The organism is Xanthobacter autotrophicus, from assembly GCF_005871085.1.
In the GTDB taxonomy this organism is placed as follows: Bacteria; Pseudomonadota; Alphaproteobacteria; order Rhizobiales; family Xanthobacteraceae; genus Xanthobacter; species Xanthobacter autotrophicus.
Genome location: NZ_VAUP01000038.1, coordinates 1 through 57,370 on the forward strand (window position 1 = coordinate 1; position 57,370 = coordinate 57,370).

At 69.1% G+C, this 57,370-nt stretch carries 45 protein-coding genes (1 of these 45 cut by a window edge); 20 read left to right on the forward strand and 25 right to left on the reverse strand.

Annotated features, from left to right (window positions below):
- Positions 1-1,136, forward strand: a 1,136-nt coding sequence (locus FBQ73_RS19280) for an electron transfer flavoprotein-ubiquinone oxidoreductase (RefSeq protein WP_138401122.1), incomplete at its 5' end; no start/stop codon positions are given.
- A gap of 230 nt (positions 1,137-1,366) precedes the next feature.
- Here FBQ73_RS19280 and cysG read toward each other — a convergent pair.
- The 3 genes from cysG to polA all read right to left on the reverse strand — a co-directional run bounded on the left by cysG (position 1,367) and on the right by polA (position 6,728).
- Positions 1,367-2,875 carry a siroheme synthase CysG gene (gene cysG / locus FBQ73_RS19285; protein ID WP_138401123.1) on the reverse strand — a complete coding sequence of 503 codons (1,509 nt, stop codon included), beginning with the start codon at positions 2,873-2,875 and terminating at the stop codon, positions 1,367-1,369.
- Positions 2,876-2,997: 122 nt separating this feature from the next.
- Complete coding sequence (locus tag FBQ73_RS19290) at positions 2,998-3,342, reverse strand: RidA family protein (RefSeq protein WP_138401124.1); 345 nt, start codon at positions 3,340-3,342, stop codon at positions 2,998-3,000.
- 389 nt (positions 3,343-3,731) lie between these two features.
- Positions 3,732-6,728 (reverse strand): DNA polymerase I, encoded by a 2,997-nt coding sequence (gene polA / locus FBQ73_RS19295; RefSeq protein ID WP_138401125.1) that lies wholly within the window; start codon positions 6,726-6,728, stop codon positions 3,732-3,734.
- Positions 6,729-6,978: 250 nt separating this feature from the next.
- Between polA and FBQ73_RS19300 the strand changes: the two genes are divergently transcribed.
- The 4 genes from FBQ73_RS19300 to FBQ73_RS19315 all read left to right on the forward strand — a co-directional run bounded on the left by FBQ73_RS19300 (position 6,979) and on the right by FBQ73_RS19315 (position 9,115).
- Positions 6,979-7,197 carry a hypothetical protein gene (locus FBQ73_RS19300; protein ID WP_138401126.1) on the forward strand — a complete coding sequence of 73 codons (219 nt, stop codon included), beginning with the start codon at positions 6,979-6,981 and terminating at the stop codon, positions 7,195-7,197.
- A gap of 82 nt (positions 7,198-7,279) precedes the next feature.
- On the forward strand, positions 7,280-7,894 hold the full coding sequence (locus FBQ73_RS19305) for an SCO family protein (RefSeq protein WP_138401127.1): 615 nt from the start codon (positions 7,280-7,282) through the stop codon (positions 7,892-7,894).
- A gap of 92 nt (positions 7,895-7,986) precedes the next feature.
- Positions 7,987-8,688 carry a helix-turn-helix transcriptional regulator gene (locus FBQ73_RS19310; protein ID WP_138401128.1) on the forward strand — a complete coding sequence of 234 codons (702 nt, stop codon included), beginning with the start codon at positions 7,987-7,989 and terminating at the stop codon, positions 8,686-8,688.
- A gap of 52 nt (positions 8,689-8,740) precedes the next feature.
- The gene (locus FBQ73_RS19315) at positions 8,741-9,115 is read left to right on the forward strand and encodes a VOC family protein (RefSeq protein WP_138401129.1); all 375 of its coding nucleotides are present in this window, start codon (positions 8,741-8,743) and stop codon (positions 9,113-9,115) included.
- Here FBQ73_RS19315 and FBQ73_RS19320 read toward each other — a convergent pair.
- Entirely contained in the window at positions 9,091-11,124 is a 2,034-nt protein-coding gene (locus FBQ73_RS19320) for a glycosyltransferase (RefSeq protein WP_138401130.1), read from the reverse strand. The genes FBQ73_RS19315 and FBQ73_RS19320 overlap by 25 nt on opposite strands.
- Before the next feature lie 42 nt (positions 11,125-11,166).
- Here FBQ73_RS19320 and FBQ73_RS19325 point away from each other — a divergent pair, with 42 nt between their 5' ends.
- Positions 11,167-12,135 carry a transporter substrate-binding domain-containing protein gene (locus FBQ73_RS19325; protein WP_210236836.1) on the forward strand — a complete coding sequence of 323 codons (969 nt, stop codon included), beginning with the start codon at positions 11,167-11,169 and terminating at the stop codon, positions 12,133-12,135.
- A 97-nt stretch (positions 12,136-12,232) separates the two neighbouring features.
- Positions 12,233-13,930 (forward strand): lysine--tRNA ligase, encoded by a 1,698-nt coding sequence (locus FBQ73_RS19330; protein WP_138401131.1) that lies wholly within the window; start codon positions 12,233-12,235, stop codon positions 13,928-13,930.
- A gap of 60 nt (positions 13,931-13,990) precedes the next feature.
- On the opposite strand, the gene FBQ73_RS19335 is transcribed toward FBQ73_RS19330, so the two are convergent.
- From FBQ73_RS19335 to FBQ73_RS19360, 6 genes are all read right to left on the reverse strand, one after another.
- Complete coding sequence (locus FBQ73_RS19335; RefSeq protein WP_138401132.1) at positions 13,991-14,737, reverse strand: SDR family NAD(P)-dependent oxidoreductase; 747 nt, start codon at positions 14,735-14,737, stop codon at positions 13,991-13,993.
- 74 nt (positions 14,738-14,811) lie between these two features.
- Positions 14,812-16,356: an amidophosphoribosyltransferase gene (gene purF / locus FBQ73_RS19340; RefSeq protein WP_138401133.1), complete on the reverse strand. Its 1,545-nt coding sequence runs from the start codon at positions 16,354-16,356 to the stop codon at positions 14,812-14,814.
- A gap of 46 nt (positions 16,357-16,402) precedes the next feature.
- Positions 16,403-17,107, reverse strand: coding sequence for a CvpA family protein (locus FBQ73_RS19345; protein ID WP_138401134.1), 705 nt, complete (start codon positions 17,105-17,107; stop codon positions 16,403-16,405).
- Between the two features lie 142 nt (positions 17,108-17,249).
- Positions 17,250-18,719: a DNA repair protein RadA gene (gene radA, locus FBQ73_RS19350; protein WP_138401135.1), complete on the reverse strand. Its 1,470-nt coding sequence runs from the start codon at positions 18,717-18,719 to the stop codon at positions 17,250-17,252.
- 101 nt (positions 18,720-18,820) lie between these two features.
- Positions 18,821-19,894 (reverse strand): alanine racemase, encoded by a 1,074-nt coding sequence (alr, locus tag FBQ73_RS19355; RefSeq protein ID WP_246089786.1) that lies wholly within the window; start codon positions 19,892-19,894, stop codon positions 18,821-18,823.
- 89 nt (positions 19,895-19,983) lie between these two features.
- A complete protein-coding gene (locus tag FBQ73_RS19360) occupies positions 19,984-21,465 on the reverse strand; it encodes a replicative DNA helicase (protein WP_138401136.1) in 1,482 nt (493 codons plus the stop codon).
- A gap of 273 nt (positions 21,466-21,738) precedes the next feature.
- On the opposite strand from FBQ73_RS19360, the gene FBQ73_RS19365 reads away from it, so the two are divergent.
- Positions 21,739-22,161: a hypothetical protein gene (locus FBQ73_RS19365; RefSeq protein ID WP_138401137.1), complete on the forward strand. Its 423-nt coding sequence runs from the start codon at positions 21,739-21,741 to the stop codon at positions 22,159-22,161.
- Positions 22,162-22,179: 18 nt separating this feature from the next.
- Here the strand turns inward: FBQ73_RS19365 and FBQ73_RS19370 are convergent, their stop codons facing one another.
- A complete protein-coding gene (locus FBQ73_RS19370; RefSeq protein ID WP_246089787.1) occupies positions 22,180-23,094 on the reverse strand; it encodes a diacylglycerol/lipid kinase family protein in 915 nt (304 codons plus the stop codon).
- Positions 23,095-23,205: 111 nt separating this feature from the next.
- On the opposite strand from FBQ73_RS19370, the gene FBQ73_RS19375 reads away from it, so the two are divergent.
- From FBQ73_RS19375 to FBQ73_RS19395, 5 genes are all read left to right on the forward strand, one after another.
- Positions 23,206-23,643 (forward strand): hypothetical protein, encoded by a 438-nt coding sequence (locus tag FBQ73_RS19375; RefSeq protein WP_246089788.1) that lies wholly within the window; start codon positions 23,206-23,208, stop codon positions 23,641-23,643.
- 179 nt (positions 23,644-23,822) lie between these two features.
- Positions 23,823-25,067 (forward strand): GGDEF domain-containing protein, encoded by a 1,245-nt coding sequence (locus FBQ73_RS19380; RefSeq protein WP_138401139.1) that lies wholly within the window; start codon positions 23,823-23,825, stop codon positions 25,065-25,067.
- Positions 25,068-25,398: 331 nt separating this feature from the next.
- Positions 25,399-25,899 carry a hypothetical protein gene (locus tag FBQ73_RS19385; RefSeq protein WP_138401140.1) on the forward strand — a complete coding sequence of 167 codons (501 nt, stop codon included), beginning with the start codon at positions 25,399-25,401 and terminating at the stop codon, positions 25,897-25,899.
- Positions 25,884-26,216: a hypothetical protein gene (locus FBQ73_RS19390; RefSeq protein ID WP_138401141.1), complete on the forward strand. Its 333-nt coding sequence runs from the start codon at positions 25,884-25,886 to the stop codon at positions 26,214-26,216. Before FBQ73_RS19385 ends, FBQ73_RS19390 begins: the two co-directional genes overlap by 16 nt.
- A 36-nt stretch (positions 26,217-26,252) precedes the next feature.
- Positions 26,253-26,858: a YcgN family cysteine cluster protein gene (locus FBQ73_RS19395; RefSeq protein WP_138401142.1), complete on the forward strand. Its 606-nt coding sequence runs from the start codon at positions 26,253-26,255 to the stop codon at positions 26,856-26,858.
- Positions 26,859-27,174: 316 nt separating this feature from the next.
- Here FBQ73_RS19395 and FBQ73_RS19400 read toward each other — a convergent pair whose 3' ends face one another.
- A complete protein-coding gene (locus tag FBQ73_RS19400) occupies positions 27,175-30,015 on the reverse strand; it encodes an EAL domain-containing protein (protein WP_246089800.1) in 2,841 nt (946 codons plus the stop codon).
- Positions 30,016-30,395: 380 nt separating this feature from the next.
- Positions 30,396-30,971, reverse strand: coding sequence for a hypothetical protein (locus FBQ73_RS19405; RefSeq protein ID WP_138401144.1), 576 nt, complete (start codon positions 30,969-30,971; stop codon positions 30,396-30,398).
- Between the two features lie 285 nt (positions 30,972-31,256).
- Between FBQ73_RS19405 and FBQ73_RS19410 the strand changes: the two genes are divergently transcribed.
- The 4 genes from FBQ73_RS19410 (at position 31,257) to FBQ73_RS19425 (ending at position 35,869) form a co-directional block, all read left to right on the forward strand.
- Positions 31,257-32,552: an NAD(P)/FAD-dependent oxidoreductase gene (locus FBQ73_RS19410; RefSeq protein ID WP_138401145.1), complete on the forward strand. Its 1,296-nt coding sequence runs from the start codon at positions 31,257-31,259 to the stop codon at positions 32,550-32,552.
- A 223-nt stretch (positions 32,553-32,775) separates the two neighbouring features.
- Positions 32,776-33,825, forward strand: coding sequence for a substrate-binding domain-containing protein (locus tag FBQ73_RS19415; RefSeq protein WP_170218988.1), 1,050 nt, complete (start codon positions 32,776-32,778; stop codon positions 33,823-33,825).
- Between the two features lie 158 nt (positions 33,826-33,983).
- The gene (locus FBQ73_RS19420; RefSeq protein WP_138401147.1) at positions 33,984-35,066 is read left to right on the forward strand and encodes an ABC transporter permease; all 1,083 of its coding nucleotides are present in this window, start codon (positions 33,984-33,986) and stop codon (positions 35,064-35,066) included.
- The gene (locus FBQ73_RS19425) at positions 35,063-35,869 is read left to right on the forward strand and encodes an ATP-binding cassette domain-containing protein (protein WP_138401148.1); all 807 of its coding nucleotides are present in this window, start codon (positions 35,063-35,065) and stop codon (positions 35,867-35,869) included. The genes FBQ73_RS19420 and FBQ73_RS19425 overlap by 4 nt, the downstream gene beginning before the upstream one ends.
- Positions 35,870-36,103: 234 nt before the next feature.
- Here FBQ73_RS19425 and FBQ73_RS19430 read toward each other — a convergent pair whose 3' ends face one another.
- The 8 genes from FBQ73_RS19430 to FBQ73_RS19465 all read right to left on the reverse strand — a co-directional run bounded on the left by FBQ73_RS19430 (position 36,104) and on the right by FBQ73_RS19465 (position 44,999).
- Entirely contained in the window at positions 36,104-37,063 is a 960-nt protein-coding gene (locus FBQ73_RS19430) for a carbohydrate kinase family protein (RefSeq protein WP_138401149.1), read from the reverse strand.
- Positions 37,060-37,503 (reverse strand): RbsD/FucU family protein, encoded by a 444-nt coding sequence (locus FBQ73_RS19435; protein WP_138401150.1) that lies wholly within the window; start codon positions 37,501-37,503, stop codon positions 37,060-37,062. The genes FBQ73_RS19430 and FBQ73_RS19435 overlap by 4 nt, the downstream gene beginning before the upstream one ends.
- A gap of 2 nt (positions 37,504-37,505) precedes the next feature.
- A complete protein-coding gene (locus tag FBQ73_RS19440) occupies positions 37,506-38,738 on the reverse strand; it encodes an ROK family transcriptional regulator (RefSeq protein WP_138401151.1) in 1,233 nt (410 codons plus the stop codon).
- A 193-nt stretch (positions 38,739-38,931) separates the two neighbouring features.
- A complete protein-coding gene (locus FBQ73_RS19445) occupies positions 38,932-39,858 on the reverse strand; it encodes a hypothetical protein (RefSeq protein WP_246089790.1) in 927 nt (308 codons plus the stop codon).
- A gap of 109 nt (positions 39,859-39,967) precedes the next feature.
- The gene (locus FBQ73_RS19450) at positions 39,968-40,741 is read right to left on the reverse strand and encodes a hypothetical protein (RefSeq protein ID WP_392567244.1); all 774 of its coding nucleotides are present in this window, start codon (positions 40,739-40,741) and stop codon (positions 39,968-39,970) included.
- Between the two features lie 247 nt (positions 40,742-40,988).
- On the reverse strand, positions 40,989-43,646 hold the full coding sequence (locus FBQ73_RS19455; RefSeq protein WP_138401152.1) for an arylsulfatase: 2,658 nt from the start codon (positions 43,644-43,646) through the stop codon (positions 40,989-40,991).
- Positions 43,647-43,971: 325 nt separating this feature from the next.
- Entirely contained in the window at positions 43,972-44,445 is a 474-nt protein-coding gene (gene ybaK / locus FBQ73_RS19460; protein ID WP_138401153.1) for a Cys-tRNA(Pro) deacylase, read from the reverse strand.
- A 311-nt stretch (positions 44,446-44,756) separates the two neighbouring features.
- Positions 44,757-44,999: a hypothetical protein gene (locus FBQ73_RS19465; protein WP_138401154.1), complete on the reverse strand. Its 243-nt coding sequence runs from the start codon at positions 44,997-44,999 to the stop codon at positions 44,757-44,759.
- A 383-nt stretch (positions 45,000-45,382) separates the two neighbouring features.
- Between FBQ73_RS19465 and FBQ73_RS19470 the strand changes: the two genes are divergently transcribed.
- The 3 genes from FBQ73_RS19470 (at position 45,383) to FBQ73_RS19480 (ending at position 49,433) form a co-directional block, all read left to right on the forward strand.
- Positions 45,383-46,105: a response regulator gene (locus FBQ73_RS19470; RefSeq protein ID WP_138401155.1), complete on the forward strand. Its 723-nt coding sequence runs from the start codon at positions 45,383-45,385 to the stop codon at positions 46,103-46,105.
- Entirely contained in the window at positions 46,102-47,580 is a 1,479-nt protein-coding gene (locus tag FBQ73_RS19475; RefSeq protein ID WP_138401156.1) for an ATP-binding protein, read from the forward strand. Before FBQ73_RS19470 ends, FBQ73_RS19475 begins: the two co-directional genes overlap by 4 nt.
- Before the next feature lie 230 nt (positions 47,581-47,810).
- The gene (locus FBQ73_RS19480; protein WP_138401157.1) at positions 47,811-49,433 is read left to right on the forward strand and encodes an ABC-F family ATP-binding cassette domain-containing protein; all 1,623 of its coding nucleotides are present in this window, start codon (positions 47,811-47,813) and stop codon (positions 49,431-49,433) included.
- 84 nt (positions 49,434-49,517) lie between these two features.
- On the opposite strand, the gene FBQ73_RS19485 is transcribed toward FBQ73_RS19480, so the two are convergent.
- From FBQ73_RS19485 to FBQ73_RS19500, 4 genes are all read right to left on the reverse strand, one after another.
- Positions 49,518-52,676: an autotransporter outer membrane beta-barrel domain-containing protein gene (locus FBQ73_RS19485; RefSeq protein ID WP_246089791.1), complete on the reverse strand. Its 3,159-nt coding sequence runs from the start codon at positions 52,674-52,676 to the stop codon at positions 49,518-49,520.
- A gap of 441 nt (positions 52,677-53,117) precedes the next feature.
- Positions 53,118-55,277: an exonuclease domain-containing protein gene (locus FBQ73_RS19490; RefSeq protein WP_138401159.1), complete on the reverse strand. Its 2,160-nt coding sequence runs from the start codon at positions 55,275-55,277 to the stop codon at positions 53,118-53,120.
- Complete coding sequence (locus FBQ73_RS19495; RefSeq protein WP_138401160.1) at positions 55,274-55,741, reverse strand: response regulator transcription factor; 468 nt, start codon at positions 55,739-55,741, stop codon at positions 55,274-55,276. Before FBQ73_RS19495 ends, FBQ73_RS19490 begins: the two co-directional genes overlap by 4 nt.
- Positions 55,738-57,370: the 3' portion of an ATP-binding protein gene (locus tag FBQ73_RS19500; protein WP_138401161.1), read on the reverse strand. Its footprint extends 1,268 nt past the window's final position; the window shows 1,633 of its 2,901 coding nt (coding positions 1,269-2,901); its start codon lies beyond the right edge, outside the window — the gene reads right to left on this strand; it ends in the stop codon at positions 55,738-55,740. Before FBQ73_RS19500 ends, FBQ73_RS19495 begins: the two co-directional genes overlap by 4 nt.

The window sequence follows — 57,370 nt, forward strand, 5'->3', positions numbered from 1 at the left end:
GCGGCATGGAATTGCGCGGGCGCTACACCGTGTTCGCCGAGGGTGCGCGCGGCCATCTCACCAAGCAGCTCATCGCCAGATACGGCCTCGACGCCGGCCGCGACGTGCCGAAATTCGGCATCGGGCTCAAGGAGCTGTGGAAGGTGAAGCCGGAGAAGCACAAGCCCGGCCTGGTGCAGCACGGCTTCGGCTGGCCGCTGGACGGCAAGACCGGCGGCGGCGCCTTCCTTTACCATATGGAAGATGAGCAGGTGATGGTGGGCTTCGTGGTCCACCTCAACTACCAGAACCCCTGGCTGTCGCCCTTCGACGAGTTCCAGCGCTTCAAGACCCACCCCTTCTTCAGGGACACCTTCGAGGGCGGCAAGCGCATCGCCTATGGCGCGCGGGCGCTGTCGGAAGGCGGCTACCAGAGCGTGCCGAAGCTGAGCTTCCCCGGCGGCGTGCTGGTGGGCTGCGCGGCGGGCTTCGTGAACGTGCCGCGCATCAAGGGCAGCCATAATGCGGTGCTCTCGGGCATCCTCGCCGCCGACCACCTCGCCGGGGCGCTGGCCGAGGATCGCGGCCACGACGAGCTTGCGAGCTACGAGGCGGCGTGGCGCTCCTCCGCCATCGGCGCGGACCTGAAGAAGGTGCGCAATGTGAAGCCGCTGTGGTCGAAGCTCGGCACCTTCATCGGCATTCCGCTCGGCGCGCTGGACATGTGGACCAACACGCTGGGCTTCTCTTTGTTCGGCACCCTGAAGCACGGCAAGACCGACGCCGCCTCCCTGAAGCCGGCCAAGGACTGCAAGAAGATCGCCTATCCCAAGCCGGATGGCGTGCTGACCTTCGACAAGCTGTCCTCGGTGTTCATCTCCAACACCAACCACGAGGAAGACCAGCAGGTGCATCTGGTGGTGAAGGACATGGCTTTGCAGAAGGCGTCGGAGCACGACATCTATGCCGGCCCGTCCAACCGCTACTGCCCGGCGGGGGTCTATGAATGGATCGAGGAGGGGGCGGACGCGCCGCGCTTCCAGATCAACGCGCAGAACTGCGTGCACTGCAAGACCTGCGATATCAAGGACCCCAACCAGAACATCACCTGGACCGCCCCCGAGGGCGGCGGCGGACCCAACTATCCGAACATGTGAGGGGGAGGGGCTGCAGTCCGCAGCTTGGGGCGCGGAGCGGAGCCGCCCCCGCCCTCCCCATCACGCCCTGACGCCACCTCACCGCCGTCATCCCCCGGCTTGACCGGGGGATCCATCGAGCCGCTTGCCCGGCCCCGCGGCGTGGATGCCCCGGTCAAGCCGGGGCATGACGAGCGTGTGTGGGACGTGTTCCTCAAGGGGCCGCGCAGGCTGGCGTCGGCGTTCGCCCCTCAGCCGCCGTTGGCGGCAGCCTGAGCGATCTGGGGCAGTGCCTCCACTACCACTTCGGCCAGGGCCTGGCCGTAGAGGATGAGGCAGGGGCCTTCGGCGCCCGCCTCGGCGGCGCGGGCCACCTCTTCCGCCAGCGTCGCGACGGTCGCGAGGATCACCTTCTCCTCCGGCCGCGTCACCGAGAACATGGCCACCGCCGGCGTGGCGGGGTCGATGCCGGCGGCCATCAGGTTGCGCACCAGATCCGGCAGGGTGCGGCGGGGCATGTAGACCACGGTCGTGGCCGCCTTGTCGGCCAGCGCGTTGAAGTCGAGGTCCTTGGGCAGCTTGCCGTCGCGGGCGTGGGCGGTGACGAATTGCAGCCGCCGCGCATGGTCGCGGTGGGTGAGCGAGGTGACGAGCCGGCTCGCCGCCCCCTGCGGCGCCGAGATGCCGGGGATCACCTCCACCGGAACCCCCGCCGCGCGGCAATGGGCGATCTCCTCGCCGGCGCGGCCGAAGATCATAGGCTCGCCGCCCTTCAGGCGCACCACGCGGCGGCCTTCCTTGGCGAGGTCCACCATCAAAGCGTTGATGTCGTCCTGCTTGCAGGAGGGGCCGTAGCCGGTCTTGCCCACCAGCATCTTCTTCGCCTCGCGCCGGGCGAAATCGAGGATCGCGCCGGAGACGAGGTCGTCATAGAGCACCACGTCCGCCGATTGCAGCGCGCGCACCGCTTTCAGCGTCAGCAGCTCCGGATCGCCGGGACCTGCGCCCACCAGCACCACCGAGCCGCCATGGCCGGAGCGATGCGCCGTGCCTTCCGCCTCGATGGCGGCGAACAGGGCGGCGCGGTCGGTATCCTCCGGCACCCGGTTGGGCTCGGCCAGCGCGGTGGCGGCGAAGCGTTCCCAGAAGGCGCGGCGGGCATGGTGGGAGAGGCCGCGCGCGGTGACCGCCTGCCGCCAGGTCTTCGCGGCCAGCGCCCAGGCCTTGAAGCCCGAGGGCAGGAGCGCCTCGATCTTGGCCCGCACCGCCTGCCCGAAGACGGGGGCCGCGCCATCGGTTGAAATGCCAACCACCAGCGGCGAGCGGTTGACGATGGCGCCGAAGGTGAAATCACAAAGGGCCGGCCGGTCGATCACATTCACCGGTACGCCGGCGGCGCGGGCGGTGGCGGTGAAGCGCCGGGCGTCCGCCTCTTCGTCAAAGCCGGCCACCGCGAGGACGGCGCCGGGGATATCGTCGGCATGCCAGTCGCGCACATGGATCGAGATGGGGCCGCGGGGCGGCGCGCCGGCCAGCCGCCACAGGTCCTCGCAGACATGGGGGGCGATCACCTCCACCCGCGCTCCGGCAGCGGAGAGCAGTTCCGCCTTCCAGGCCGCCGGCTCGCCGCCGCCCGCCACCAGCACGCGCCGGCCTTCAAGGCCGAAGAACACCGGCAGGCGCGCGAGGGCCTCCATGCGCGCATGTCCGGCTTGGCGCGGGGCGCGGGGCGATGGGGTTTCGGGGCCGGTGGCGGCCATGGGGAAAGATGCTCCCGAACTGTTGGATCTTGAACGTAAGGCGTGCCGGTCCGCCGATCAACGCGGGTGCGGCGCTCCGGCGGCAGCGCGCGCCGTCGCCGGAGCATGTGGCAGGCTGAAGCTCAGCCGCGGGCGGCAACGACGATGATTTCCACCAGATACTTGGGGGCGGCGAGCTTGCCTTCGCTGGTGGCGCGGGCCGGCGGGTTGTCCTGGTCGACCCAGGCGTCCCACACGGCGTTCATGCCGGCGAAATTGGCGATGTCCGACAGCCAGATGGTGGCGGTGAGGAGGCGGGACTTATCGGTGCCGGCGCGGGCCAGAAGGGCGTCGATGGAGGCGAGGACGGCCTTGGTCTGGCTTTCCACGTCCGGCCCCTCGGCCACCTGGCCGGCGAGGTAGACGGTGTTGCCGTGGATCACGGCTTCGCTCATGCGGCGGCCCTTGTCGAGCCTCTCGATGCTCATGGGATGGTCCTTTTTGAGGGGGAAGCAGGGAGACGGTCTTTAGCAGCTTCAGGGGCGGCCAAGTCAACCGGGGGAACGTCAACCGGGGGAACGTCAACCGGGGGGACCGTCGCCGGCCAGTCGGTCGCGGACAACTCAAGCGCCGTCATGCTCCGGCTTGACCGGAGCATCCATCCCGTCGCCGGGTGCGATGCCCGGCTAGGGCATGGGCCCTCCGGTCAAGCCCGAGGGCGACGATGGTTCGGGAGTGGAATGGAAGAGACCGTCGAAGGTGCTTCCAGAATCCGGCGCTTCTGGGGTTTGCCCCTCCCCAACCCTCCCCCGCAAGCGGGAGAGGGGGGCGCGGTGGCTCCAGAACTGCAGTCGGCCGGGACACACCGGACGCCCCCTCAGTGCGCCTCTTCCCAGTTCTTCGCGGCCCGCGCGTCCACCTTCAGCGGCACGGCGAGGGCGATGGCGGGGGCGGCTGCCGTTTCCATGGCGTAGCGCACCACCGGGATGGTGGCCTCCGCCTCGCCCTCCGGCACCTCGAACACCAGTTCGTCGTGCACCTGCAGCAGCATGCGGGCTTCGAGCCTCGCCTTCTCCAGCGCCGGCTCCATGCGGATCATGGCGCGGCGGATGATGTCCGCCGCCGTGCCTTGCAGGCGGGCATTGATGGCGGCGCGCTCATTGAAGGCGCGGATGGAGGGGTTCTTGGCCGCGATCTCCGGATAATGGCAGCGCCGGCCGAACAGGGTCTCCACATAGCCGTGCTCGCGACAGAAGGTCTTGGTCTCCTCCATATAGTCGCGGATGCCGGGGAAGCGCTCGAAGTAGCGCTTGATGTATTGCCCCGCCTCCTCGCGCGGAATGCCCAGCTGGTTGGCGAGGCCGAAGGCGGAAATGCCGTAGATGATGCCGAAATTGATGGCCTTGGCGCGCCGGCGCACCTCGGCCGGCATGTCCTTCACCGGCACGTTGAACATCTCCGACGCGGTCATGGCGTGGATGTCCAGCCCCTCGGTGAAGGCGGTGCGCAGGGCCGGGATCTCGGCGATCTCGGCGAGCAGCCGCAGCTCGATCTGCGAATAGTCCGCCGAAACCAGCAAATTGCCCTCTTCCGCAACGAAGGCGCGGCGGATGCGCCGGCCCTCCTCGGTGCGGATGGGGATGTTCTGCAGGTTAGGATCGGAGGAGGACAGCCGCCCGGTGGTGGTGGCGGCCAGCGCGTAGGAGGTGTGGACCCGCTTCGTCTGCGGATTCACGAAATGGGGCAGGGCGTCCGTATAAGTGGATCGCAGCTTGGAAAGCTGGCGCCACTCCAGAATCTTCTGCGGCAGCTTGTGGCCGGCTTCGGCCAGCTCCTCCAGCGCGGTGGCCTTGGTGGACCACATGCCGGTGGCGGTCTTGGTGCCGCCGGGCAGGCCCATCCTGCCGAACAGGATGTCGCCCATCTGCTTGGGGCTGCCCACGTTCAGCCGCTCGCCGGCCAGTTCCGCGATCTCGTCCTCGATGCGCGCCGCGCCCTGGGCGAACTCGGACGAAAGGCGCGCCAGCATCGCCTTGTCGATGGAGATGCCCCGGCTCTCCATGCGCGCCAGCACGGCGATGAGCGGGCGCTCCAAGGTCTCGTAGACGGTGGTGCGGCCCTCGGCGGCGAGGCGCGGCTTCAGCACCTGCCACAGGCGCAGGGTCACGTCCGCATCCTCGGCGGCATATTGGGTGGCGGGCTCCATCGCCACCTTGTCGAAGGTCACCTTGCCCTTGCCCTTGCCGGTCACCTCGGAGAAGGCGATGGGCTGGTGGCCCAGATGCAGCACGGACAATTCGTCCATGCCGTGGCCGTTCTTGCCCGCGTCCAGCGCGTAGGACATGCACATGGTGCAGTCGAACGGCGAAACATCAATGCCGTGGCGGGCGAGCACGAGCTGGTCGTACTTCACATTGTGCCCGACCTTCAGGGTGCCCTTGTCCTCCAGCACGCCCTTGAGCGCGGCGATGGCGTCGCGGACCGGGATCTGTCCCGGCAGCTGCCCCTCGCTGAACAGGCCGTCGCCGGCTCCGGTGTGGGCTAGCGGGATGTAGCAGGCTTCGTTGGGCGACAGCGCCAGCGAGACGCCCACGAGGTCGGCCTGCATTGGGTCGAGGGACGTGGTCTCGGTGTCGAAGGCGAGAAGCCCCTGGTCCTGCGCCTTGGCGCACCATGCCTTCAGCTCATCGAGGTCGAGGATGGTGCGGTAGGCCGTGCGATCCACGGGAGTGGCGCGCGCCGCGCTGGCGCGGGCATGGGCGAGGTCGGCGGGATTGAGCGTGCCGTCCATGGCCTGGGCCACGGCCGAGGGCGCTTCCCCACCCGTGGCCGGCGCTTCGCCGTCCGTCTCCTCCGTCGAGGAGGGGGCGGAGAGGGAGAACAGGCCGGCGGGGGCGAGCCTTGGGTCGGCCTCCACCTCGGCGGCCTCCACGCCATAGGCCTCGGCCACGCGGCGGGTGATGGTGGTGAATTCCATGGCCTTCAGGAAGGCGATGAGGCGCCGGGCGTCGGGTGCTTCCAGCACCAGGTCTTCCAGCGGCACCTCGACGGAAACGTCGCGCACCAGCGTGACCAGCGTCTTGGAGATGCGCGCCGCCTCGGCATTGGTAAGCAGAGATTCGCGCCGCTTGGGCTGCTTGATCTCGCCGGCGCGGGCCAGCAGGGTTTCAAGGTCGCCATATTCGCCGATGAGCTGGGCGGCGGTCTTGACGCCGATGCCGGGCACGCCGGGCACGTTGTCGGTGCTGTCGCCCGCCAGCGCCTGCACGTCGGTGACCTTCTCCGGCGGCACGCCGAAATATTCGAGCACCTCGCCTACCCCGATGCGTCGCTCCGGCCGCGCCCCGCGCCCGCCGCTCTCGCCGGAGGCGGGGTCGTACATGGCGACCTTGGGGCCGACCATCTGCATCAGATCCTTGTCGGCGGAGACGATGAGCACGTCCGCCCCCGCCTTCACCGCCTGGTCGGCATAGGTGGCGATGAGGTCGTCCGCCTCGTAGCGCGCCTGCTCCACCGGGATGAGGCCGAAGGCACGCACCGCTTCGCGCATGAGCGGGAACTGGGGGATGAGTTCTTCCGGCGGCTCGGAGCGGTTGGCCTTGTAGTCGGGATAAAGCTCCTTGCGGAAACTGTCCTCGGATTTGTCGAAGATGATAGCGAGGTGGGTCGGCTTGATGCCCACCGCCCCGTCGCGCACGAACTGCAGGAGCTTGGTGCAGAACAGTCGCACCGCGCCGGTGGGCAGCCGGTCGGAGCGGAAATTGTACTTCCGGTCCTGGTTGATGGACTGGAAATAGGCGCGGAACACGAAGGACGAGCCGTCCACCAGGAACACATGGTCGCCGGGCTGAAGCGGGCGGGGGGAGGGCGACATCTCAAGGTCCTCAGGAACAGGTCCGCGCAGACAGGCGGTTCGCAATGGCGCGCACGATGCCCGAGGGGGCGGCCCGGAACAAGTGCGCGGACCCCGCAGTCCCCGGCGCCGGGCACGGGCGGGCGGCGCGGCGCCCTGTCACGCAGCGGTGAGGCGCCGCCATTGGATTTGGCCCGCCGCCCACGCTATCCTGCGCCGCGCGCCCGGCCGACTGCCGGTGCGTGACCGCCGCAAGGGAAGTTGTTCGACCATGGCCCTCACCCTCCACCGCCAGATGGACGACCACGCCGCCGGCCCCGCGCCGCGCGGGTCGCACTCCGGGCGGTCGGGCGTGGGGGTGCGGATGGTCGTGGTCGGCAGCGTGGTTGCCGCCGGTGCGCTGTTTGCGGCAGCCTGCGTGCTGTGGGCGCGGCATGGCGCCACCGTCTTCTTCGACATCATGAGCGCGGGCATCGCCGCCTGCCTGTGACCCCACCCTCCCGCCGCGTTCGCGCCCGCCCGTGACGCCGCCGCGTGCCGGATCCGATCGCAAAGGCCAAGATCGCTCGCCCATGTCCCAGATCAAGCTGTCGCAACGCACCAAGATCATCGCCCTGTTCTGCGCCTTCGCGGCCGGCGCCCTCGTCATGGTCACCGCGGTGACCATGCTGGTGGGCAACCCAGCGCCGCGGGTGACGAGCACCGGCACCGCCGCCGTGGGCGGGCCGTTCAAGCTGGTGGACCAGACAGGCGCTCCCGTCACCGAAGCCGCGCTGAAGGGCAAGCCCAGCCTGATCTTCTTCGGCTTCACCCATTGCCCGGACGTGTGCCCCACCGCCTTGTTCGAGATGTCGGAGATCCTCACAGCCCTCGGCCCCGACGCGGACAAGGCGCAGGTGTTCTTCGTGAGCGTGGACCCGGAGCGCGACACGCCGGAGACGCTGAAATCCTATCTGTCGAGCTTTGCCCCACAGATCCGCGGCCTCACCGGCTCGCCCGAGGCGGTGGATGTGATTAAGAAGGAATATCGCGTCTATTCCCGCAAGGTGCCGCTGACGGACGGGGACTACACCATGGACCACACTGCGGTGGTCTATCTCATGGACAAGTCCGGCACCTTCGTCGCCCCGTTCAATTCCAAGCGGCCGCCGGCCGAGGCGGCGGCGGAGCTGAAGCGCTATCTTTGAGGCCTGACGCCGGGCCGGGCCTGCTGAAAGCTGCGCCCGGGCGCGGCACCTGCCGCCCTGAACCGGCCACGGCCGCCCGCAGACGTGTGCTCATGTCCCGTTCCGAACGCCTTTTCGATCTGCTCGACGTCCTGCGTCGCCACCGCCATCCGGTGAGCGGGAGGGTGCTCGCGCAGGAGATCGGCGTCAGCATCCGCACGCTGTATCGAGACATCGCCAGCCTTCAGGCGCAGGGTGCGCACATCGAGGGCGAACCGGGCGTCGGCTACGTGCTGAAACCGGGCTTCCTCCTGCCGCCCCTCATGTTCACGCTTGAGGAGGTTGAGGCGCTGGCGCTGGGGTCACGCTGGGTGGCGGAACGCGCCGACGGCAGGCTCGGCACGGCGGCCCGCAGCGCGCTGGCGCGCATCGCTGCGGTGCTTCCCCCCGATCTGCGCGAGGAGCTGGAGACATCGGCCCTGCTTATCGGTCCCGGCCCGATGATCCCCGGCGACGCGGTCGATCCGGCCCTGCTGCGCAAGGCGATCCGGACCGAACGGAAGCTGCGGCTTGCCTACAGCGATGCCTCTGCCGTGCCCTCGCAGCGTGTCGTCTGGCCCTTTGCACTGGCGTTCTTCGATCAGGTGCGGGTGCTGCTCGGCTGGTGCGAGCTGCGCGGCGACTTCCGCAGCTTTCGCACCGACCGCATCCATGACGCAGAACTGCTCGAGGCCCGCTATCCCAGGCGCCGGCAGGCGCTGCTGAAGGCGTGGCGTCAGGCTCAGTCCCGGGTGCATGATGCTGCCGGAAACTGACAGCAGGGCACCGTAGGCATGGCTCCCGATCGAAATCGAGCAGGAGCAAATCATGACCGAGACCAACAACCTTCTCCTTTATGTCGCCGACCCCGAGGCCAGCGGTCGCTTCTATGCCGGGCTGCTGGGGCTTGAGGCGGTGGAAGTGAGCCCGACCTTCGTGCTGCTGATGCTGCGCTCCGGGCTCGCGCTCGGCCTGTGGAAGGCATCGGGCGTCGAGCCGGTGCCTACGGCGTCCGGCGGCGGGAGCGAAATGGGATTCAAGGTGGCGCGCGCTGCCGACGTGGATGCCACTTATGCCGCATGGCTGACGCGTGGGGCGAGGATCGCCCTGCCGCCTACCGACCTCGATTTCGGCCGCAGCTTCGTGGCGCTCGATCCCGATGGCCACCGCCTGCGCGTCTATGCCTTGGCGGATGCGGCATGAGCGGGGCCGGCCGGGGGCCTCTTCGCAACGCCCATGGACCCGCTCCGGCGGAGCGCCGCCGCCTGCGCCACGCGGTGGCGGGCGACGCCGTGCTCGGTCTTCTGCCAGTGGTGGGGCCGGCGCAGCAACTCGAACAGCGCCCGCCACGCCGCCGCTGACAGCAAGAGCCAGTAGAACGGGATGCCGAGCACCACCTTGAGCCCCGGCACGCGGGCGCGCCGTCGCAGCCCCACCCAGGTGATGGCGGCGGTGCCGGCGTAGCCGGCGAACAGGGTGGTGAAGGTCAGGGCCGAGGTCAGCGCCTCGGCCAGCGAACCGCGCGGCAGGCCGATGACCCCGCGCAGCATGTCCGCCAGCAGCAGTGCGACGCAGAACGGGTGGACGAGGGCCGCCGCAAACGGGCCTGCCGCGAGCAGCAGCAGCGCCAGCGCGGGGCCGACGCCGAGATCCGCCATCAGCGCCTTCGGCTGGCGCAGATGCACCAAGAGCGTTTGCGCCCAGCCCTTGAGCCAGCGGGTGCGCTGACCGAGCCAGGCGCGGGTGCTCACCGGGGCCTCCTCGAAGGTGGTGGATGAGATCACCCGGGTCTGCCAGCCGGCGCGGGCGAGGCGAATGCCCAGGTCCGCATCCTCGGTGACGTTGAACGGGTCCCAACCGCCCACCTCGTCCAGCACCCGGCGGCGGAAATGGTTGGACGTGCCCCCGAGCAGGATGGGCAGGCCCAGCGCGCTCAGCATGGGCAAGAGCACGTCGAACTGAGCGGCGTATTCGGCGGCGAACGAGGCGGCGATCCAGCTGTCGTCGCCATTGTCGATGGCAAGGCGCGCCTGCACGCAGGCCACATTCGGCCCGCCGTGGCGGAACGCCTCCAGCGCCCGGCGCAACTGGTCCGGCTCCGGCAGGTCCTCCGCATCATAGACGGCGATGAAGCTACCGCGAGCAGCGGCGAGGGCCACCGCCAGCGCCTTGGGCTTGGTGCGCGGGCCGATGGCGGGCACCGGCACCTCTTCCATGTGTGGCGGCAGGGTGAGGGCGGCGATGGCGGCGCGGGTGCCGGCGTCGTCGGCTTCCACCACCAATTTGATGTCCAGCTTCTCCGGGGGATAGTCCAGCGCCCCGAGGGCGGCCACCAGATGCGGCACGCTTGCCGCCTCGCGATAGAGCGGCACCAGCAGGGAATAGACCGGCAGTTGCCGGTCATCCAGCGTCGGCGGCAGGTCGGCGGGCGGGTCATAGGTGCAGGCGGCAAGGCGCAGGGAGACCCAGCCGAGGAACACCAGCGACAGCAGCGCCTGGACGAGAAGCACCCCCTGTTCCGGCGCCAGCGCCAGCAGGGCCGCCAGCGGCAGGCCCACCACCAGGGCAATGCGCCCGAGCACCCGCTTGGGGTCGAGGGTCGCGGCGGATTTCAGCGGGTCGCGGGCGGGCAGCCGCGCCACGGCGGCCTGCGCTAGGACTGGTCCGGCGGCGGCCATGACCGTGCGCCGGAGCGCCCCCGGCTCGGCGAGGCGCACCCGCCCGGCAAGGGCTGGATCCCGCCGCAGCGCCAGTGCCAGGCGTCGCACGTCGCGCCCCCGGGCGGCGAGCGTAAAGCGCGGGCGCGTGCCGGCCGGCGACTCGACGCACACGCCGGTGCGCAGCACGGCTTCGGCGGTCGCAGCGTCCTGGGGTGCGGCGATGCCATCCGGATCGACGACGGCGAGGCCGAGATGGGCGGCGAGCAGGCCCGTCGCCGCTGTCGCGTCGGTCGTTCCCTGGGCGATGAGCACCTGATCGCCACCGACGCCGAGCCGGCGGGCGCGGCGGGCTGCGGCCTGAATATCGTCGTGCGGCAGATGGCCGATGAACGGCCTCAGCTCGAAGGGCAGGGCTTCGGCATGGGGGTGGGTGGCAACAGGGGATGCGAGCGTCGCACACGGGCCGTGCGCGGCGCTGCGTTCCGGGCTATTTCGCTCCTCGGTCCGCCGTCCGGCCCACCCCTTGCCGGCGGACCGCGCATCCCCCACCATGCGCCGCCCCTTCGAGTGCAACCGTAAGGTAACCGCGCCCACATGGCTCTACCAGTCCTCATCGCCCACCTGCGGGCCGTGGTCGCGGGCCGTGGCCCGGGACGGCGCCTTTTCACTGTGCTTGTGTTCGCCGCGCTCGCGCTGGCGGTCCTGCCCTGGGGCGCGCAGGCCCAGCAGCCGCCGGGTCCGTCACCGGTGTGGGGGCCGGTCCGGGGCGGACAGGTGAGCGGGCAAGGGGGCGGCGGGGTTTCGGTGCCCAATTTCTGGAACGTGGAGCGCCGGCTGGAGCGCCCCGATGCCGCGCGGCTGCCCAAGGAATTGCGCTTCCTCACCACCGATGACTATCCGCCCTTCAACTTCCTCAATTCCGAGGGCGTCCTCTCCGGCTTCAACGTGGATCTCGCCCGGGCCATCTGCGCCGAGCTGGGGGTGACCTGCGTGCTTCAGGCGGCATCCTTCGACACGCTTGCTGACAGTGTCGAGCAGGGGCGGGCGGAAGCGGCCATCGCCGGCCTCGCCGCCACGCCCCAATCGCGCACCGCTCTGGATTTCTCCGAGCGCTATCTGGGCACCCCGGCGCGCTTCGTGGGCAAACGGCAGGAGACGCTCACAGCCGCCACCCCGGAAAACGTGGCCGCCAAGAAGGTGGCGGTGGTCGCCCGCACCGCCCACGAGGCCTATTTGCGCTCGTTCTTCAACGAAGCCGCCATCCGTCCCTTTCCGGACCTGAAGGCGGCGCAGGAGGCGCTGAAGGCGGGCCAGGTGGACCTCCTGTTCGGCGACGGGATCACGCTGGCCCTGTGGCTCAACGGCGCGGACAGCGCCAATTGCTGCCGCTTCATCGGCGGCCCCTTCACCGAGAGCCGGTTCTTCGGCGACGGCTTCTCCGTGGCGGTGAAGGAGGGCAACGACACCCTGCGCCACGCCATGGACTTTGCCCTCCAGCGCATCTGGGAGAAGGGCGTCTATACCGATCTCTACCTGCGCTGGTTCCCCATCGGCTTCTATTGAGGGCGAGGGGATCCCGTCGCGGATGGCGTTTCGGCCGACGCGCGTTGACGCCACCCGCCGACATTCCTAAGTTCGCGCTCCTTTTTTGGAGCCTGCCATGTCCGCCGCCCCGTCCGATACTGCCTCGCCCGTCTTCGCCGATCCGGCCGACCTCGCCGGCGAGCTGAAGCGCGTGGCCGAAACGGCCACGGCCTGGCCGTTCGAGGAAGCGCGCAAGTTGGTGGAGCGGCTGAAGCGCCACCCCAAGGAGCGCGGATCGGACGAAGTGCTGTTCGAGACCGGCTATGGCCCTTCGGGCCTGCCGCACATCGGCACCTTCGGCGAGGTGGCGCGCACCACCATGGTGCGCCACGCCTTCCGTGTGCTCACCGAAGACAAGGTGAAGACCCGCCTCGTCGCCTTCTCCGACGACATGGACGGCCTGCGCAAGGTGCCGGACAACGTCCCCAACAAGGACATGCTGCAGAAGGCCCTGGGCCTGCCGCTGACCAAGGTGCCCGATCCGTTCGGCACCCATGACAGCTTCGGCGAGCACAACAACGCCCGCCTGCGCGCGTTCCTGGACGCCTTCGGCTTCCAGTACGAATTCATGTCGGCCACCGACTGCTACATGTCCGGCCGGTTCGACGCCACGCTGCTGAAGGTGCTGCATCATTACGAGAAGGTGATGAACGTGATGCTGCCCTCCCTGCGCGAGGAGCGGGCGGCGTCCTATTCCCCCTTCCTGCCCATCTGCCCGCGCACCGGCCGGGTGCTCCAGGTGCCGATCCTTGAACACCACGTGAAGCATGGCACCGTCACCTATGAGGACCCGGACACGAAGGAAAAGGTGACGGTCCCGGTCACCGGCGGCGGCTGCAAGCTGCAGTGGAAGCCGGACTGGGCCATGCGCTGGGTGGCGCTGGGCGTCGACTACGAGATGGCGGGCAAGGACCTTATCGATTCCGTCAAGCTTTCCAGCCAGATCGCCAGGGCGCTCGGCGGGGAGCCGCCGGAGGGTTTCAATTACGAGCTGTTCCTCGACGAGAAGGGGCAGAAGATCTCCAAGTCCAAGGGCAATGGCCTGTCCATCGAGGACTGGCTGAAATATGCCTCGCCGGAGAGTCTCAGCCTGTTCATGTTCCAGTCGCCCCGCTCGGGCAAGCGGCTGTTCTTCGATGTCATTCCGCGCAACGTGGACGATTATTTCGGCTTCCTCGGCAAGTATGAGGAGCAGGACCTCAAGCTGCGCCTCGGCAACCCGGTGTGGCACATCCACGGGGGTGAGCCGCCCAAGGTGGAGATGCCGGTCTCCTTCACCATGCTGCTGAACCTCGCCTCCGCTTCCAACACCGAGGACGAGAGCGTGTTGTGGGGCTTCCTGCGTCGCCACGTGCCGGGGGTGTCCGCCGAAACCCATCCAAAGCTTGCCGAGCTGGTGGGCTACGCGGTCAAGTACTTCCACGATTTCGTAAAGCCGAACAAGGTGTTCCGGGCGCCCGACGAGGTCGAGCAGGAGGCCCTCGCCAAGCTCGACGCGGCGCTGGCGGCCCTGCCGGCGGGCGCCACGGCGGACGATATCCAGAACGCGCTCTATGACGTGGCCCGCCCCATCCCGCGCTATCAGGACCTGAAGGCGAAGGGCGCCACCGCGGAGCGGCCGGGCGTGTCCATCGAGTGGTTCAACACCCTCTATCAGGTGCTGCTGGGCCTCGGGCGCGGCCCGCGCTTCGGCTCGTTCGTGGAGATCTACGGCGTCGCCGAGACGAGGGAACTGATCCGCAAGGCGCTGGCCGGGGAACTGGCGACGGCCTGAGGAACATTCATGGCCGGGCTTGTCCCGGCCATCATCCAGCCTTGCGCCCGTTCAGGCCTCTCACACCGGCATCTGGAAGCTCAGCAGCTTGCCCTGCGGGAAGTCGTAGAGCTTGCCGGTTTCCATGAAGGTGGGCAGGCACAGGGGCAGGATGGCGGCAGCCGCCTCCTCGGGGGCGGGCAGCGTCATGGGGTCCTCGCCCGGAAACGCCTTGGCCCGCATCAGGGTGCGGATGGGGCCGGGGTTGAACAGGTTCACCTTGAGATTGCCGGAGACGCTCTCCGCCGCCCAGGTGCGGGCCATCACTTCCAGCCCCGCCTTGGTGAGGGCATAGGGACCCCAATAGGCCCGCGCCTTGTGGGCGGCGCCGGACGAGATCATCACCACCCGCCCGGCCGGCGACAGCTTCAGGAGCGGATCGAACGAGCGCACGCAGCGCCAGTTGGCGGTGAGGTTCACCGCGACGATGTCGTCCCAGTCCTTGGGATAGACATGGCCCAGCGGCGACAGCGGGCCGAGCACCCCGGCATTGGCCACGAACACGTCGAGCCGCCCGTAGCGCTCAAAGAGCGCGCCGCCGAGCCGGTCGATGGCTTCCGAATCCTTGAGATCCAGCGGCACCAGGGTGGCGGTGCCACCCACGGCGCGGATGTTGTCGTCGATGTCCTGGAGCCCGCCGTCGGAGCGGCCGACGCAGACCACATGGGCGCCGGCCCGGGCCAGTGCGATGGCTGTGGCCGCGCCAATGCCGCGGGTGGCGCCGGTGACGAGGGCGATCTTGTCGGCGAGGGGCCGGTCGGCGGTCATGCGGCTTCCGTGGACTGAAGGGAAAAAACACCCTCCCCCGCAGGTTGGGGGGAGGGTTTTTCAAGAGGCGCGGTTCAGCTCGCCTCGGCCAGGAGCGAGAGCTGCTGCTGGCCCACGGCGCCGGCCCGGTCGGTGAGCGGGGTGGGATAGTCGCCGGTGAAGCAGTGATCGGTGAATTGCGGCCTCACCGGATCGCGGCCCTCATAGCCCATGGCGCGGTAGACGCCGTCCACCGAGAGGAAGGCGAGCGAGTCCGCGCCGATATAGCGCCGCATGCCTTCCAGGTCGTGGGTAGCGGCCAGCAGCTTGTCGCGGTCCGGGGTGTCGATGCCGTAATAGTCGGGATGGGTGATGGGCGGGGAGGCGATGCGGAAATGCACCTCCCGGGCGCCGGCATCGCGCATCATCTGCACGATCTTCACCGAAGTGGTGCCGCGCACCAGGCTGTCGTCCACCAGAACGATGGACCGGCCTTCCACCACCGAGCGGTTGGCGGAATGCTTCATGCGCACGCCCTGGTCGCGGATGGACTGGGTGGGCTGGATGAAGGTGCGCCCCACATAATGGTTGCGGATGATGCCCAGTTCGTAGGGGATGCCCGAGGCCTGGGAGAAGCCGATGGCCGCCGGCACGCCGGAATCCGGCACCGGCACGATGACGTCGGCGTTGGCGGGGCTTTCCTCCGCCAGCACGCGGCCCATCTTCTTGCGCACCTGGTAGACCGAGCGCCCGCCCACCACGGAATCGGGCCGGGCGAAATAGATGTATTCGAAGATGCAGGGCCGCGCCGCCATCTCCGGGAACGGCTTGAACGACTGCAGCCCGTCCTCGTCGATCACGATGACTTCGCCGTTCTCCACGTCGCGCACATAGCGCGCGCCGATGATGTCGAGGGCGCAGGTCTCGGAGGCGAGGATGGGCGATCCCTCCAGCATGCCCAGCACCAGCGGGCGGATGCCGAGGGGGTCGCGGGCGCCGATGAGCTTCTTGTTGGTGAGGGCCACCAGGGAGTAGGCCCCCTCCAGCGCGCGCAGGGCGTCGGTGAAGCGGTCGATGAAGCGCGGCTTCTTGGAACGCGCCACGAGGTGCAGGATGGCCTCGGTGTCGGTGGTGGACTGGGTGATGGCCCCGTCCCGCACCAGCTGCTTGCGTAGGGTCAGGCCGTTGGTGAGGTTGCCGTTGTGGCCCACGGCGAAGCCGCCGGCGTCCAGCTCGGCGAACAGCGGCTGCACGTTGCGCAGCAGGGTCTCGCCTGTGGTGGAATAACGCACATGGCCCACCGCCATGTCGCCGGGCAGGCGCTCGATGACGCCGGCGTCGGAGAAGGCGTCGCCCACGAGGCCGAGGCGCCGTTCCGAATGGAAACGCTTGCCGTCATAGGAGACGATGCCGGCCGCTTCCTGACCGCGATGCTGGAGCGCATGCAGGCCGATGGCGGTGATGGCCGCCGCCTCCGGGTGATTGTAGATGCCGAAGACGCCGCATTCCTCGCGGAGGCGATCGCCGTTCAGGTCGAGATCGGCCTGTGCAGCCCTCGCGCGCTCATCCCCGGCTAGCTCCGCCCGCTGGGGATGGCCGTCCTCGGAAAGGGGCTGCTCGCCCCGCCCACCCGCGTTCATCGGGGCGTCACTGTCGCAATCCATCATGCACCTCCGCTCGGGCGGCTTACTGGCCGGCGCCGCGCGTGCTGGCGACGAGCTGGTCGAGGCCCTGACGTTCCGTTGAACGGTAGGATTTAACCCCTACCGCGGATGCGTCAGCCGATCCGGCTGGTCTTGTGGTGCCCCCCAAATCGGTACGCGGCCCCCCCGTCGGGGCGGCCGGGGCGGCGGGCGTGTCGCCCTCCTCTCCGGCGGGCGGCTTCTTCAACTTGTTCAAGATGGTGTTTTCAGGGTCATCCGGCAACTGCGCCTTAAGCCACTCCCCCGCGCTCTTGATGGCGGGGAGCGATTTTGCGTTGGCGACCCACGGCGGCAGCTTCTCCGGCGGCACCAGCCAGTTGAAGAACAGCATGGCGATCACCATGAGGAGCAGGCCGCGCGCCAGCCCGAACATGAAGCCCAGCGTGCGGTCCAGCGCGCCGATTCGGCTGTCGAGCACCACATCGGAGATGCGAGCCGTGATGATCGATGCCAGAAGAAGCGTTCCCAGGAACAGGATTGCCACGGTGACGGCAAGCGCCGCCGTATCCTGGGCAATGTATTGCTTCACGACTGGCAGGAGCTGTTTCTGGAAATACACGGTGACGCCGGCCGCAACCACCCAAGACAGGATGGAGAAAACCTCGCGGAGGAAGCCGCGGACCATGGCCAGCAGCCCCGAAATCAGCATGACCGTCAGAACGATGATGTCGAGCAAAGTCACAGGCATCGGCGCATTGATCCGTCATCCCCGCACCGCGACGCGCGCATGCGCGCGGCATGCCGTCCAGGTATTGCCTGGTGGGAGCCCGCCGCGCGGCTGATATAGCTTGCGCGCCGGCCCGCGTCACCTTCCTGCGTTGGAGTTGGGCCTATCCGGCCTCATCCTCGGCCCATTCGGCGTGTTCCACGGCCCGGGGCCTTTTGTCCCGCTCGCCCCCGCCCCGCGAATCTCGCATGGCTGGTCGGCGGGGGGCGCAGGCCGCGATGGCCGCCACCAGCTCCGCCAGCGAGCCCACCGGCTGCAGCGAGACCTGCGCATCCACCCCGTCGAGGCCGCCGGAGGGCAGCACGGCGCGGGCAAAGCCGAGCTTCGCCGCTTCCTTCAGCCGCGCCGCCGCCTGCGCCACCTGCCGTACGGCGCCGGTGAGGCTGGCCTCGCCGAAATAGACCGCGTCCGCTGGCAAGGGCGCGCCGGTGAGGGAGGAGACGAGGGCTGCGGCAACGGCAAGGTCCGCCGCCGGCTCGCCGATCCTCAGGCCGCCGGCGACGTTGAGATAGACGTCATGCCCGCCGAGCCGCACGCCGCAGCGCGCGTCCAGCACCGCCAGCACCATGGAGAGGCGGTTGGGGTCCCAGCCCACCACGGCGCGGCGCGGGGTGCCGAGCGAAGAGGGCGCCACCAGCGCCTGGATCTCCACCAGCACCGGCCGTGTGCCCTCCATGCCGGCGAACACGGCGGTGCCCGGCGCGCCGGCGTCGCGGTTGGAGAGGAACAGCTCGGAGGGGTTCGCCACCTCGGAGAGGCCGCGCCCGGTCATCTCGAACACGCCGATCTCGTCGGTGGGGCCGAAGCGGTTCTTCTGGGCGCGCAGGATGCGGAACTGGTGGCCGCCGTCGCCCTCGAAGGAGAAGACCGCGTCCACCATGTGCTCCACCACCCGGGGGCCGGCGATCTGGCCATCCTTGGTGACATGGCCGACGAGGATCACGCAGGCCCCGGTCTGCTTGGCGTAGCGCACCAGCAATTGGGCCGAGGTGCGCACCTGTGTCACCGTGCCGGGGGCCGACTCCACGCTGTCCGACCACATGGTCTGGATGGAATCGATCACGACCATGTGAACAGGTGGGCCGCCGGACAGGGTGGCGATGATGTTCTCGGCATTGGTCTCGGCGGCAAGGCTCACCGGCGCCTGTTCCAGCCCGAGGCGCTGGGCGCGCATGCGCACTTGATCCACCGCCTCCTCGCCGGAGACGTAGACGACCCTTTGCCCACTCGCCGCCAGCGCTGCCGAGGCCTGCACCAGCAACGTGGACTTGCCGATACCCGGATCACCGCCGATGAGCAGCACCGAGCCCGGCACGAAGCCGCCGCCGGCCACCCGGTCCAGCTCACCAATGCCGCAGACCATGCGAGGAGCGGGTTTGGCCGTGCCCTGCAGGCTCTCCAGCACCACCGGGCGGCCCTTGCGGCCGGAGCGCTGGGCGGCGGGCACGCTGGCGACGACGGCCACTTCCTCCGCGAGGGTGTTCCAGGCGCCGCACGCCTCGCACTTGCCCTGCCAGCGGGTATAGGCCGCGCCGCAGGACTGGCAGATGAAGGACGAGTCGCGCTTGGCCATGATCCTGTTCCGCTAGAGCACGCACCGATCAGATTGCGGAGCGAATCTCCCTGCGCTCATCCATTAGAGCACAAAATAGGAACATGTGGTCCAGGGGCGCCTCATCCACCCACGTATTGCCGGGCGTAGCGGGCGCCCAGCGAGGTGAGCACCTCGTAGCCGATGGTGCCGGAGCGGGCGGCGAGGTCGTCCACGCTGATGCCGTCGCCGAGGAAGACGGCGGTGTCGCCCCGCTGCACCACGCCGTCCGGCAGATCCGTGATGTCGAGGGTGGCGAGGTCCATGGAGACGCGGCCCACCAGATGGCAGCGCTGGCCGTGGAGGATCGCCTCCACCCCCTTGGTGGCATCGGTGGAGCCACCGGCGCGGAACAGGCCGTCCGCATAGCCGATGGAGACGGTGGCGAGCCGGCTCGGCCGCTTCAGCCGCTGGGCGGCGCCATAGCCGACCGTCTCGCCGGCCGGGGCGGTGGAGACCTGCACCACCTTCACCTCCAGCCGCACCACGGGTCGCAATGGCGGTACCCCGTTAATCGCAATGCCGCCGTAGAGGAAGATGCCCGGCCGCACCAGCTCGAAGCGGAAGTCGCGTCCGAGCAGGGTGCCGGCCGAATTGGCCAGCGATCCCGGAATGCCGGGGAAGCGTCGCACCACGTCGGCGAACACCATGCGCTGGCGGGCGGTGAGCACGTGCCCCGGCGTGTCGGCGCAGGCAAGGTGGCTCATGATCAGGCTGGGGGTGAAGCCCAGGAGGCGGAAGGTGCCGGAAAGCTGCACCGCCTCCTCAAGCGACAGGCCGAGCCGGTGCATGCCCGTATCCACATGGATGGCGGCGGGCAGCTTGGTGCCGTTGTCGCGGCAATAGTCGCTCCAGTCGGAGATTTCCGGGGCCGATCCCAATACCGGGCGCAGGTTCGCGGCCGCATAGTCGGCGGCGCAATCCGGCAACAGGCCGTTCAGCACATAGATGATGGCCTCGGGCAGCAGGGCGCGCAGGGCCACCGCTTCCTTGAAATGGGCGACGAAGAAATTGCGCGCGCCGGCCCGCCACAGCACCGGGGCCACCCGGTCGATGCCGAGCCCGTAGGCGTTGGCCTTGACCACGGCGGCGCATTCGGCTGGGGCGGCGAGCGCGGCGATGGTGCGCCAGTTGTCGGCGATGGCGCCCAGATCCACGGTGAGGATGGCGCCGGCTTCCCGCGCCTCGCGGTCGGCGGTCTCGTGCGCTGCGGCGATGGCCGCGGCCTCCTCCTCGGAGGGCGCGCTCAGTGGCGCTCCGGCAGGTGGTCCTCCCGCGCCAGGTTGGAGAAGCGGGTGAACTGGGGCTCGAAATGCACCTTCACCGTCCCCGTGGGGCCGTGGCGCTGCTTTCCGATGATGACCTCGGCCGTGTTCTCGGCCGCCTTCATCTCGATCTCCCACTTGAACCACTCCTCTGTGCCGGCCTTCGGCTCCTTGCTTTTAAGGTAATATTCCTCCCGGAACACAAACATGACCACGTCGGCGTCCTGCTCGATGGAGCCGGATTCGCGCAGGTCCGACAATTGCGGCCTCTTGTCGTCTCGCGATTCCACCTGACGGGACAGCTGCGACAGGGCCATGATGGGCACTTGCAGCTCTTTCGCCAAGGCCTTCAGGCCGGTGGTGATCTCCGTGATCTCCTGGACGCGGTTCTGGGACGAACTTTTGGAGGAGCCCGACAAGAGCTGGAGATAGTCCACCACCATGAAGTCGAGCCCGCGCTGGCGCTTCAGCCGCCGCGCCCGGGCCACCAATTGGGCGATGGAAAGGCCGCCGGTGTCGTCGATATAGAGCGGGATGGTCTGCATGGTCTGGGCGGCGGCGGCGAGCTTGGAGAATTCGCTCTCCGAGATGTCACCGCGGCGGATCTTGTAGGAGGCGATCTCGGCCTGCTCGGCGAGGATACGGGTGGCGAGCTGCTCGGCCGACATTTCCAGTGAGAAGAAGCCGACGATGCCCCCCGACACGGTCTCGATGCCGCCGTCGGGCCGCGTCTCGCCGCGATAGGCCGCGGCGATGTTGAAGGCGATGTTGGTGGCAAGCGCGGTCTTGCCCATGGCCGGGCGGCCGGCGAGGATCACGAGGTCGGAGGGCTGGAGGCCGCCCATCTGGTGGTCGAGGTCGTCCAGCGCCGTGGCGATGCCGGAGAGGTGGCCGTCGCGCTGGAAGGCCTTGGAGGCCATGTCCACTGCCTCGCGCAGCGCCTCGCCGAAGCGCTGGAAGCCGCCGTCGTAGCGGCCGGTCTCGGCGATCTCGTAAAGCCGTTTCTCCGCCTGCTCGATCTGGTCCTGCGGGGTGGCGTCCACCGGGGCATCGAACGCCTCGTTGACGATCTCCTCGCCGATGCGGATCAGGTCGCGCCGCACCGACAGGTCGTAGATGGTACGCCCGTAGTCTTCGGAATTGATGATGGTGGTCGCCTCCGCCGCGAGGCGGGCGAGATATTGCGGCCCGGTGAGGCCGGCCACATCGAGGTCGGAGGGCAGGAAGGTCTTCAGCGTCACCGGCGTGGCGAGCTTGCCGGCGCGGATCAGCGCGCTCGCCAGTTCGAACACCCGGGCGTGGATGGGCTCGTAGAAATGGCGCGGCTCGAGGAAGTCGGAGACCCGGTAGAACGCCTCGTTGTTGACGAGGATGGCGCCCAGCAGCGCCTGCTCCGCCTCCAGATTGTGCGGGGCCTGACGATAGGAGGGTTCGAGATCGCCCGCGTTGGGGAGGTCGAGCATGGCGCCAAGGTTCCGCTGGATGGGTCACTTTCTTATCAAGTCCGGGGTCGTGCGCACAGTAAGTTCTCAGTTTGTTCCGAAATCAAGGTGGTGTCGTTTTCCACAGGCGGATGGATCTGGGGATAGCGGGCACAAGCCGTCGGCTGCTCCGCGCGGGAGCGCTGCGCCGGCTTCCCTTCCGGTCCCGGTCGGTTCCTGCGACTTCTGGCTTTGCTCGCTCCCGCAAGGTGGGATAGAGCCGGTGCCGGCGGCACGAATGCGAAGGGAATCGTCATGCGCGGAAATCTCGGCGGCGTGTTTGGCCGCGCCCTGCTGGCGATGGCGATCGCCGGCCTGTCCTTTTCCGCCCTTGCCCAGAGTGGGGATCCGCTGGCGCCGCCGCCGGACCTCGGCGCCTCCAACCTGCCGGTGCCCATGGACGGCACCGCCATCTACGGCCAGAACACCCCGCCACCCGAGGGCATGATGGCCATTCCGGTGCCGCCCTCCACCTGCGGCGGAGTCTCCCAGGTGGTGCGCACCCAGGGCGTCATCCTCATTCCCACCGGCAACGGCAATGCCCAGCGCTATGTGCGCGACGAGCGCTATTGCGCCGAGGACCAGATCACCAAGCCGGCGTGGATCGCCACCTCGGACAATCCGCGCTGCTTCGTCGGCTACACCTGCGGCGAGAGCAACGACGACGGCGCGAACTGAGGCGTTTCCGGTCGCCGCTCAGGTCACAGCCTGGGCGTCGTGCTCGCGCCACTGGATGGCGGTGGGCGGCACCAGCAGCTTCAGCGCGCCGGGGGCGATGGCGTAGCGCAGGGGCACGCGCTCCCGCTCCACTTCGCCGTCCGTCGCCACCCACGCGCGCTCGCGCCGGGCATGGATGGTGACCCGCCGGGCCTGGAAGGCATGGATGCCCGGCTTGTCGCGCCAGGCATTCACCAGCACTTCCGCGCCGGTCTTCAGCCGCGCCAGGGTGCCGCGATCCTCCGCCACCAGCACTTCCAGCAGTCCGCCGTCGAGCCGCGAGCGATGCCACCCGGGGGCGTCGAAGGCGTTCACCGTCACCAGCGCCGCATAGGCCTCGATGGGCTCGCGCACGCCGGCCACTTCCACCTCGATGGACATACGGCCGGAGCGTGCCACCGCCTTGCCCAGCGCCATGAACCAGCCCAGCACCCGGCCGCGCTGGGCGCGCAGCTGCTCGCGGGCCAGCGCCATCTGGCTGAAGAAGCCCACCCCCGACACCCCGTGGAAGGCCCGCCCGTTCAACAGGCCCACGTCCACCTGCATGGGCCGCGCCGCGAGCAGGGCATCGAGGGCGCCCGGCAGGTCGCGCGGCAGGCCGATGTCGTAGGCCAGCATGTTCATGGTGCCCAGCGGCAGCACGCCGAGGGTGACCTCGGTGTTGGCGAACACCGAGGCGGCATAGGAGACCGTGCCGTCGCCGGCGCCCACCACCACCGTATCGTAGCCGTCGCGCGCGGCGGACGAGATGGCACGGGCCATGGCCTCGCCGTGCGCCACCACCACGTCCACGTCCGTGCCCGGCCGTGTCAGGGCCTCGTCCACGATGGCGCGGACCTTGTCGGGGCCCATGTCGTGGACGGTTCCGGCTTTGGCATTGAGTACGACCCGCATCCGCCGCATCGTGGCATCCTCCAGACCGGCACAAGCGCCGGCGCGGCCATATGGTTCCGGCTTCCGGGGCCACGCTGGCCGGGCTGGTGATTCTTCTCAAGGGTCCAAGATATGGTCAGTGCGCCCTCGCCTTCCAATGCCTCGCCCGTCCCGCCGACACCGCCGAAGCGGACGTCGTCGTCCATCCTGCGGCTGCGGGCCGGGCTGCTGCTTTTGATCGCATCGGTGGTGCTGTGCGGCGCCGGCGGGCATTTCGTGGCGCGGCAGTTCAGCCTGGGGATCGGCTGGGCAATCCTGCTGGCGGTGGTGATCTGGGTGGGCGTCGGCATGCTGCTGGCGCGGCTCGACACCCGCCTCTATTTCGGCGGCGCCGTGGCGGTGACCGCGCTGGTGGCCTATTTCGTCTACGATTTCTCAGCCTCGGCGCTGGGCTGGGCGAACAGCGTCTCGCTGGTGCTGGCGCTTCTCGCCACCTTGTTCCTCGCCTTCACCTTCTACGATTTCCGGCGGCTGAAGCACGAGCTGCGCCTGTGGGCCTACCGGAAATAGGGCGCGGCGGCGCCGCCCCCGCCCGGCGGACGCAGCGCCCGCCTGCCTTGACATTCTGCTGAGGGCCACGTCCAAGGTATGGTGCGGTAGAATGCCAAGTTGTCGCGAGCGAAGCGGGGGTGGCGCGGCGACCATGGTGCAAGGGGAGGCGCCCCGCCGGTGGCGCCCATAGGCTAAGAATGTCCGAGGGACGCCTTTATCTCCTGGCCGGCCCGGCCGTCTCGCTCATCGTCGCCTGCGTCTTTTTCCTCGTCTGGCTCCACCACCGCGAACGGCGCTACGTGCCCTTCTTCGCGGTGGCGTTTGGGGCCTATGCCATCGCGGCGCTTTCGCAATTGCTCCAGATCCCGCCGGGCGTCGGGATCAACACCATGGTTTCGGCCCTGATCTACACGTTCGGCATCTTCTGCCTGGTGGAGGGGGTGATGGCCCGGTTCGGCAAGGCGGGGGCCGCCCCGGTGCTTGTCGTCGTGTCCGTGCTGATCCTCGGGCTTCTGTCTTACTTCATGTTCGTCGAGCGCAACCTCGTCGCCCGCATCTATGTCCAGAATTTCGGCTACGGCCTCATGTTCCTGTTTGCCGCTGTGCAGATCTTCGCAGCCAGCCGACGGCGGACGGTGGACCGGATCCTGTTCTGGGTCTTCCTTCTGTTCGGTCTCCATTTCTTCGTGCGCACCGTGGTGACCATGTCCCTTTCGCCCGAGTTGTTCGCGCTCGACCGGATGCGGGTGAACGGCGCCGCCCCCGATGCCATCGGCCGCCTGTTCACGGGCTCGCCGTTCTGGCAGGTGCTCAATTTCTCGCTGCTGGTCAGTGGCCTCCTGGTGGCGCTGGCCCTGCTCGGCGCCATCGCCGTCGACGCCATGGATGACCTGAAGCGGCAGGGCGGCATCGATCCTCTGACCGGCCTCGCCAACCGGCGCGGCTTCGATGAGCGGGCGCGGGAGCTGCTGGCCGATGCGGCGCGCCATCCCCTGAGCCTCGTGTATTGCGACATCGACCGCTTCAAGACCATCAACGATACGTTCGGCCATGCCACCGGCGATCTGGTGCTCGCCACCGTGGGCGGCCTCATCGCCCGCCTCGCCGCGCCGGGGGACGTGGCGGCGCGGCGTGGCGGCGAGGAGTTCGTCATGCTGCTCCCCGGCACCGACCTCCAGGACGCCTGCGGCTTCGCCGAGCGCATGCGCTTGGACCTGCGGGCCACCGCCTTTTCCATGCTACCGGCCGGGTTCGTCGTCACCGCCAGCTTCGGCGTGGCCAAGCGGCGGCGCGGCGAGGACCTTGCGGACCTCCTCCACCGGGCCGACGAACTGGTCTACGCGGCAAAGCGCGCCGGCCGCGACCGCATCCTGGCCGACGCTCCCGGGGCCGCCGCGGACGCCGGGGCCCTGGCGTCGCCGGTCGGCCACGGCATGGCTTGATCCAGATCAAAGTCGCGCGCGAGGCGGCTGCCTAGCCTTCCTGAAAACATCAGGCTGGGGCCGGAGGGGGACCAACCCCAACGGCAAACCGGACCTGCGTTGCGGGTGGACCGCATTCAGGGAGGCCGACATGGCTGCGCAGACTGCTCTCGTGGTGACCGGTATCGTCGTGGCCTTTGTGGGCTTCGCGCTGGTGCTCGCCTTCGCCGATTATTACACCCACTCCGGCCACCGCTCCTGACGCCGGGCTGAGGCGCTCCCCGTTCAGGCCGCTTCAACCGGACGCCATGCCGCTTTAGGCTAAGCTGCGGTGACGCTGCGGGAGGACGCCATGGGGTTCGCGGATCAGCCACGCCGGGGATATGCGGCTGTCGATGCAGGGCGGTGCGCCGTTGCCGCGGTGCTGCTGCTTGCCTGGGCGATGCCGGCCGGTGCCAGTGGCAGCCTCGATTGCAGCATCGACGACAAGGCCATCGCCTTCGATGCTCAGGCGGTGTTTTCCCACGGGCTCGCCGCCTCCATCAGCAATTTCCGCGCGGAGCTGAACGCCAGGGGCAAGGATGCGCCGCCCGCCTTCGCCAAGGTGGAGATGGATGGCACGGCCCTCGCCCATCACTGGTTCCATGGCAGTGAGCTGAGGCTGCATCTCTATCATGAGCGGGCCGAGACGCCGTTCGGGTCGCTGGAACTGGTCCTGCGGACCCGCAGCCGGGACAAGGACGAAACCGCCTTCGCCGGTCACTATGAGCTGAAGCTCTTCCTCGCGGGCGTGGACGGCGGCAAGGCTTTCGAGCGGACCTACAGGGGGCGGGCCACATGCTCCGCCGGATAGCCGCCACGGGGGTGGGGTGCCTTCCGGTGCTCGCAGCTGGCGCCGCCATGGCGTCGCCCGGCGGCCCGGCGGTGGCGGGGTTGCCGCCCTTTGATAGCTCCGGCCCCTTCGCGCGGGATGCCAGCGCGACGGCACTCGCCAACAGGTTCGGCGCCGGCAAGGTGGTCTTCCGCACCGTGCCGGGGCCGGTGCGGCTGGTGCCCACGTCCGGCGCTCCGGCGGACGATGTGGACGGCGACCGGGATTTCCGCTCCGCAGCGCCGGCCATGCGGGCCGCGCAGTCGCTCGTCTACGAGATGATGCTCCTGCTCGAGTGAGCGGACGTCGTCGGCGGGGTGTGATAGAGGGCGCCCATGACCAGCCCCGAAGACACCCCCCGGGATGACATCGCCCCGGCCGCCCTGGCGCCCGACGGGGCCAGCCTCCCGTTCTGGCGGGCCAAGCCCATGTCGGCGATGAGCGCGACGGAGTGGGAGAGCCTGTGCGACGGCTGCGGCCGCTGCTGCCTCGTCAAGCTCGAGGACGAGGACACCGGGCAGGTCGCCTACACGGATGTCGCCTGCCGCCTGCTGGATGCCGACACCTGCCGCTGCTCCGATTATGAGCGCCGCTCCGAGATCGTGTCCGATTGCGTGCGCCTGACGCCCGAGGGCGTCGCGGAGCTGAACTGGCTGCCGCCCACCTGCGCCTACCGGCTGGTGGGCGAGGGCAAGGACCTGCCGTTCTGGCATCCGCTGGTGTCGGGCGATGCGGGAAGCGTGGCGGCGGCCGGCATAACGGTTTCGGGCAAGGTGGCTGGCAGCGAAAACGAGTTCGGCCTGTTCGAGCTGGTGGACCATATCGTCGCCTGGCCGGTGCGCTGGCCGCGGGGTGCGAAAGGTGGGGTGAAGGCGGGCACGAAGGGCGCGCCCGGTACGACCCGCCGGCGGCGCCCGAAGGCGGACGAACAGAAGGCCTGACAGGAGTTGAAGGTCCGGCGTGGCACGCCTGAGGCCGAACCGGGATCCCTCGCCGGGCCGTGTCTCAGTTTGAAAGAAGACCGCAGGAGAAGCCTGCTCGCCGTCCCCGCACCAGTCTGCTCCCTCTCCCGCGTGTGGGGGAGGGGTGGGGAGGGGGTCGCCACGCCGGGGCAGACCCCTCGCCCGAACTCGGCTTCTGCCGAGTTCGGTTCCCACGAGCCAAGGCCGGACACATCCGGCCTCGGACGGGAGAGGGTTCCGCGGTGTTCCTGGTCGAAGCAGCAGCGTGCCCGAAGCCGGACGGCTCGCCCCGCGCCTATTCGGCGGCGGTCGAGCGCTTCTTGCGGGTCTCCACCGGCGCCGGCTCGATGAGGGTGCGGCACTCCTCGGCGGTGAGGGGTTCGCCGAAGACGACGCCCTGGCCGTATTCGCAGCCGAAGCGCGCCATCTCGCCGGCCTCGGTCTCCTTCTCCAGGCCCTCCGCCATCACATCCATGCCGAGGTCGTGGGCGAGATCGATCATGGCGCCGACGATCACCGGCCGGGCGGCGCGGGCGGCGCCCTTGGCGGTGTCGCGCACGAAGCGCGGATCGATCTTCACGCTGTCGAACGGGAAGCGCTGGAGATAGGAGAGGGCGGAATAGCCGGTGCCGAAATCGTCGAGGCACAGGCCCGCGCCCAGTTCGCGCATGCGGCCGAGCACCACGGCGGCATATTCGGGGTTCTCCATCACCAGGCTTTCGGTGACTTCCAGCTTGAGCGATCCCGGCGCCACCGCGTTGCGGGCGAGCACGGATTTCAGGTCCTGGATCAAATCGTGCCGCAGCAGCTGGCGGGACGAGACGTTCACATGCATGAACAAGGGCGGGTCCACCCGCAGGGCGCGCTGCCACTGGCCGAGCTGGCGCGCCGCGGCATCGAGCACGAACAGGCCGAGGTCGAGGATGAGGCCTGTTTCCTCGGCCAGCAGCAGGAATTCGGAGGCGGCGAGTTCCCCGAGGCGCGGATGGTTCCAGCGCATATAGGCCTCGAACCCGCCGATGGCCCGGTCGCCCAGGCGCACGATGGGCTGGTAGCGCACCGTGATTTCGTTCTTCGCCAGCGCCTCGCGCAATTCGCCTTCCAGCACCACGCGGTCGATCTTCTGCTGGCGCATCGCGGGGCGGAACACCTCGATGCGGTCGCCGCCGATGCGCTTGGCGTAATACATGGCCAGCTCGGCGTTCTTCAGCACCTCGTCGCGCTTGGTCTGGTCGGGTCCCGCCAGCACCAGCCCGATGGAGGCGGTGACGAACACTTCCCGGTCGGCGAAGGCGATGGGGGCGCGCAGGGAGCGGCGCAGGGTGTCGGCGAAGGTGGTGATGCGCTCGGCGTCGCGCTCGGACATGAGGATCATGCCGAACTGGTCGCCGGAGATGCGCGCCAGCGTGTCCTGCGGCTTCAGGAGGCGCATCAGCCGCCGGGCCACCGTAAGCAGGATGGAATCGGCCACCGCCATGCCCACACGCACGTTGACCTGCTTGAAGCGGTCGAGGTCGATGACCATCACCGTCGGCTTCACCTTGTCGTCGAGGCGGGCCATGGTGAGGGCCTGGGACAGCCGGTCGAGGAACAATTCCCGGTTGGGCAGGCCGGTGAGATTGTCGCGCACCGCGTCATGGAGCAGGCGCTCGGCGGCGATGCGCTCGCCGGTCACGTCCATGAGGGTGCCGACGCAGCGCACCACCTCGCCGTCGGCGCCCACCACCGGGCGGGCCTTCAGGTTGAAGGTGAGGTAGTGGCCGTCGATGGCGCGCAGGCGGAAGTCCTGGTCGATGCGGCCGCGGCGCTGGTCGATGATGCCGTCCAGCGTCGCGCGGAAGCGGTCGCGGTCGGCGGGGTGCAGCACCTCCAGCCAGCCGGCGGCCTCGGTCTCCAGCGAGTGGCGCTTGAGGCCCAAGGCCTCCTCCGCCTCGGGGGAGGTGTAGATGCGGTCGCTGTCGACATCCCAGTCCCATACGATGAGGCCGGAGCCGGCGAGCGCGAGCGCCCGGCGCTCCAGCTCGGAGGTGGAGCCCTGGATGCCGCCGATGCCGGCGAAGGCGTGCTGCATCACCGTGAAGCCGATGAGCATCACGATCAGCACCAGGCCGCCGGAGAGGGCGGGGGCGGCCAGATCGTTGGTGACGAAGCCGGCCACCGTGAGCCCGGCCATCAACACCCACACCACCAGCAGCGACCAGGTGGGGATGATGAGCACCGCCCGGTCATAACCGTGCTGGCTGAGCCAGATGATGACGCCGAGCCCGGCCACCGCCACCGCCAGCAGCGACAGGCGGGCGATGCCCGCTGCCATGGGTGCGTCGAGCAGGGCCACCACCACCAGGGCGGCGAGGAATGTGAGCCAGCCGGCCGCCACGTGCACGTAGCGCACGTGCCAGCGGTTGAGGTTGAGATAGGCGAACAGGAACACCAAAAGGGTGGCGGTGAGGATCGCCTCGCCCGCGGCCCGCCAGAACTGCTCGGCGAGGGGCGAGAGGCCGAACACCTTCGACCAGAACGCGAAGTCGAGGCCGATATAGCCGAGCACCGCCCAGGCGAGGGCCGCTGCCGCCGGGAACATCACCGAGCCCTTCACCACGAACAGGATGGTGAGGAAGAGCGCCAGAAGGCCGGCGATGCCGATGACGATGCCGTGGTAGAGGGTGAAGGCGTTCACCCGGTCCTTGTAGGCGTCAGGCTCCCACAGATAGAGCTGGGGCAGGGTGGGACTGCCCAGCTCGGCCACGAAGGTGACGGTGGAGCCGGGATCGAGGGTGATCAGGAACACGTCGGCGTCGGGCGCGGTCTGCCGCTCCGGCTTGAAGCCCTGGCTGGGCGTGAGCGAGATGATCCGCCGGTTGCCGAGATCGGGCCAGAACAGGCCGGAGCCGGACATGCGGTAGTGCGGGGCGACGATGAGGCGGTCCACCTGCTCGTCGGTATTATTGGTGAGGGCGAAGGCGATCCAGTCGCCGTGGCTGCGCCCGTCGGAGGTGGGCACCTCGATGCGCCGCACCACCCCTTCGGTGTCGGGCGCGGTGGAGATCTGGAAGCGGCCGTCCTCGGTGGTCTCGCGCTGCACGGCGGGCAACAGGTCCACCACCTTGGCGTCGAGGCGCAGGGCGATGGCCTCCATCGCCTGCGCACCGCCGGTGGGCAGGGCCAGGACGAGCGCCAGAAGCAGCGCCACGAGAAACGCCACGGGCAGAGCGATGACGCGAGCGAGCAACGACCGCAATGTCAGGTCTCCGCACCCGGACTGCCGCCGGGCCGAGTTTCGGTTGAGGAGGGCAGCCTGCCGAAGGTGCGACGCAAAGCGCGGGACGGCAAGAGCTCAAGCTCATCCATGAGGAATGCATGTGCGCCAGGGATGGCCCCGCGCGCCCGATTCCCTAGCCAAGCCGTGCGGCTGGAGCAAGGCACTTGGAGGTTTTTAGATACCCCGACCCGTCGCGGGTCCGAAAAAACGAATGCGCGCCCGGGGCGGGCGCGCATCGAAAAGGTGGTTCGCCCCGCTCAGAAGAAGCGGCGGGCGTTGTCCCGGTCGTCGGCGGAGAGGGGGGTGGGCTCGCGGGTCAGGCGGGCGGCCTCTTCCCGGCGCACATATTCGGAGAAGGGGTCGAGGGCTTCCTCCACCGCTTCCTCGGCGCGCGCGGAGATCACTTCCAGCGGGGGCTGCGGGGCCGGACGGGCGGCGGGCGGCACGGGATGGACATCCTCGGCCGGGACGGCGCGCTCGGAATCGGTGGTGCGCGAGGCCTTGGCGTCGAGCCACGGCAGGGGATAGGGCGAGGCGATGTAGGCCACGCCGTCTTCCTGCTCCCAGGCGATCATGTGGATGGCCTCTTCCGCCGGCATGCCGGGCAGGGAGAACATCTGCGGCAGTTCGCGGGCGCCGCCGGTCCAGCCGATGGTGTGGGCGAGCTGGAAGGCTTCATCGAGGAAGGCGGTCACGGCCGCGAGCCGGTCCGCACGAAGCGCCTGGGCGAAATCCACATCGAGAAGCCGGCGGAGATAGGTCTCCACGCTGTCCCCGGCGGCCCACTGGGCGCCGGAGGCGAACTGGTAAACATAAACGCGCGGACTTGCCATCACGCAGCTCCGAAAAACCATAACTGGGGGCCCCTCATACCAAAAGGGACCCGAAAACACAAAATCGTGCTGCCACTTAACCGGGCAAGGCTTAAATTTTGGTGATCCTGCGGTGCAGCAGAAGGCCGTTTCTGCCCCGCCCGAGACGTTTTGCACTGCAAGTTCGCGCTCCGATCTCATGATCTGGCCGTCGGATCTGCCAAACCTTGCCTATCTTCCATTTGGAGACGGAATCACCGGTCCAGCCGGGTGAAACCGACGCAAGCTGCTGTGAAAGGGTGCCCCATGTCGATCGCCCCGCATTCCCACGGCTTGTGGGAGGTCACGGCGCCGCCGGCTCCGGCGCTGGCGCCGCTCTCGGGCGCCCTGCGGGCCGACGTGGCGGTGGTCGGAGCGGGATATGCCGGGCTGTCGGCGGCGCTGCGCCTCGCCGAGGCGGGGGCGCGGGTGGCTGTCGTGGAGGCCGAGGAGGTGGGATTCGGCGGGGCCGGGCGCAATGTGGGCCTCGTGAATGCCGGCCTGTGGGTGATGCCGGACGTCATCCGCGCCAATTTGGGTGAGGCGCGGGGCGAGGCGCTGATCGGCTTCCTCGGCGCGGCGCCGCAGGCGGTGTTCGACCTGGTGGCGCGCCATGGCATCGCTTGCGAGGTGGCGCCCGTGGGCACGCTCCATTGCGCCGTGGGCGCCGCTGGACGCGCCGAGATCGAGGCCCGCGCCGCCCAGTGGCAGGCGCGCGGCGCGCCAGTGCGGCTGCTGGGGGCCGATGAGGCCCGCACCATGGTGGGCGGCGGCGATTTTTCCGGCGCGCTGCTGGATTTGCGCGCCGGCACGATCCAGCCGCTCGCCTATGCGCGGGGACTGGCGCGGGCGGCCCTTCACGCGGGGGCGCAGATCTTCGCGTCGAGCCCGGTCGTCGGGGCCGCGGAGACCCCTGCCGGCTGGCGTCTTGTCACGCCGGGGGGAATCCTTGAGGCCGACCATCTCATCGCCGCCACCGATGCCTATGGCACCGGCCCGTTCGCCCCGTTGCGGCGCGAGCAGGTGCATCTGCCCTATTTCAATCTCGCCACCGCGCCTCTGCCGCAGGCGGTGCGCGACACCATCCTGCCCGGCCGGCAGGGGGCGTGGGACACCCAAACCATCCTCACCTCATTCCGCATGGATGCGGCGGGCCGTCTGGTGTTCGGCAGCGTCGGCGCCCTCGACCGGGCCGGCGGCGCCATCCACCGTGCCTATGCCCGGCGGGTGCTGGCGCGGCTTTATCCGCAGCTCGGCCAGCTGGCCCCCGAGGTGACCTTCGAGGCCGGCTGGCACGGCATGATCGGCATGACCGCCGACGCCCTGCCGCGCTTCCACCGGCTGGGGCGCAGCGGCGTCGCCGTGGCCGGCTACAACGGACGCGGCATCGCGCCGGGAACCGTGTTCGGCGCCCTGCTGGCGGACCTCGTGCTCGGCCGGGTGCGGGAGGCGGATCTTCCGCTGCCGCCAAGCGCGGTGGAGCCGGCCCGCTGGCGTCTGGTGCGGGAAGCGCTCTACGCCGCCGGCTCCGGCCTCGCCCACCTCATCACCGCTCGGTTCTAGGCGTCGGGCGCGGGCTTGGCCGGCGCTCCCTCGGCGCCCCGATTGAACGCCGGTGCCCTTCCGGCAAGGCGTAATGGGGTGCCTTTGCTCGACTTTCTATTAATAACTCATCTGGATTTATGTATTGACTCGCCATGCGCCGTGCGCTCAGATGCCATGCGGATAACGCATCCGTCCGGCAAGCGGAAACCGCGCCGGCGCACTGGGAGGACGTTCGATGCACCTGTGGCCACGGCTGCTCATGGCAGCTTCTGTCGCCTGGGCCGGGGTGGCCGCGACATCGCCTGCGGGGGCGGCGGAAAAGCCCGCCGAAAAGCCCATCGCAAAGCCCATTGTGGGCATTGTCATCAAGACCTCCACCAACCCCTTCTTCGTCAAGATGAAGGAGGGCGCGGAAGCTGCCGCCGCGCGGCTGGGCATGGAGCTGCGCTCCTTCGCCGGCAAGATGGACGGCGACACCGACGCCCAGGTCACCGCCGTGGAAAGCCTGATCGCCGCCGGGGCCAAGGGCATCCTCATCACCCCGTCCGATTCCCGCGCCATCGTGCCGGTGCTGGAGCAGGCGCGGGCCAAGGGCATCCTGGTGATCGCCCTCGACACGCCGCTGGATCCGCCGAGCGCGGCCGACGCCACCTTCGCCACCGACAATTTCAGCGCCGGCAAGCTGGTGGGCGAATGGGCGGCCAAGACGCTGGGCGCCAATGCCAAGTCGGCCAAGGTCGCCCTGCTCGACCTCAACGTGAACCAGATCTCCGTGGACGTGGCCCGCGACCAGGGCTTCCTCCAGGGCTTCGGCGTGAACGTCGCCGATCCCGCCGTGATCGGCGACGAGAAGGACGCCCGCATCGTCGGCCACGATGTCACCCTCGGCAACGAGGAGGGCGGGCGTCGGGCCATGGAAAATCTGCTCCAGCGCGATCCCTATGTGTCGGTCGTCTACGCCATCAACGAGCCCGCCGCCGCCGGGGCCTATGAGGCGCTGCGCTCCATCGGCCGTGACAAGGATGTGCTGGTGGTGGCCGTGGACGGCGGCTGCCCCGGTGTGCGCAATGTGAAGGACGGCGTCATCGCCGCCACCGCCATGCAATTCCCCCTCGCCATGGCCCAGATGGGCGTCGAGGCGGTGCTCAAATACGCCACCGACGGCACCAAGCCGAAGCCTTCGGACGGGCAGGACTTCGTCAATACCGGCGTCGAGCTGGTGACTGACCGGCCGGTACCAGGACTGCCTTCCATCGACACTGCCGCCGCCCTGAAGAAGTGCTGGGGCTGAGCGGCACCAGAGCGTTTTCGAGTGAAGTGGATGCCGGTTCGCGTGAAAAACCGCGGTAACGCATGGTTTTAGAGCGATTTCCGTGAGCCAGGGCGAGCAAAAATCGGTCTAACGACAGCACGCGTGCGCCGGCCGGAACGGCCGGGGAGGGATCTGCAATGACAGACACGAGTGGGGAGAAACGCGGGATGCAGGCGTTTGAGACCGTCCTGAGCAAGCAGGACACGCGAGTGGCGGAATTCGAGGTCCACGCCCGGTCCCCGCTGCAGATGCTGCAGCATTTCCTGCATGCCAACCCGACCGCGGTGCCGGCCATCGTGCTGGTGCTGGGGGTGGCCGTGTTCTCGGCCATCGTTGGGCCGCGCTTCTACTCGGCCTTCAACCTGTCGCTGATCCTCCAGCAGGTGACCATCATCTGCATCATCGGCGTGGCGCAGACACTCATCGTGCTCACGGCCGGCATCGACCTGTCGGTGGGCGCGGTGATGGTGCTGTGCTCGGTGATCATGGGCAAGCTGGCCGTCGCGCTGGGCCTGCCGGTGCCGGTGGCGTTTGCTGCCGGGCTCGCCACGGGGGCGGCCTGCGGTGCCTTCAACGGCCTGCTGGTGGTGCGGCTGAAGCTGCCGCCCTTCATCGTCACCCTGGGCACCTGGTCCATCTTCTTCTCGCTGAACCTGTGGTATTCCGGCGCCCAGACCATCCGCTCGCAGGACGTGGCGAAGGTCGCGCCGTTCCTGCAATGGCTCGGCACGCCGGTGGACCTTTTGGGCGCGCGGCTCACCTACGGCACCTTCTTCATGCTGGGGCTGGTGGCCATCGTCTGGTACGTGCTCAACCGCACCGCGCTCGGCCGCCACATCTATGCGGTGGGCGATGATCCGGACGCGGCGCGCCTCGCCGGCATCCGCACCGACAAGGTGCTGTTCGCCGTCTATGTGGCGGCGGGGGTCATCTGCGCGCTGGGGGCCTGGGCGCTCATCGGCCGCATCGGCTCCATCAGCCCGCAGGCGGGGCAGACCGCCAACCTCGACAGCATCACCGCGGTGGTGATCGGCGGGGCCAGCCTGTTCGGCGGGCGCGGCTCCATCGTCGGCACCCTCATCGGCGCGCTCATCGTCGGCGTCTCGCGCTCCGGCCTCGCTTTGTCGGGGGTGGATGTGCTGTGGCAGGAATTCGCCGTGGGCAGCCTCATCATCGTCGCGGTCACCCTCGACCAGTGGATCCGGAAGGTGTCGGCATGAGCACGACCTCGATCTCTCCAGACAACGGCGTCCGCCGGCCGCTCATCGAGGCGCGGGGCCTCGTCAAGCGCTACGGCCGGGTCACGGCCCTCGATCATGCGGATTTCGACCTCTATCCGGGGGAGATCCTGGCGGTGATCGGCGACAATGGCGCCGGCAAGTCCTCCCTCATCCGCGCGCTCTCCGGGGCACTGGTGCCGGACGAGGGCGAGATCCGCTTCGACGGCAAGCCGGTGCAGTTCCGCTCGCCCCTCGACGCGCAGGCGGCGGGCATCGAGACCGTCTACCAGTCGCTGGCGCTGGCGCCGGGCCTGTCCATCGCCGATAATCTCTTTCTCGGCCGCGAGCTGCGCAAGCCGGGGGTGCTCGGCCAGGTGTTCCGCATGCTCGACCGCAAGACCATGCAGCGCATGGCCCGCGAGAAGCTCACGGAGCTGGGGCTGATGACGGTGCAGTCCATCAACCAGCCGGTGGAGACGCTCTCGGGCGGTCAGCGGCAGGGCATCGCGGTGGCCCGCGCCACCGCCTTCGGCTCGCGGGTGGTGATCCTGGACGAGCCCACCGCCGCGCTGGGCGTGAAGGAATCCCGCCGGGTGCTGGAGCTGATCCTCGACGTGCGCCGGCGCGGCATCGCCGTGGTGCTCATCAGCCACAACATGCCCCATGTGTTCGAGATCGCCGACCGCATCCACATCCACCGGCTGGGGCGGCGGCTCACCGTGGTCCAGCCTTCGGCCTGCACCATGTCGGACGCGGTCGCCCTCATGACCGGCGCGCGCGCCCCGCAGGACATGGCGGCCTGAGGCTGGGCCGGTCATGGCGGCGTTCAGCGCCGCCGGGACCGGCCCGCGCGGGGCGGGCAGGTCATGGCACAAGCGCGGAAACAAACACCCGGACTACGGCCTGTCGGCTGTGATCCGGGCGTTTTGCTTTTGGGGTGGTGAGGCGCTTTGCCGAAGTCGGCGCGCGCCGTCCGTCATGACCGGTGCTGTGTCGGCCGTCCGCGTCTCAGGGCCGGAACGAAGTCTTGAAAGCCGTCAGCTTGCCATGGCCAGCGAGAGGCTGGCGTCCACTTCGGCGGCGGTGGGCAGGTCCGCCCCGGCGCGCGAGCAGGTGATGGCGGCGGCGGCCGTGCCATAGGCCACCAGTTCGCCCATGGCCTCGGTGTCGAGGGCGGCGATGGCGGCACCTTCGAGCCGGCCGGTGCGATGCAGCCCGGCGAGCAGGGCGGCATGGAAGGTGTCGCCCGCGCCCACCGTATCGCGCACCACGACGCTGCGGCCGGGGACGCTGACTTCGCCCGCTCGGGAGTAGGCGACGGCGCCCTTGTCCCCGCGGGTGATCACCACCAGCTTGGCGCCGAGGTCGAGGAACCGGCGCGCTGCATCGGTGAGGCCGAGGCGCCCACCGAAGGCGATGTGGATGTCTTCGTCGCTGGCCTTCACGATGTCGGCGGTGCGGAAGAAGCGCTCCGTCGTTTCGGCCCAGCGGCTCAGGTCGCCCACCACCCCCGGCCGCAGGTTGGGATCGACGCTGATGACGCGCCGCCCGGCTTCCCGCTCGGCGAGGGCCGCATAGGTGGAGGCCACCGGCTCCACCACCAGGGTGTAGGAGCCGAAGGTGAGGGCGCGCACCTCGTCCGGCAGGGCCGGCGGCAGGCGGTCGGGGGTGAGCATGCGGTCGGCCGCGCCCGCGCCATGGAAGGAATAGAGCGGCTGGCCGTCGGCCTGGGTCGCCACCACCGAGATGGTGGAGAGGCTGTCGGAGCGCACCACGAAGCGCGGGTCCACACCCTCGCGGGCCAGCACGTCCACGAGATGGGTGCCGAAGCGGTCGCGGGAGATGCCGCCGAAGAAGGCGGTGGGCGCGCCGAGCCGGGCAAGGCCCACCGCCACGTTGAAGGGGGAGCCGCCGGCCACCGCCCGCGCCGGCATCTCGTTGCCCTCGGGGGCGCCGACCAGCAGGTCGATGAGGGCTTCGCCGCAGACCAGGATCATGGCGCGTCCCCTTCCGGCCGGATCACGCCCTTGCGCAGGATGATGTTGCCGTAGAGCCGGCGCTCGCCGCTGGCGACGATGGCATAGGCCGCGCGCACCCGGTCGTAGAAGCCGGGGCCGGCGATGGGCACCAGGCTGAATCCGGGCTCGCGGGCGGCGATGGCGGCCTCGAATTCCGAAAACACGCTCTCCTGGCGCGCGCAGTCGCCGAAGGCGCAGGGGCGGAAGGCGGCCTGCGGCACGTCGGTATCGAGCGGCATCACCGAGAGCACGGCATCGACGAGGCGCGGGGCGTCATGTCCATCCATGCGCACCAGCCGCTTGGCGTGGGCCTCGGCTGGATAATTGGCGTCCACGATGGCGATCTCGTCGCCGTGGCCCATGGCGCGCAGGGTGGCCAGCAGATCGGGGCCCAGCAACGGGTCGATGCCTTTGAGCATGGTCAGTCCTTGAACAGAACGTCGAGGTCGCGGCCGAAGGTGTCGAGCAGGGGCAAAGCGGCGCCGCCGATGGCCCGCGCGGCGCGGCCCATGGTGCCGGCGACGATGCGGGTCTCGGTCAGGCCCTGCCGGTCGAGGCGGGCGAAGGCGGCGACGGTGCGCTTCACCAATTTGTCCCGCACCGCTGCCGGGAAGGCGCCGTCGATGACCATGGCCTCGAAATCCACTACCGCGAGACAGGAGGCGATGGCCTGGGCGAGGCCCTCGGCGGCCTCTTCGATCCAGGCGTCGACGGGGCCGGAAAAGCGGGTCCAGTCGTCGGGCTGCTCCCACAATTGCGAACCCGCGATGCCGATGGCGCCGAGCTGGCGTTCCAGCCGGTAGAGGGACGCCGAGCGGATGAGCTGCTGGACCCCCGTGCCGCCGCCGGGCCCGCGGGCCACCACCGGCATGGAGCCGAAGGCACCGGCATTGCCGCTGCGGCCGGGAAACAGGCTGCCGTTCAGCACGATGCCGCCGCCGATAAAGGTGGCGATGTAAAAATAGGCGAAGTCGCGATAGGCCGAGCCGCCGCCGAAGGTCAGCTCGGCGGCGCAGGCGGCGGTGGCGTCGTTCATAACCCGCACCGGGCCGGGGGCGAGGCGGGACAGCTCGGCCGCCATGTCGAAGTCGTGCCACCCGGCAAGGGCATCCTTGGGGGCCTCCAGCACTTCCTCCCAGTTCCACAGCTCGAACGGCATGGCGATGCCGGTGCCGCAGATGCGCGCCTGGGCGGCGGGGGGGAGTGTCGCGATCAGGCCGGGAAGGGTGCGGCCGGCGAAGGCGATGAGCTGGTCGGGCAGGGGATAGGGATAGGTCAGGCGCTCACGCCGGCGCACGCCCGCGACGAAATCCATCAGCACCAGCTCGCAGGCACGCCGGCCCACCACCATGCCGAGGCCGTAGGCGCCATCGGGATTGAGCAGATAGGGCACCGCCGGCTGGCCAATGCGCCCGCGCTGGCGCTCGCCGGCGAGCAGCAGGCCGTCGGCCTCAAGCCGGTTCATGACCACCGTGGTGGTCTGCAGCGACAGGCCGGTGAGGCGGGCGATGTCCACCTTGGTCAGGCGGCCGTGTCGGCGGATCAGGGAGAGGATCAGTCGCTCATTGTAGAGGCGCACGCCGGTCTGGTTGGTGCCCCGCCCGTGCGAGGCGTGGACCGGGCCGGGATCATCCGGCAAGGGGTTGCGTTGCATGAAATCCGACCCCGTTCGACGCCTTGGCGGGCGGTCCGGCGGCGCCCGCCTTTGCGCGCCGGATCGTCTTGTTCTGGCGGAATGATGAACCAGGTCAGCGGCTTCGTCAATTAATAACTCGTACTGATTTATTAAAGTGGTCCGCGTGATCTCCGTGCCTCGCGGAAGACCGCGCCCCCCGAGGAGGCGCTGATCAGAAGTGGTAGGCGATGCTCATGAACGGGCCATGGAGCGTCGTCTCGTAGCGGAAGTTCGAGCGAGGGCCGGTCACCGATTCGTAGTCCGTGTACAGCGCGCGATAGCCGAGGGCGGTGGACCAGGCCTCGGTCCAGTTGTAGCCGACCGAGATCAGGCCCTGCGACGTCAGCTTGGAGCTGGAGGAGAGGCCGAAGCCGCCCACGTCGGCAAGGGCGTTGAGGAACCACTTCTCGTTGATGCGATATTGAAGGGCGAGGCCGAACACCGGATCGAGCCAGTCCTTCACGTCGGTTTCGGAAAGCGAGATGAGGCCGCCGAGGGAGGAGAGCGTGGTGTCGGCGGTCAGGCGCTGGTAGCGGAAGCCCGCCGTGGCGCTGAGGTCGAAGCCCGGCCCGCCGATGGGCAGGCGATAGCCGGCGGCGCCGGAGACGATCAGGAGGCGCTGCGATAGGTCGAACTGCGTGCCCCGGCCATCATCGATGGACTTGCTGGCGCTCAGCTGCGACCAGAACAGGTCGGCGAACAGGGTCCAGTTGTCCTTCTTGGCGAGGAAGCTGCCCATCACCGCGCCGTCGAAATGGGACAGAATGTCGGCGAACGAGGCGTCCACCGGAAAGGTCGGCAGGTCGCGGATGCCGATGTTGCCGTTGATGCCCGTGGCCCAGCCATAGAGCACCGCCTCGAACTGCCATTTCGAATCGGACGGAGGGGAGAAGGACGGGGCGGCCGCCGGACTGGTCGCGAGGTCGGCGGCGCTGGCGGGCGCGCTCGGGATGCTGAGCCCGAACGAGAGGGCCGCGACCGGCAGGGCGGCGCGACAGGCCACCGCCACGGCGCGCGCGCGCCGACGCAGCCGCTCCTTGCGTGGGGGGTGTCGATCGGCCCCCGACGGGGCGGCGGTTTCGGTGCGATGCAGTGTCATGAGGTTCCCCCCTCGTGTCGTCAGTCTTCGGCTGTTGCAGGCGGACCTGACCCCATGCCGCATGCCCGAGCCGGACCGGCGCCCGCCGTGTGGCGGGCGCCGGGCGCGCTCAGTAGCAGGGCGGGTAGGGGTAATAGCCGCAATAGTAGGCAGGCGGCGGCGGTGGCGCCGCCGCAGCGGCCCCGATCGCCGCACCGGCGGCAACACCCACGGCGGCACCGGCCACGGCCGCGCCTGCCGGATAGGCGGGATGGGCATACCAGGCGCCGTGATAGACCGGCGCGTGGTAATAGGCGCCGCCGTGATAGGCGCCGTAGCCGCCCACATGCACCGCGCCGCCGCCATAGGGACCGCGCACCGCCCAGGCATCGATGAAGAGCGCCACCGGACCGCCGGGGGTCAGGGTGCCTTCCAGCACCGCCACGTCGAAGGTGAGGGTGGAGCCATCGAGCTTCGGCGTCTTCAGCGTGACCACCACGTCGGACACCTCGCCGGGCTTGGCGCCCAGTACCGAGACGGTGGCATTGGGCGGATCGATGGCGAAGCTGTCCTTGCCCTCGTCCCACTGCATGAGGAATTGCTGGATCGTCTCATGGCCGGCCGCGCGCACCGGGCGGTCGGCGAAGACGATGGTATTGGCGGAGACGCCGGTGAGGGTGAGCTTGTTCCCCTCAAGCTTGGCGCCCGCAGCATTGATCACGGCCAGCGAGGGGATCGGGCGGCCGGCATGGGGCACGCCGATGGTCTTCTGCAACGGCACGTGCTGGGGCTTGGCCGCGTCCTGCGCCAGCGCGGCGTCGCAGGTGAGAACCAGCATCGCCGCCGCAAGGGTGCCGGTCCAGCGGCGCGGCGGCGTCGGGGAGCATGCAGGGGTCGTGATCATGATCTCGGCTTCCTTCAATGCGGAGCTAAAGCACGCGCCGACCAGAGTGCGCCGCAATCTGCGCGGCGCGTGCATTCTTTCTAAAAGTTGCGAGCCGGATTCACCACACGCGTTGCGTCATTCCGCACGGATTTGTCCAGGCCTCCGACTTCCGACGCCAGGCCAGGAGGGAGGCCCCCCGCGCGCGGCGCCCGTACCATCTTGGGGAACCCGCCAGGCCACAGGCCTGGCGGGCCCTGGGACGGCGCTACCGGAGGCAGCCTTCCACGAACTTGATCCGGTCGAACATGTCGAGGCCCTTGGCGAGGGCTTCGGCCCGGCAGGACTTCAGCTTGTCCAGCCGGTCCGCCATCCGGGGCGCGGCGATGCCGCCCACCGGGTTGACGCCGGCCTCGCCGGGGGCCGGGCCGTCACCGGCTTTCGCCGCCGCGTCGCGCAGCTTGGCGATGTCCTCCGGCGTCAGCTTCGGCTGGTCGATGGCCAGCGTGATCTTGTTGATCTTGCCGGTGAAGGCGAACGGCACCTGATAGTCGGCGTCGTCCACCGGGGTCCCGGTGTCGGAGCCCACGTCCAGATTCTCGTCCCAGGCGAGGATGAGCGGGATGGTGTGGGGCATGGACTGGGTCGCCACCACCTTGCCGTCCACGCTCAGGGTGCCGGTGCCGCTCTGGCCGAGTCCGCTGCTGGAGCCGAAGGCCAGCGTTCCCATGCCGAGGCCGTCATATTTGAAGTCGAACACCAGGGTGTGCTTGCCCGGCGCCAGCGGCTCGGTGCCCTGCCACTTCACCTTCTTCAGGCCAACGAGGTTCCAGGTGAAGGTCGGCTTGCCCTTGAGCAGGTAGAAGCCATAGCCGGCGAACCGCCCGCCCTGGGTGATGAGCATGCCGTCGCCGCCACCCTCGGGCACCACCACATCCGCCGTGAAGCTGTAGGAGGTGTTCAGCACCGAGGGCGCGTCGCCATTGGGTGTGCCGGTGAGCGGCGTGGTCCAGGTGAAGACGTTGCGGCCCGCGGTGATGCTCGGGCGCGGCGTGATGAGCCGCGTGGCCACGGTGGAATCGAGGGGAAGCACCTGGTATTTCCGGGCCTCGGACCAGAACAGGTCCGCCATCGCCTTCACCTTGTCGGGATGCTTGGCGGAAACGTCCTCGTACTGGGTCCAGTCTTCCGAAATATTGTAGAGTTCCCACGGATATTTGGCGGGATCGGAGACCAGCGTGCCCTGCGTCACCCACGGCGGGCGCATCACCTTGCTGCTCAGCATCCAGCCCTCGTTATAGATGGCGTGATCGCCCATCATCTCGAAATACTGGGTCTTGTGGGTGGAGGGCGCGGTCGCATTGGCCTTGTCGAAGGTGTAGGCCATGCTGACCCCTTCGATGGGGGCCTGCCTGACCCCGTCCACCATATCGGGAGCCTTGATGCCGCTGGCCTCCAGGATGGTCGGCGCGATGTCGATCACATGGTGGAACTGGGAGCGGATGCCGCCCTTGTCCTTGATCACCTTGGGCCAGGAGATGGCCACGCCCTGCCTGGTGCCGCCGAAGTGGGAGGCCACCTGCTTGGTCCAGGAGAAGGGAGTCGAGAAGGCCCAGGTCCAGCCCACCGCCATGTGGTTGTAGGTCTTGTCCGAGCCCCAGACATCATAGAAATACTTCAGCTGGTCTTCCACCGGCACGTCGACGCCGTTGAACATGGCGACTTCGTTGGGGGTGCCGATGAGCGTGCCTTCGGCGCTGGAGCCGTTGTCGCCGCTGATATAGATGATCAGCGTGTTGTCCAGCTTGCCCATGTCCTCGACCGCCTGGATGACGCGGCCGATCTCATTGTCCGTATACATCAGGAAGGCGGCGTAGACATCCACCTGACGCTTGAACATCTTCTGCTCGTCGTCGGTGAGCTTGTCCCAGCGCTTCAGCAGGTCGTCCGGCCAGGGCGTCATCTTCGCGTTCTGGGGGATGACGCCGAGCTTCTTCTGGTTCTCGAAGATCTGGTCGCGCAGCGCGTTCCAGCCCTTGTCGAACAGGTGCAGGTTCGTCGCCTTCTCGATCCATTCGGGGGTCGGATGATGCGGGGCGTGGGTGCCGCCGGGCACGTAATAGACGAAGAACGGCTGGTCCGGCGTCAGGGTATTGATCTTGTTCATATAGGCGATGGCTTCGTCCGCCATGGCCGTGGTCAGGTTGAACGAGGGATTGCCCTGGAACGGATAGATATAGGTGGTGTTGCGGGCCAGGTTGTCCGGCTGCCACTGGCTGGTGTCGCCGCCCATGAAGCCGTAGAAATACTCAAACCCCATGCCCGTGGGCCACTGGTCGAACGGGCCGGTTGAGATGGCCTGGAAGGCCGGCGTGTTGTGGTTCTTGCCGAACCACGAGGTGCGGTAGCCGTTGTCCCTCAGGATCCGGCCGACGGTGGCCTTGTCTTCGGAGATAATGCTGTTGTAGCCCGGATAGCCCGTGGCCATCTCGGACACCACGGCGAAGCCGGCGGAATGGTGGTTGCGTCCGGTGATCAGCGCCGCGCGGGTGGGCGAGCACAGGGCGGTGGAGTGGAAATTGGTGTAGCGCAGCCCGTCGTTGGCGATGCGGTCGAGGCTGGGCGTGGGAATGACGCCGCCGAAGGTGGACGGCGCGCCGAAGCCGACGTCGTCGGTCATGATGAGCAGCACGTTGGGCGCGCCCGCGGGCGGCACGATCCGCGCCGGCCAGAACGGCTTGGAGTCCTGCGCCAACTCCTTGATCACGCCCTCGAACTTCTGCGGCGGCGCGGGGATCTGGGCACCATCGATCACGATGGTGGAATCCGGGGCGCCGGGCGTCCCGTTGATCTTCTGGGCACTGGCGGGCAACGCGCCGAGTACGGTGAGGCCGGCCATCATTGCCAGCACAAAGATACGGGACATGTCTAGTTTCCTCCGGAAATAGAGGTATTCGCGTATTTCTGACCCGTCTTGTTACTTAACGTCAGTAGAAGCTGTCGCTGGCAGAACATCGATCAGTGTCGGCGCGGAGGAGCGCATATCCTATGATCGAGGTCAATGCGGCTGGCCGGCGTCGAGGCGCCGAATTATACCTCACGCGCCACCGCGTGCCGTGCCCTACTTGCGTCTCGCCGTTAGCGGCGCCGATCATCATTCGATGGGTGGCCGGCGAGGCGCGTGGGCACGCTCTCCCGACGCCCGTCGCAGACCGAGACCACGTGGCGGGGGAAGGAGCGTTCGCGGCGGCTCACGCCACCAGCGGCACCACGGCGGCATTGAGCAGGGTGGCCGCCTCGCGCGGGTTGAGCCGCACCTGAAGCCCGCGCTGGCCCCCGTTGATGAAGACCGTATCGTGGTGGATGGCCTGCTCTTCCATGGCGGCGGGCACCTTCTTCATCTGCCCGAACGGGCTGATGCCGCCCACCTTGTAGCCGCTCATGCGCTCCGCGTCGGCCGGCTTCATCATCTGGGCGGACTTGCCGCCGAACGCGGCGGCGAGCTTCTTCATGGAGACCTCGTGGTCCGACGGCACGATCACGCACACCGCCTTGCCGTCCACCAGCGCCATCAGCGTCTTCAGCACGCGCTCGGGTGTTTCCCCCAGGGCCTCGGCGGCCTGGATGCCGATGCGGTCCGCGTCGGGGTCATAATCGTAGCTGTGCACGGTGAAGGCGATCTTCGCCTGTTCCAGCGTCTTGGTGGCCCGCGTCGCCTTCGACATCCCGATACATCCTGTCCCCATCCGGTCCGCGCCCATGTTGGTCCGCGCGGAGGAACTTGGGAAGATGCTGGGCCGGTCACGCGGGTCGAACGCCGGTACCGTTGTGCGGGAATCTACAGTGTCGGGCCGGCGGATTTCACCTCCGTGAACGCGCGGACCGCGCCCTGATGACCAAACAGGAGCGCCCCGCCGATGGACGGCTTCCGTGGGGGGACCGGAAGCCGTCCATCCGCGGGGCGTGCCCGTGGGGTCTGTGGTTGGAATGCCTGCCCGGGCGGCCTCAGGTCCGACCGCCCTGGGCGGGCCGAGCCTCAGCCGTTGCCGAGGCCGCGGTCGCCCTGCTCCAGGAACAGGCGGTCCTGCTCGGTGATGGTCTGCTGGTCCTTCTGGCCGGAGAGGACGTGGAAGGGCTTGGCAGCATTGCTGTTCTGGTGGGTGGCGGGGGCATAGGCGCGGGGCGTCTCCCGCGAGGTGTTCTGGCCATTCTCCTGGGCCATGGCGGCGGTGGAGGTGAGGGCGAGAGCCGAAACGGCGGCGATGATCAGATGACGCATGGGACACTTCCTTATGTGACCGGTCTCGATGGAGACGGGCTTGATGTCGAAGCCGGGCGGTGCTGCCCGATGCCCAGACCCTAGGGGGTGCTTGTCGCAGAACTGTCCCCGGAAACCGTCGGGTTCGTCGTCAAATGTCGCGTCCGGCGGCCTCGTCACAGGCCGATACATTCGCGGGCGGCGACGCCGGTCGAGGGATGGTGTCAGCCGGGCCGGGCGAGGCGGCAGAGGCGCCAGAAACGGGCCCGGGCAAAGGCGAAAACGGTGGTCCGGGCGCCGGGGAATCGTCCCCGATCGCAAATCCGTGAGCGGTTACAGTCTGATACACTTTTGAACTGGGCACCGCGCGCGCTCGGCCTATGGTCCCTGAAGGAGCAGAGGAAATGGACAGCGCACCCCACATCGCCATCGTGGACGACCATCGCGACATCCGCGATCTGGTCGGCAAATACCTCACCCAGCATGGCTATCGCACCAGCCTCGCGGACAGCGCGGCGGCCCTGCGGCGTCAGCTGGAGCGCGGGGCCGCGCCCGATCTGGTGGTGCTGGATGTGATGATGCCCGGCGAGGATGGCCTTGCCCTGTGCCGCTTCCTGCGCAGCACCACCGACCTGCCGGTGATCCTGCTCACCGCCATGGCGGAGGAGACCGACCGCATCGTGGGCCTGGAGATCGGTGCCGACGATTATGTGACCAAGCCGTTCAGCCCGCGAGAGCTGCTGGCGCGCATCAAGGCGGTGCTGCGCCGTGTCCACAGCCTGCCGCCGCAGAAGGGGCATATCGCCGCCAAGACCGTCCGCTTCGACCGGTGGAAGCTGGACGTGGGCCGCCGCGAGCTGATGACCGAGGATGACGTGGCCGTGCCCCTGAGCACCGCCGAATTCCGCTTGCTGTGCGCCTTCCTCGACCATCCCGGCATCGTGCTGAGCCGCGACCAGCTGCTCGACCTCACGGCGGGGCGCGCCGCCGATCCGTTCGACCGCAGCATCGACAACCAGGTCAGCCGCCTGCGCAAGAAGGTGGAGGCCGATCCCAAGGTGCCGGCCCTCATCAAGACCCACTGGGGCGGCGGCTACAGCCTCACAGCGGAGGTGGAACGCGCATGATCCGCCTGTTCCGGCGCAGCCTCGCCGCGCGCTTCATCTGCTTCACTTTGGTCATTCTTGCGTTGTCGCAGGTGGTGGCCTTCTGCATCTCCTGGGATCAGCACGGCCAGTCTCTGCGCAAGGTGGCCAAGGGCGAGATGCTGAGCCGCTGCGCCGCGCTGGTGCGGGTGCTGGTAGCGACGCCGCCGTCGCTGCAAAACGATATCCTGCGCGCCAGCGACACCAGCTTCACCCGCTACTGGATCTCGGCGGCCACCCCCCGGCCGCCCGCCGAGTGGCGCGCCGCCGCCTGGACCGAGCTGCGCCGGCCGCTGCCACGGGTCCATCTGCCCGCCCATGTCGGCGCGGGAGAGCCGGAGCCGGTGGTCCAACTGCCCAAGGTGCCGCCCCAGGGGGGCTCCACCCAATGGATCCCGCTGTCGGCGGAGCTGTGGCCGCTGCCCACCCCGGCCCAGTTCATCTATCTGGATGACGAGAACGGCATGGGCATCGCCGCCCAGCTGCCCGATGGATCGTGGCTGAACGCGGCCTTCGTCAAGCCCGGGCACGAATGGTTCTGGACTGCGCGGTCGCTCACTTTCCTCGGCGCGGCGGGCCTGTTCTTCTGCGTCCTCGCGGTGGTCGCCGCGCAGGGCATCACCCGGCCGCTGCGGCGCCTCGCCAATGCGGCGGAAGCCCTCGGCCGGGGCGAGAAGATCGATCCCCTGCCGGAGAGCGGCCCGGACGACGTGACCGCCATCGCCTTCAACCGCATGCAGGAGCGCCTGACGCGCTTCGTGGACGACCGCACCCGCATGTTCGCGGCCCTGAGCCACGATTTGCGGACGCCGCTCACCTCCCTGCGCCTGCGCGCCGAATTCGTCGCTGACGACGACCTGCGGGAGAAGATGCTCGGCACCATCGCCGAGATCCAGGGCATGGCGGAGGCAAGCCTGGCCTTCGTGCGGGCCGAGGCCACCGCCGAGACCACCCGCACGGTGGAAGTGTCGGCTCTGGTGGAGAGCTTGTGCGACGACCTCGCCGAGATCGGCTGGGACGTGACGTTCGAGGACTCCCCCAAGGTCGGCTGCCGCTGCCGGCCGGATGCGGTGCGCCGCGCCTGCCGCAACTTGGTGGAGAACGCGGTTCGCTACGGCGAGCGGGCGCGGGTGCGGGTGGAGCGCAGCGGCGATGCCGCCCTCATCGTGGTGGAGGACGATGGGCCGGGTATCGCCGAGGAATTGCAGGAGCAGGTGTTCGCTCCCTTCTTCCGGCTGGAAAGCTCCCGGTGCCGGGAGACCGGCGGCCACGGCCTTGGCCTTGCCATCGTGCGTACCGTCGCGCGCCGCCACGGCGGCGACGTGACCCTCGCCAACCGGGCGGGCGGGCTCACCGCCGTCTTCAGCCTGCCCCTCGCCGGCCATGGGGCTGTGCTGGAGACCGAGCCTGCGGCGCGACCGGAGCGAGTGCCGCAGGGCCTGGCCGCGACCTCGTGACCTGAGGCGGGGGCCGGCCGTCCCAAAGGTCGGCTCGCAAGGGTCGGCTCGTCCGCAGCTTCCCCTGACCTGTCATGGGGTTGCGCCCGGATGGGGCCGGCCGCGGCGGGCGGCGTGCCGGCGATGGCGAGGCATGGCGAGGAGCTGGCATGGCCTGCGCGCCCTTTCCCGCAGGCGCCTGATGGCCTATTTGCGCGCACAAGCTCCCCATCTCCCCGAGATCCCCGCGCATGATACGCCTCGACAATATCGGCAAGCAGAACGGCAAGCAGATCGTCTTCATCGAAGCCTCGGCGGCGCTGCTGAAGGGCGAGAAGATCGGCCTCGTCGGCCCCAACGGCGCCGGCAAGACCACGCTGTTCCGTATGATCACCGGCGAGGAGCCCCCGGACGAGGGGCAGGTGAGCGTCGATCGCGGCATCACCATCGGCTATTTCAGCCAGGATGTGGGCGAGATGGAAGGCCGCAGCGCGCTGGCCGAGGTGATGGACGGCGCCGGCCCGGTGAGCGTCGTCGCGGCCGAGCTGAAGGAGCTGGAGACGGCCATGGCCGACCCCGAGCGCGCCGAAGAGATGGACGCCATCATCGAGCGCTACGGCGAGGTGCAGGGCCGGTTCGAGGAACTGGGCGGCTATGCGCTGGAGGGCCGCGCCGCCGAGGTGCTGGCCGGCCTCGGCTTCAGCCAGGAGATGATGGACGGCGACGTGGGTAAGCTCTCCGGCGGCTGGAAGATGCGGGTGGCGCTGGCCCGCATTCTGCTCATGCGCCCGGACGTGATGCTGCTGGACGAGCCCTCCAACCATCTCGACATCGAAAGCCTGATCTGGCTGGAGGCCTTCCTGAAGGGCTTCGACGGCGCGCTGATGATGACCTCCCACGACCGCGCCTTCATGAACCGCATCGTCACCAAGATCGTGGAGATCGACGCCGGCGCCCTCACCACCTATTCGGGCGACTATGAGTTCTACGCCCAGCAGCGGGCGCTGAACGAGAAGCAGCAGCAGGCGCAGTTCGAGCGCCAGCAGGCCATGTTGGCCAAGGAGATCCAGTTCATCGAGCGGTTCAAGGCCCGCGCCTCCCACGCCGCGCAGGTGCAGAGCCGGGTCAAGAAGCTGGACAAGATCGACCGGGTGGAGCCGCCCCGTCGCCGCGAGAGTGTGTCGTTCGAGTTCCAGCCGGCGCCGCGCTCCGGTGAGGACGTGGCGAGCCTGAAGGGCGTCCACAAAAGCTACGGCAGCCGCACCATTTATGAGGGGCTGGACTTCCACGTGCGCCGCCGCGAGCGCTGGTGCGTCATGGGCGTCAACGGCGCCGGCAAGTCCACCCTGCTGAAGCTGGTGACCGGCGCGACGGAGCCGGATGCCGGCACGGTGGCGGTGGGCGGCAGCGTGAAGATGGCCTATTTCGCCCAGCACGCCATGGAGGTGCTGGACGGCGAGCGCACCGTGTTCGAGACCCTGGAGGATTCATTCCCGCAGGCGGGGCAGGGCGCGCTGCGCGCGTTGGCCGGCTGCTTCGGCTTCTCGGGCGATGATGCGGACAAGCGCTGCCGGGTGCTGTCGGGGGGCGAGAAGGCCCGCCTCGCCATGGCGCGCATGCTCTACGATCCGCCCAACTTCCTGGTGCTGGACGAGCCCACCAACCATCTCGACATCGCCACCAAGGAAATGCTCATCGCCGCGCTGGCGGACTATGAGGGCACCATGCTGTTCGTTTCACACGACCGGCACTTCCTCGCCGCCTTGTCCAACCGGGTGCTGGAGCTGACCCCGGACGGCATCCACCAATATGGCGGCGGCTACACCGAATACGTGGCCCGCACCGGCCAGGAAGCCCCCGGCCTGCGAAGCTGACGCCAACGGCCTCGGTCAGGGACCGAGGCCGTTCGGGTTGGTGCATATCGCGCCCCGGCTGGATCAGCCCGGGCGCTCCCGTGCTCAGAACTTGTAGGACAGTGTGGCCTTGCCGCCGTTGTCGGTGGCGCCCGAGCCGAACTGGCCGGCATAGACGAGGCCGAGCGTCGCCTGCGGGGAGAGCTTGATGTCGAGGCCGGCTTCCACCACCGCCGCATCCTCGGCGATGGGCACGCCCGCCACCGTGTAGGCGTCGAACACCGCGAAGGCGTTGACGGAGGTAGGCGTGGTGTCGCCGAAGGCGTGCCGCCAGCCCAGCGTGCCCCGCGCCACCGCGGCCATGGAGCCGAGGTCGAAGGCGGCGGAGGCCCGAAGCCCCAGGGTGGTGAAGGTGACGCCGGTGCTCTCGCCGTCCACGGTCAGCGCCGCGATGCCGCCGGTCTCGGTGAAGCCCTGGGTGTCGAGATTCACATAGGCGAGATTGGCGAAGGGCTCGAAGGCGACGCCGGCGGCGTTGATCCGCCAGCCCAGCTCGCCGAACACCTGCGCGGTGCCGGCCGTGTAATCGCCCGAGAGCTGGTCGAACAGGCCGGGGAAGGCGACGGTGCGGGTGCTGGACACATCCTGCCACGTATAAGCCGCGCCGGTGCGCAGGGAGAGCGCCCCCCAGGCGCTGCCGCCATAAAGGCCCACGTGGTAGTTGTCGCTGCTGCCGGAGGAGGCGCGGTCATCCACCGAGAATGACGTGCCACTGTAGCCGGCGAGGACGCCGACGCGCCAGTCGCCCACCGGAGCGTCCGCCCCCACGAGCAGGCCGCCCGTGGAGCTGTCGAGGCTCGCCGCGTTGCCGTCGGTGTCGATGGAGCCCCAGGAGCCGAAGCCGGTGGCCCAGAACACGAGCCCGTCATGGTTCGGCGCCACCTTGGTGGGCACGCCCTTGACGTAGGCGAGGGCCGGCGCGCTCGCCGTGGCGACGGCGTCGGTGGCGGCGCGCAGGCGGTCGTTCATGGCGTTGCGCACGAAGCGGCTGTCCTCGATGAACACCGTCTTGGCGCTGGCATAGAGCTCGCCGGACAGCAGGTCGAAGGCGACGCGGGCGGCGGCGAAGCTCGCCTGGTTGCCCACCGCGAAGGAGAGCGCGCCGTCCGCCGGCAGCCGGTCGAGGGCGGCGGCGGTGTTGCGCTGGTTGAAGGTGAGGGCGGCGTCGGCGAACTGGGTGGTCTTCTCCACTTCCAGCGCCATGGTGGTGCCGTCGGAGACGAGGCCGAGGTCGTAGAACGGGGTCAGATAGGTGTCGCCGGTGAGGGCGAAGAGGCCGCTGATGCCGCCCGCGGCGGTGAGCACGGTGTATCGCGTCCCCACCAGGTAGGGGCCCGAGCCGGAGCGGTCCACGTCGAGCACGGCGCCGGTGGCGATGGTGGCCGCGCCGTCCACGACGGTCTTGTCCGCCGCGCCGGTGGAGGTGTTCAGCTCCACCGCATAGGTGGAGGTGGACGTGAAGCCGGCGTTGCCGCCCACCGAGAGGGTGCCGATGGAATTGCCCGGCGCCAGCGTGCCGGCCACCGTGAGGTTGCCGCCGATCTTGCCGTAGCCGCCCAGCGTGCCGGCGCTGTCCACCACCACGTTGCCGCCGAGCACGGTGCTGCCGCCGTCCGCGCCCACCAGCAGGGTGCCGCCATGGACGGTGGTGAGGCCCTGGAAGCCGGAATCGTCCCCGGTGAGGCGGGTGACGCCGGCATACACGTCGATGGCGCTGGTGGTGCCGGTGCTGGAGATGTTGGCGGCCAGCTCGTAGGGCGAGATGGCGGTATGGTTGAGGACGAGGGTTCCGGCGCCGTCGCCGAACGCGATGGAGCCCACCTGCAGCGTGCCCGCCGCGGCCGGTGCATCGGCCGCCGCCGCGCCGATGATGAGGGTGCCGGCGCTGCCCGCGGCGGTCGCGATATCAAGCGTTCCGGTACCGGTCGCGCCGACCTTCACCACGCCGCCGTCGGTGACGGTGAGGCTGCTGCCGCCGTCGATGTGGAGGCTGGAGCTGTTGCTCCAGATGGATCCGGCGCCCGAGATGGTGGCGCTGCTGGCGAACCCGTCCGAGCCCAGATAGCCGTCGGTGTCGGAGACGCTGCCGCCATTGGTGACGTTCAGCGTGCCGGTGCCGTCGATGTGGAGGCTGGCGCTGTTGCTCCAGGTGGAACCGGTGCCCGAGATCGTGGCGGTACCGCCGAGCCCGTTCGTGCCCACATAGCCGTCCTGGGAGGAGACGCCGCCGCCGTCGGTGACGGTGAGCGTGCTGCCGCCGTCGATGTGGAGGCTGGCGCTGTTGCTCCAGGTGGAGCCGGTGCCCGAGACCGTGGCCGTTCCGGCGATCCCGTTCGAGCCCAGATAGCCGTCCGTGTCGGAGACGCTGCCGCCATCGGTGACGTTCAGCGTGCCGGCTCCGAGATAGCCCACGTAAACCGTGTCGCTGGACAGGCTCGATCCGGTCCCGGTGATGGTTGCCGTGCCGCTGGCAGAGCCGCCGATATAGGTCGTCGGCGCGGAGGCGGTGGCGCCGTTCTCCACGTTCAGCGTGCCGGTGCCGAGGAAGCCCACGTACAGCACGGAGCTGCCGGTGATGGAGGATCCCGCCCCGGTGACGGTCGCGGTGCCGTCCTTGAAGCCGCCGATGGTGGTGTTGATGGCGGAGACGGAGCCGCCGTCCTCCACGTTCAGCGTGCCGGTGCCGAGGAAGCCCACGTACAGCGTGGAGCCGCTGGAGAGGGAGGATCCCGCGCCGGTGACCGTCGCGGCGCCGTCGGTGAAGCCGCCGATGAACACCACCGTCGCGGAGACGCTGGCGCCGTCCTCGATGTTCAGCGTGCCGGAGCCGAGAAAGCCCGAATACAGGACCGTGGAGGAGAGGGACGACCCGGTCCCGGTGACGGTCGCGGTGCCGGTGGCGAAGGCGCCCACCGAGACGGTCGGCGCGGAGACGGTGCCGCCGCCTTCCACCGTCAGGCTGCCTTCGTTCAGGAAACCGACCTCGAGCGGAACGGCCAGGTTCCAGTCGGGCGAAACGGCGGGGCTGGGGTTCACGTCGCCGGTGGTGGTGACGCTCTGCGCCCAGGCGGTGACTGGCACGACCATGCCGGCGGCCAGCACCGAGGCAGCACTGATTCGCGCTCCGGCCCGCAGGGCGCGCAACGTCATCGTGCCGCCGATGGCCTTGCGCCCGCGCAGCCGCTCCGTCTTCCCGTTGCCCATAAAGCCCCCAACGCCCATCCGAACCCTGCCCAGGTTCTGCAACATCCGAACGTATATGCTGCGTCGCGGCGGGCCAATAGCCAGGGGCGGCCCGCAAGTTGAGCTTGGCCATTCCTGAATTGCGAAAGAGAGTTGCCGGCTGAGGGATGCGCATTCGACAGAATCGGGTTGTATCTCGGGCAGTTACGTCAGGACTCTCCTGGCAAACCACTGGATGAACCTCGTCGATCGCTTGGTATCATTGGAGCTTGGTCGCAGGTCGGGTGGTCGCGCGTAAGCAATGCTGCGCCGGCTCTACCCGCATTGCGTGCGTTAACGCCTGTGGAGTCTGTGCTGCCCCCGTGGGCGGCTGCTGGGGTCTCAGGCGGGGTGGGTGGTATTGTCGCAGGTGGGCGGTCCTGTCTTCTGACCCCGCGACAAGGAGCGCTCCCGCGCTCAGGATCAGTAGCGCAGGCGGGCGTAATAGGAGGTCTGCGCCGCGGCGCGGGCCTGCCCCAGGGTGAGGATGCCGCGTGCGCGCAGCAGCGGCAGCAGCTTCAGGAAGATCTCGGCGGTGGCCAGCGCGTCGCCCAGCGCGGTGTGGCGGCCGGAGACGGCGATGCCGAGGCGCGCCGCCATGGCTTCCAGGCCGTGGCTGTCCTCCCCCGGATGGACGATGGCGGCGAGCAGCAGGGTGTCGAGCACCGGCTGATCGAAGCGCACCCCGCTGGCGTTTTCCTTGAGGGTCAAAAAGCGCATGTCGAAGGCCACGTTGTGGCCCACGAGAACGGTGTCGGCGGCAAAGGCGTGGAAGGCGGGCAGCACCTGCGGGAGGGTGGGCTTGCCGCGCACCATCTCCGGCCGGATGCCGTGCACCGCGATGCCAGCCTCCGGAATGGAGCGCTGCGGGTCCACCAACTGGTCGAAGCATTCGCTGGCGAGCAGCCGGCCGTTGACGATGCGGGTGGCGCCGATCTGGAGGATTTCGTCGCCGCCGGCGGGATCAAGGCCGGTGGTCTCGGTGTCGAACACCGTATAGGCGATCTCGCTGAGCGCCCGCTCGTCGCTCTCACGGCTCTGCGCGCTCGCGGCGAACAGGTCGAAATCATAATAGGCCGGGCGGCTCTCGCCGGGGGCAGGCACTTGCGCCACCGTGCCGGCGGCCACCGGCAGCAGGAAGCGGAACAGCGCCCCCGAACCGTCGCGCGCATGCTCCAGCCACAGCTCGCCGCCGTGCCGCTCCACCACGTCGCGCACCGTGAGGGGGGAGGGAGCGTCGGAGGTCTGCATGGGGCGGGTCTGCCAGCCTGCGAGGTCGAGGCCGGGCGCGGTGCCCTGGAACGCGAGGTCGAGATGCGCCCGCCCGCCCGCCGGCGCCAGGCGCAGGGCGAATCTGGGAGCGTCCAGCGCCTCGGCAAGGCGCGCGGCGAGGAAGGCGAGGGCCTGAATCAGGGCGAAGCTGTCCACGCTCAGCCAGAGGTCGGCGTCCACCGCAACCGTGTCCACCTCCTGCCCGGTCTCGGCGGTGATGCGCTGGGCGGCGGCTGCGGCAAGGTCGGCGCCCAGCATGTCCTGCAGCGGCCAGCGGGTCTTCATGTCGTGGGAGGCGTCGGCGGCGAGTGTCGTGAGGCGGTGGCTCATGACGCCCACCTCGTCGCGCACCACGGCCTGGAAGCGCTCCCGGTCGGCGGGTTCCAGATCCGGATAGTCCAGCATGTCGAGGGCGGCCTGCATGCTGGCGAAGGAGGCCCGGCTTGCCTCGGAGAGATCGAGCCAGCGGCGGTCCTGCCGCGAACGCGCCTCGTATTCGTCGGTGATGTCGTCCAGCAGCAGCACGAAGCCGGTGATGTCGCCCTTGTCGTCCGCCGCCGCCCGCACCGGGGCAAGCGACACCTGGATGAGGTGGCCAAGCGGCGTCGTGGTCACGAAGCGCGCCGAGGCCTGGGCGTCGCCGCGGGCGATGCGCCGGGCGATGCCTTCGCGGGCATGGTCGATGAGGGCGCGGTCGATGACCGCATGGATGGACCGGCCGAGGCCGATCAATTCAGCGCCCGCCACGCCCCCCGGCGCCTGCGACAGGGTGCGGAAGAGGGCGCGGGCGCGGGCGTTGTAGAGCAGGATCCGCCCTTCGAGATTGAGCACCACCACCGATTGCTCCAGCTCCGCCATCAGGGCGGCGAGCTGGTCGCGTTGGAGCGCCACGTCGCGGCTGGCCTCGGCGATGAGGCGGGCCATGTCGTCCTGAAGGGCGCGGCGCTGGCCGGCGAGGGCGTTGATGGCCTCGCCAAGCGCACGCATCCCGGTACCGGCCTGGGGCGGCAGGGGCGGGGCAGCGGCATCGCCGGCCAGCACGCGGGTGGCATCGGCGAGGCGGGCCGGGGCTTCCCCATAGCGGGCATAAAGGCGAAAGGCGACGAAGCCGGCGCCGAGCGCGGCCAGGAACCACCACAGCACCACCAGCATGCCATGGCTGTCGATCAGCGGCGCGAGGGTATCGGCGACTGCGGCGCGGTCGGCGGGGCCGAGCGCTGCAAACAGCAGGCCGGCGCCGAGGAGGAGCCACAGGCCAAGAAGTGCGCCCGGCGCGAGCACGACCAGCGCCAGACGCCGGTTGAAGTTCATGCCGGCATGTCCTTCGGCAGCTCGCCCGCCCCGGCGCTGCCGGTCGCCAGTGCCCGGGCTGCGGTGTCCTTCGCCAGCATGTCCTTCACCTGCTGCACCAGGTCGCGGGTGGAGAAGGGCTTGGTGACATAGGCATCCGCCCCGGCGCCGACGCCGCGCGCCATGTCGGTCTCGCGGCCCTTGGCGGTGAGCATGACGATGCAGGTGGAGCGCACGTCGGCATCGGCCCGCACCGCCTCGCACACGTCGAAGCCGGACATGCCGGGCATGGTGGCGTCCAGCAGGACGAGGCGAGGACGCTCGCGGCGGATGGCCTCCAGCGCCGCGCGCCCGTCACGGGCCACCAGCACCTCGAAGCCCTCGCGCTTCATCATGAATTCCAGCGACACGACGATGTTGGGCTCGTCGTCGGCGATCAGCACCTTGGCGGCGCAGGCCTTGGCCGGGGCCAATTCGGGAATCATGGCGTTTCCTCCCTCGTGTTGCCGCCGGCCAGGGCTTCCACCTTGCCTGCGGGTTCGGATGCGGCAGGGGCAAGCCCTTCCGCACCGGCATCTGGCTGGAAGGGCAGTCGGAACGCGAAACACGCGCCGCTGCCGTCTTGGTTCTCCAGCCACATCCTGCCGCCGAAATGATCCACGATCCGGCGGCTGATCGGAAGCCCCAGCCCGGTGCCGGGGGGGCGGGTCAGGGCGTCGCCGCCCTGACGGAACTTCTCGAATATGGTGTCGCGCTCGCCCTCGGGCACCCCCGGCCCGTTGTCTTTCACCCGAACGACGAGGCCGTCGCCCTCCACATGAAGGCTGACGTGGACACGCCCGCCCTCGGCCGGGACGAACTTGACCGCATTGGAGATGAGGTTCAGCACCACCTGCGTCAGCCGGTCGGGGTCGGCGCGCAGCAGTGGCACCGCGTCGGGCGCCTCGAACGTGATCTGCGCGCCCCGGCTGCGCGCCAGCTCGGTGGTGGCGGTGACGGCGTCGCGGACGAGGCGGCGCAGGTCCACGTCGGCATTGTGCCATTCGCCATGACCGGATTCGAGCTTGGCCATGTCCAGCACCTGGTTGACGAGCCGGCCCAGCCGCTCGCTCTCGCCCACGATGATGGTGAGGAATTCCTGGCGCTGGGGCGCCTCCATGTCGGGGGCGTCCAGCATCAGCTCGGACAAAGCGCGGATGGCGGTGAGCGGCGTGCGCAATTCGTGGGTGACGGAGGAGACGAAATCGTCCTTCAGCTCGTCGAGGGTGCGCAACTGCGCGTTGGCGGCGGACAATTCGGCCGAGGCGATCTCCAGCGAGCGGGATTTTTCCTCCAGCGCCAGCGCGTAGACCCGCAATTGCGAGGCCTCGTTCAGGATCTCCATGACATCGGCGGGGCTGAGCGGCTCCTCCTCCGCCACCGCCGCCACCAGCACCCGCGCCGAGGCGCTGCCCACCGCGCCGGCAAGGCGCCGCTCCACCTTGTCCACGAGGCGGGCGTCGGCGGTGAGGTCGGTTCCCACGGCGACGCCGCTCTCGTGGGAATGCTCTTCGAAGATCTGGCGCGCGGCGTCGGGGCCGAGCAGGCGGCTCGCCAGCGCCATCAGGTCGGCGGGGCGCGCGCGGCCGCGCCAGAACACCGGGTCGGCGGCGCCTGCGGTTGCCGTGGCATGGCCGCGGGCGAACACGTCCACGAACAGCAGCGCCTGGCTTGCCTCCCGCCCCGAGGGCGCGCGCCACAGGGACAGGCCCACATAGAGCGCGACGTTGACGGTGAGGCTCCAGAACAGGGAGTGGGAGAGGTTGTCGAGACCCTGAAGGCCGAACAGGCGCTCCGGGGCGAGGGCGGTGATGCCGAACGGGCCGTGGGTGAGGAAGCCGTCGTCGATCCATCCCGATTTCGCCACCGAGGGCAGCATCAGGGTGTAGGCCCACACCACAAAGCCGCCCAACAAGCCCCCGAGCGCCCCGGCGCGGGTGGCCTCGCGCCAGTACATGCCGCCGAACAGGGCCGGTGCGAACTGGGCCACGGCGGCAAAGCTGATGAGGCCGATGGAGACCAGTGCATAGGCCTCCCCCGCCACCTGGAAATAGAGATAGCCGAGCAGCAGGATG

Bases quoted from the DNA above. Each gene is read 5' to 3' on its own strand.
- FBQ73_RS19450 (WP_392567244.1), bottom strand. From the start codon at position 40,741: ATGATCACGACCCCTGCATGCTCCCCGACGCCGCCGCGCCGCTGGACC.
- cysG (WP_138401123.1), bottom strand. From the start codon at position 2,875: ATGGCCGCCACCGGCCCCGAAACCCCATCGCCCCGCGCCCCGCGCCAA.
- FBQ73_RS19325 (WP_210236836.1), top strand. From the start codon at position 11,167: ATGGCTCTACCAGTCCTCATCGCCCACCTGCGGGCCGTGGTCGCGGGC.
- FBQ73_RS19395 (WP_138401142.1), top strand. From the start codon at position 26,253: ATGACCAGCCCCGAAGACACCCCCCGGGATGACATCGCCCCGGCCGCC.
- FBQ73_RS19290 (WP_138401124.1), bottom strand. From the start codon at position 3,342: ATGAGCATCGAGAGGCTCGACAAGGGCCGCCGCATGAGCGAAGCCGTG.
- FBQ73_RS19440 (WP_138401151.1), bottom strand. From the start codon at position 38,738: ATGCAACGCAACCCCTTGCCGGATGATCCCGGCCCGGTCCACGCCTCG.
- FBQ73_RS19465 (WP_138401154.1), bottom strand. From the start codon at position 44,999: ATGCGTCATCTGATCATCGCCGCCGTTTCGGCTCTCGCCCTCACCTCC.
- FBQ73_RS19330 (WP_138401131.1), top strand. From the start codon at position 12,233: ATGTCCGCCGCCCCGTCCGATACTGCCTCGCCCGTCTTCGCCGATCCG.
- FBQ73_RS19485 (WP_246089791.1), bottom strand. From the start codon at position 52,676: ATGGGCAACGGGAAGACGGAGCGGCTGCGCGGGCGCAAGGCCATCGGC.
- FBQ73_RS19365 (WP_138401137.1), top strand. From the start codon at position 21,739: ATGCGCGGAAATCTCGGCGGCGTGTTTGGCCGCGCCCTGCTGGCGATG.
- FBQ73_RS19380 (WP_138401139.1), top strand. From the start codon at position 23,823: ATGTCCGAGGGACGCCTTTATCTCCTGGCCGGCCCGGCCGTCTCGCTC.
- FBQ73_RS19410 (WP_138401145.1), top strand. From the start codon at position 31,257: ATGTCGATCGCCCCGCATTCCCACGGCTTGTGGGAGGTCACGGCGCCG.
- FBQ73_RS19345 (WP_138401134.1), bottom strand. From the start codon at position 17,107: ATGCCTGTGACTTTGCTCGACATCATCGTTCTGACGGTCATGCTGATT.
- purF (WP_138401133.1), bottom strand. From the start codon at position 16,356: ATGAACGCGGGTGGGCGGGGCGAGCAGCCCCTTTCCGAGGACGGCCAT.
- FBQ73_RS19400 (WP_246089800.1), bottom strand. From the start codon at position 30,015: ATGGAGGCCATCGCCCTGCGCCTCGACGCCAAGGTGGTGGACCTGTTG.
- FBQ73_RS19375 (WP_246089788.1), top strand. From the start codon at position 23,206: ATGGTCAGTGCGCCCTCGCCTTCCAATGCCTCGCCCGTCCCGCCGACA.
- FBQ73_RS19385 (WP_138401140.1), top strand. From the start codon at position 25,399: ATGGGGTTCGCGGATCAGCCACGCCGGGGATATGCGGCTGTCGATGCA.
- ybaK (WP_138401153.1), bottom strand. From the start codon at position 44,445: ATGTCGAAGGCGACGCGGGCCACCAAGACGCTGGAACAGGCGAAGATC.
- FBQ73_RS19405 (WP_138401144.1), bottom strand. From the start codon at position 30,971: ATGGCAAGTCCGCGCGTTTATGTTTACCAGTTCGCCTCCGGCGCCCAG.
- FBQ73_RS19480 (WP_138401157.1), top strand. From the start codon at position 47,811: ATGATACGCCTCGACAATATCGGCAAGCAGAACGGCAAGCAGATCGTC.
- FBQ73_RS19470 (WP_138401155.1), top strand. From the start codon at position 45,383: ATGGACAGCGCACCCCACATCGCCATCGTGGACGACCATCGCGACATC.
- polA (WP_138401125.1), bottom strand. From the start codon at position 6,728: ATGTCGCCCTCCCCCCGCCCGCTTCAGCCCGGCGACCATGTGTTCCTG.
- FBQ73_RS19315 (WP_138401129.1), top strand. From the start codon at position 8,741: ATGACCGAGACCAACAACCTTCTCCTTTATGTCGCCGACCCCGAGGCC.
- FBQ73_RS19420 (WP_138401147.1), top strand. From the start codon at position 33,984: ATGACAGACACGAGTGGGGAGAAACGCGGGATGCAGGCGTTTGAGACC.
- FBQ73_RS19495 (WP_138401160.1), bottom strand. From the start codon at position 55,741: ATGATTCCCGAATTGGCCCCGGCCAAGGCCTGCGCCGCCAAGGTGCTG.
- FBQ73_RS19425 (WP_138401148.1), top strand. From the start codon at position 35,063: ATGAGCACGACCTCGATCTCTCCAGACAACGGCGTCCGCCGGCCGCTC.
- radA (WP_138401135.1), bottom strand. From the start codon at position 18,719: ATGGCCAAGCGCGACTCGTCCTTCATCTGCCAGTCCTGCGGCGCGGCC.
- FBQ73_RS19475 (WP_138401156.1), top strand. From the start codon at position 46,102: ATGATCCGCCTGTTCCGGCGCAGCCTCGCCGCGCGCTTCATCTGCTTC.
- FBQ73_RS19310 (WP_138401128.1), top strand. From the start codon at position 7,987: ATGTCCCGTTCCGAACGCCTTTTCGATCTGCTCGACGTCCTGCGTCGC.
- FBQ73_RS19305 (WP_138401127.1), top strand. From the start codon at position 7,280: ATGTCCCAGATCAAGCTGTCGCAACGCACCAAGATCATCGCCCTGTTC.
- FBQ73_RS19455 (WP_138401152.1), bottom strand. From the start codon at position 43,646: ATGTCCCGTATCTTTGTGCTGGCAATGATGGCCGGCCTCACCGTACTC.
- FBQ73_RS19430 (WP_138401149.1), bottom strand. From the start codon at position 37,063: ATGATCCTGGTCTGCGGCGAAGCCCTCATCGACCTGCTGGTCGGCGCC.
- FBQ73_RS19370 (WP_246089787.1), bottom strand. From the start codon at position 23,094: ATGCGGGTCGTACTCAATGCCAAAGCCGGAACCGTCCACGACATGGGC.
- FBQ73_RS19300 (WP_138401126.1), top strand. From the start codon at position 6,979: ATGGCCCTCACCCTCCACCGCCAGATGGACGACCACGCCGCCGGCCCC.
- FBQ73_RS19490 (WP_138401159.1), bottom strand. From the start codon at position 55,277: ATGAACTTCAACCGGCGTCTGGCGCTGGTCGTGCTCGCGCCGGGCGCA.
- FBQ73_RS19360 (WP_138401136.1), bottom strand. From the start codon at position 21,465: ATGCTCGACCTCCCCAACGCGGGCGATCTCGAACCCTCCTATCGTCAG.
- FBQ73_RS19390 (WP_138401141.1), top strand. From the start codon at position 25,884: ATGCTCCGCCGGATAGCCGCCACGGGGGTGGGGTGCCTTCCGGTGCTC.
- FBQ73_RS19435 (WP_138401150.1), bottom strand. From the start codon at position 37,503: ATGCTCAAAGGCATCGACCCGTTGCTGGGCCCCGATCTGCTGGCCACC.
- FBQ73_RS19445 (WP_246089790.1), bottom strand. From the start codon at position 39,858: ATGACACTGCATCGCACCGAAACCGCCGCCCCGTCGGGGGCCGATCGA.
- FBQ73_RS19320 (WP_138401130.1), bottom strand. From the start codon at position 11,124: ATGGTGGGGGATGCGCGGTCCGCCGGCAAGGGGTGGGCCGGACGGCGG.
- FBQ73_RS19335 (WP_138401132.1), bottom strand. From the start codon at position 14,737: ATGACCGCCGACCGGCCCCTCGCCGACAAGATCGCCCTCGTCACCGGC.